Raw genomic sequence first — 57,671 nt, forward strand, 5'->3', positions numbered from 1 at the left:
CGTGCCAAGTTAGAAATGGGCTTCTAAACCGACATATTAATTAGTTATCCGGCAAAATTTTTCATTAAAAGATCCACTTTTTCTTCTGGAAATTTCACACCAATATATATGATAAATAGAAACTATATGTTATAAATATTAAGTAGGCATGATTTTTGCTTGTTTAATGGAATCTAAAATATGAAATTATCTGTTGGGTTGAAAGTTGCGAATTCTTTATCGTTAACACCTCAATTGCAGCAGGCGATTCGTTTGTTACAGCTTTCTAGCTTAGAGCTTGAACAAGAAATTCAAATTCAACTAGATAGTAATCCTTTACTTGAAAAAATAGAAGAAGAATCAATAACAGAAAGCCTATCTGTATTAGAAAGCAAAGAATCAGATGATTTAACAACTGAATTAAATGCAAATCATTTGCCTGATGATTTACCAGTCGATACTGATTGGGATGATATTTATACTCATCAATCAACAGCATTGGCTACTCCAGAATTTGAAGAGAGAGAGGATAATCGTCAAGTTCAATTATCTCTAAAGGAACATATTTTAGAACAAGTTAATCTTTTGCACTTTTCTAAAATAGATCAATTAATTGCTTACTGTATTGTTGATGCATTAGATGATAAAGGTTTCTTAGATGCTGAAATAGAAGAAATAATTTTAGCTGCCCAACAATTATTAAATGAGATGGATATCGAAGAAGAAATTGAAAAAGATGAGGTCCTAGTCGTCTTAAAGCATATTCAACGGCTTGATCCACTAGGGATCGGTTCACGTAATTTAGCGGAATGTTTAAAAATACAACTCGAATTTCTACCAAAAGATGTTAAATACTTAAACGAAGCAAAAAGCTTATTGCAATATTATGAGCTTTTGATAGCAAATGATTTAAATAAATTACTCAAACAAACTGGTTTAACAAAAGACCAATTAAAGTGTGCAATCAATCTCTTAAAAACATTGAAACCCTATCCAGGTATGGATTTTGATAAACAAGAGTCAGATTATCAAATCCCAGATGTAGTGGTTTCCAAAAAAGATTTACATTGGCAGGTCCAACTAAACCCAGATGTATTACCTAAATTAAGAATTAACTCTTTTTACTCTAGTATGATTCGTAGAGCAGACCAGAGTGAAGATAATTTATATTTACGTAATCAAATGCTTGAGGCGAAAAACTTTATTAAAAGCATTGATGAAAGACATAAGACACTATTAAAAGTAGCATCTTGTATTGTGGAACATCAGAAAGCTTTTTTGGAGATCGGTGCAGAAGCAATGAAACCATTGGTTCTTCGAGATGTTGCTGAAGAAGTGGAATTGCATGAATCTACAGTTTCTCGTGTAACCACAAATAAGTATATGCTTACTCCACGTGGCCTTTTTGAGTTGAAATATTTTTTCTCTAGCCATGTAGGCACAACTGCTGGAGGAGAGGCTTCTTCCACTGCAATTCGTGCAATGATTAAAAAACTCGTAGCAAGTGAAAATCCGCGTAAACCTTTGTCAGATAATGTAATTGCTACATTATTGAAAGATGAGGGGATAGAAGTAGCAAGAAGGACAGTCGCAAAATATCGTGAATCGTTACATATTCCTTCATCGTCTGAAAGAAAAGTCTTGATCTAAATTTTGAAGTATGGCTATTCTAGAGATTCATTATGACGAAATAATGAAATTTTAATTTCACCAAGAGGAGCCGCTAAAATGGTTTAATTGTCCTAATATTTTTTTGATAGCATTAAATCGTTTTAGTTCTTCTTTAAATAACCTAAAAAAGGTGAGGGATAGAATTATGCAAATAACGATTCGTGGACATCATTTAGCAATTACACCAGCTATAGAAGAAAATATTAAATCAAAGTTTAATCAATTGACGAAACACCTAGATCAGGTGAATAGTATGCAGATTAAATTAACCAAAGATCATCAAATTGATAAGCGCTCTCATAAGGGCAGTTCAAATCATGTTGCAGAGGCTATTGTAAGATTGCCTGGGATTGAGTTGTTTGCTCAGGCAACCGCTGATGATATGTATACTTCAATTAAAAAATTGACAGAAAAATTAAAAAGACAATTATTAAGATATCGAAAAATGCAATGTACTTATTCGCAAGTTACTGTTTCTGTTTAATAAGTTTTGTTAATTTAAGAGAGGCTTGAAAGATAGCCTCTTTTTTATTGATAAAATATAAACACGTACTGAATTCTTGGAAAAAGTTATAGTAAAATACTCCGTTTTACCCCTTAGGTTGTGTCAGAGGTCTTTGCAATGAATAGTGAACAGCTCACTCAAATTTTAAAAGAAGCTTTCCCTGTAGCGGAAGTAGCGGTGAGCGGACAGGCTGGAAAATTTGACCTCCGTATTGTGGATGATCAATTTGAAGGTAAGCGTACAGTGGCTCGTCAACAATTAGTTTATGCACCATTAAATACTTATATTGCAAGTGGGGAAGTTCACGCGGTAACAATTCGTGCAATGACCAAAGATGAATGGCGTAAAGCAAGCCTTTTCGGAGCTTAAATATTAATGGATAAATTTTTAATTACTGGTGGTGTTAAGCTCGAGGGTGAAGTGCGCATTTCTGGTGCAAAAAATGCTGCTTTGCCATTACTTGCTGCAACTATTCTTGCAGATTCTCCAATTACAATAACCAATGTTCCAAATCTTAAAGATGTTAATACTTTGGTAAAGCTAATTGGTGGATTAGGGGTAACAATTGGCTATGAAAATGACACAGTAAAAGCAGATACCTCTACTTTAGATAATCAGTTTGCACCTTATGAGTTGGTAAAAACAATGCGTGCCTCAATTTTGGTTTTAGGACCATTATTAGCACGTTATGGTAATGCTAAAGTTTCTTTACCTGGTGGTTGTGCGATTGGTTCAAGACCTGTGGACCAACATTTAAAAGCTTTAGAAGCTTTGGGTGCGCATATTGAAGTTGAAAATGGTTATGTCCATGCTTCAGTTGATGGTCGCTTAAAAGGTGGCGAAGTTGTTTTTGATATGGTTACTGTTGGTGGTACCGAAAACATCTTGATGGCAGCAGCATTAGCAGATGGTGTTACGACTATTCGTAATGCAGCACGTGAACCAGAAATCACTGATCTTGCTCAAATGTTAATTAAAATGGGCGCCAAGATTGAAGGTCTTGATACAGATACTCTTGTTGTAACAGGCGTAGAAAGTTTGCATGGCTGTGAATATGCTGTTGTTGCTGATCGTATTGAAACAGGTTCATATTTAGCAGCTGCTGCAATTACGGGTGGTCGTGTCAAAACTACACATACTGACCCTGCATTACTTGAGTCTGTTTTGGATAAGTTTGAAGAAATGGGTGCTGAAGTCACTCGTGGTGATGACTGGATTGAACTTGATATGATGGGTAAACGCCCTAAAGCTGTAAGTTTTAGAACTTTGCCACATCCAGAATTTCCAACTGATATGCAAGCACAGCTGATGGCAGTAAATGTGATTGGTCGTGGATTCGCAACAATCTCTGAAACGATCTTTGAAAATCGTTTTATGCATGTTCCTGAATTGTCACGAATGGGCGCTAATATTCAGATAGAAGGTCACGATGCTGTCGTAACCGGAGTTGAAACCTTACAGGCAGCACCTGTTATGGCAACAGATTTACGTGCTTCATTCTCTTTGGTTCTAGCTGCTTTAGTTGCAGAAGGGGATACGTTAATTGATCGTATCTATCATATTGACCGTGGTTATGAACATGTCGAAGAGAAGCTTCAAGGTTTAGGTGCCCAAATTAAGCGAGTAAGTTAATGAATGATGTAAGAAACGATGATCCTAATTTTGATGTGATGGGTAATTTTGATCATGGTTTGACCTTGGCATTGAGTAAAGGGCGTATTTTAAAAGAGACGTTACCTTTATTGGCTACAGCGGGTATTAATTTACTCGAAGATCCGGAAAAGTCTCGTAAACTAATTTTTCCTACTACACATAAGCAAGTACGTATTTTAATTTTACGTGCGTCTGATGTACCAACCTATGTAGAAAATGGTGCAGCAGATATCGGTGTGGCGGGTAAAGATGTGTTGATGGAACATGGCGCTCAGCATGTATATGAGTTGCTTGACCTACAAATTGCTAAATGTAAGTTAATGACTGCTGGTAAAGTAGGTATGGAACATCCAAAGGGTCGTCTAAAAATTGCCACGAAATATGTCAATCTTACACGCCAGTATTATGCAAGCTTAGGTGAACAGGTTGATGTTATTAAGCTCTATGGTTCTATGGAGTTAGCACCTTTGGTTGGTTTGGGTGATTACATTGTGGATGTGGTCGATACTGGTAATACTTTAAGAGCAAATGGTCTTGAGCCATTAGAAGAGATTTGCAAAGTTTCTTCTCGATTAATTGTAAATAAAGCCAGTTTTAAACGTAAACAAACTTTGTTAAATCCGATCATTTCACAGCTTGAGCAAGCTGTTCAATCGCGTTAAAAGCAATTTCCCATCATGCTTTTGCGATAGTTAAGCTAGATGATGCCCACAAGCGCATAGAAAAAGGGTAAACTTACTTTTTCTTTTTCGCCTTGTGGGTAAATTGATGCGACGTTTATCGACTCAAGATCAAAACTTCAAACAGGTTTTTGCTGAGCTATTGGCATTTGAAACCGTGAATGATCTTAATTTAGTGCAAACAGTAGATCAAATTATTGCTGATGTTCGTCAGCATGGTGATGATCATGTTTTAAAGCTTACTCAACAGTTCGATCGACATCCTGCACATCAATTTTCAGATTTAGAATTATCTCAAGAACAACTTAAAACTGCTTTTGATAATTTAAGCCCAGAAATTCGTGATGCTCTAGAGTTGGCAGCAAAGCGTATTCGTACATTTCATGAAGCTCAGAAACAAGATAGCTGGACTTATATAGATGACTTGGGCAATACATTAGGGCAAAAAGTTACGCCTTTAGACCGTGTTGGTATTTATGTGCCAGGTGGTTTAGCCTCTTATCCATCTTCAGTTCTAATGAATGCTGTACCTGCTCATGTTGCAGGTGTACCTGAAATTATCATGGTTGTTCCAGCACCGAATGGTGAATTAAATCCATTGGTTCTTGCCGCAGCTTATCTTGCGGGAGTTAGCCGGGTATTTACCATTGGTGGGGCGCAGGCTGTAGCAGCTTTGGCTTATGGTACTCAGACAATTCCACCTGTAGATAAAATTACTGGTCCTGGGAATCGTTTTGTAGCAGCTGCTAAACGTGCTGTATTTGGTCAAGTCGGCATCGATATGATTGCTGGACCTTCTGAAATTTTAGTCTATGCAGAAGGTGAGAATAACGCAGATTGGTTAGCTATGGATGTTTTATCACAAGCTGAACATGACACAGTTGCTCAAGCTATTTTTATAACTCCAGATGAAGCTTTGCTTAATGCAGTCGAGTTGGCAATTGAAAAGCATTTAAATGAATTGCCAAAGGCAGATATTGCTCGAACTTCAATTGAAAATCGTGGTGCTTTGGTATTAGTCAAAGACCGTGTAGAAGCAATTGAGTTAATTAATCAGGTTGCACCAGAGCATTTGGAACTGTGCTTAGATGATGCCGAAGCAGTGAGCGAAGAGATTCGTCATGCTGGAGCAATTTTCATGGGACGTTATACACCTGAAGCAATCGGTGACTATTGTGCGGGTCCAAACCATGTATTGCCGACATCTGGAACTGCTCGTTTTTCTTCTCCGTTAGGCGTTTATGATTTCCAAAAACGTTCGAGCTTGATTATGTGTTCGCAAGATGGGGTTAAAACGTTAGCTAAAACAGCCGATATATTAGCTGTCCAAGAAAACTTAGATGCCCATGCACGCTCAGCTCGCTATCGTTATCAATAAGCTTATAAACCTTGTAGTTTTTTAATTATTACTCAGGGCTGATTTTCAGCCCTTTTTTGAGATAAGACCATGACTTTATCTACAGCACAAATGCGCTTTTGGAGTCCAGAAGTTCGTGAATTAGAGCCTTATGTTCCGGGTGAGCAGCCTAAAATTCAGAATTTATTGAAACTCAATACGAATGAAAATCCATATCCGCCATCTCCAAAAGTAGTTGACGCAGTTCAAGCTGTTTTAACTCAGCAAGCTGATGCCTTGCGTTTATATCCAGATCCAGATGCAACAGCTTTAAAGCAAGCAATTGCTAAACAACAGAATATTGAGGTGTCTCAAGTTTTTGTTGGTAATGGCTCAGATGAAGTACTTGCTCATATTTTTAAAGCATTTTTCCTTCAGGATGAACCGATTCTTTATCCAGATATCACTTATAGTTTTTATCCAGTTTATAGTCAGTTCTTTGGAACAAAAACTAAAGAAATTCCCCTCAATGAGAATTTCGAGATAGAAGCTAAGGACTATATACAACCAAATGGTGGGATTGTTATTACAAACCCTAATGCACCAACTAGTATTGCAATGAGTTTGCCAGATATCGAGCAAATCTTAAAAGCAAATCCAGATCGGGTGGTAGTGATCGATGAGGCTTATGTTGATTTTGGAGCAGAATCCGCAGTTGGTCTTGTAAATCGCTATGAGAATCTAGTTGTTTGTCAAACAACCTCAAAATCTCGTTCATTAGCTGGTTTGCGTGTTGGTTTCGCAATCGCTCAACCACATTTAATTGCAGCGCTTGAAGCTGTCAAAAATAGTTTTAACTCATATCCTATTGACCGTTTTGCAATTGCAGCCGCGGTAGCTTCTTTTGAAGATCAGGCTTATTTTGAAGAACACTGTCAGAAAGTTATTTCTAGTCGTGAGAAGCTAGTAGATGACTTAACTGCTTTGGGCTTTAAAGTTTTACCTTCTAAAGCGAACTTTATTTTTGCTTCACATTCAGTCCATGATGCAGGCAAACTTGCACAGCAATTACGTGAACAAGGTATTATTGTGCGTTATTTCAATAAGCCTCGTATTAATCAATTTTTGCGTATTACAGTGGGTACTGATGGGCAGAATATGCGTTTAGTGCAAACATTGAAACAAGATATTCTTTAAGTTTTAGCCTGCTGTGCTGTTCATCAAGTTCAGCATGGCAGAGATTTTATCAAGGCTTTCTTGATATTCTGCTTCTGCATCTGAGGCAATCGTAATACCACCACCGGCCCACAAAGAGAGCTGATTTTGATATTGTTGGAAGCTACGGATAAGAATATTCCAGCGGCCCGTTCCATCAAAATTGAAGTAACCTAATGTCCCACAATAAGCACCTCTTGCTTCTTCTTCTAGTTCTTCAATAATTTGCATCGCCCGAATTTTTGGGGCTCCTGTAATCGATCCCCCCGGTAAAGCAGAGAGCAACATTTGCATTGGATTAATATCATCTTTAAGCGTGGCAACAATCTCACTGACCATATGATGAACTTGATTAAAACTTTCAATCTCGAATAATTGCGTTGTTTTTACAGACCCTGTATTGGCATAAATGCTCAAATCATTACGTAATAAATCAACAATCATGACATTCTCGGCCTGATCTTTTTGCGAGTTTTTTAAAGTTTGTTTTGAAATAAAATCTTTTTCGATATCTTCATATCGAGGCATGGTTCCCTTAATAGGTCGGGTCTTAATTTGTTTATTTTGATTGAATTCAATGAAGAGTTCAGGAGAACAACTTAATAATTCAAATTGATCTAATTTTAAATAACCTGCATATGGTGCATTAGTAAGGCTCCATAAATCTTCAGCTTTATTTAATAAAGACCCTTTGAAATCAGCTTTAAATTCTTGGGTTAAATTAATTTGATAACAATCCCCAGCTTTAATGTATTCTTGTATTTTGTTAAAAGCCTCGAAATATTGTTCTTTAGACCATCTTGGCTGAATAGCAGTTTTTAATTTAAATATATTTTTAGATTTATTTGAATTAGGAATCTCTAACTTCTTTTCAATATATTTAAATAGGTCTAATGCATTTTCTTCATCACTAAAAAAATACCAAACATTATCTACATATTTTAAAAAAGAACGATATTGGCCTAAGAATAAAGATGGCTGTATATGAGTCTGAACATTAATAAATTGATGTGCAGCAAAATCATAACTAATAAAACCGATATAGCCGCCATTAAAACTTGTTGTTGATTTAGTATTCTTGATTTCTTTTAATTTATTTTCTTTTAGTTGAATAAAGTCTAATAATTGATTCGATTTTAATATTTTCTTATATTCATTAAAATTTTGACGTTGAAATGTTATATTTTTTTCATTCTGAATAAGAATATATTGTTGTGGGAGAAAACCAATAATAGGATTATTATTGTCATTTAAATAAATGAGCCCAGTTAATCCTTGTAAGTTTTTTAAAATCTCGGCAGTACTTTTACCATGTAATGAGATTTTTTTCTTTAACTGAGACATTTTTAAATAAGAGAATAGTTAATGAGGGAAATATTAGTTTACTACAACTTGCGAATCATCAGGGAGAAGACTTAGAAGAGAGGTACTTTTTGTTGATAAAATAGTCGAATTTTGAGTGGGATTAGCGTTGGCATTAGACGTTAAAAGCGAAATAAATTGAGCGTACCGTTTGTCGGGTAGTTGGCAAAAAATGCACAACACTAGTTGAACAAAAAGTAACGTAGATGTAATTTAGTAATTGCTAAGCAAAACTACTCAAGGATTGGAAGTTTCGGTTGCTATATAAAGAAAAATGCAACTTGAGACAATGAGAGTGGTTAAAGTCAAAAAATAAATGCTCTTGGGAGAGTGCTCAATGAAAATGTTCACTAAACTTGCTTTAGTTTCTTCTTTAGCTATCAGTGCAAATGCAATGGCAATGCAGTCAATGGACGATGCTGCACTAAGCGCTGCTACAGGTCAAGATGGTATTAACATCGGTATCGCTTTAGGTTCTGGCGGTATTTCTATCGATAAATTATATATTCATGATAACGATGGTTTAAACCCTACTACAGGAATTACAGGTGCGGCAGCAACTGCAGGTGCGATTGCAGTAAGTGGAGTAACTGTTAAACAAGTTGATACAACCACAAACCTGTTAGATCTTAAAATTGATAGCGTTGGTGCTTCAGGTGCAAATGGCGCATTTTTAAACGTTGCTGCAAATGTAGGTGCGGTTGATGTACATGTCGGTTCTGTTGGTGTAGGTACTTCTGGTACATTAAATACAACTACTGCTGTACGTGGTATTACTGAAACTGCTCCAACTGAAATTATTTCTGGTTTAGATTTATCATTAGGCGCAATTTCAGCGAATGTACAATTAGGTTCTACTCCGCAAGGCGCAATGATTAAAGTGAATTCAGCTTTAAAAGGTGGTTTAACTTTATCTAACTTCGGTATTAACGACGCTGCAGGTGGCGGTAAAATTGTCCTAGACAAAGTAATGGTTCGTGGTGCTGGTAATACAACTGGTGACTTAGATGTAGATGCTAATATTTCAGTTGTACCAACTGGCTTGAAAATTCAAAATAATAGTACTCAAGGTATGAATGTTTATGTACAAGGCGTACATTTAGGTTCTAGTACTGCTTCTTCAATTGGTGATGTTGAAATTCAAGGTTTAAAAGTGGGTACTTCTACAATTACAATTTCTGGTCACTAATTTAAAATTAAAAAAAGCGCGTTTTTATACGCGCTTTTTTTATTGAATAAAAAATGAAATGATTTTATATAGTTGTTTAATATAAATTATTATATGAATAATTTATATATTAGAAAGACCAATGTTCAAAAATGAGATTTAATTAACAGTTTAATTAGAGTAGAACTATACATTCATCAAAAAGATTAAAAAAAAGCTGTTTTTTACAAAAAAAAAAGGTATCTTCAAAACACAGGGATGTAGAGCTATTGCTCTAAGAATAAAATGAATAAGGCCAGTTAGGCCACCATTTAGACCAAGTGCTTATGTTAGAGATTGTTTTAGGCTCAGCATTGATGTATTACTTTGCGACAGAAGCCTTCGAAATAGAAAAAAAGCCACCGGGAACTGTTTATTACACAGAGACTGCCGATTCACGTAATTTATCTTTTCGCCGAAATCATATTGAACCAGTACAGATTAAACCAGCTGTAGAAGATCAGTTTCGAGGTATTGTTCGACAAGCATACGATTATAGTTGCGGTTCAGCTGCTCTTACTACGCTTTTAAATGGTTATGTGGGAACTAGTTTGACTGAACAGCAGACCATGAGCGGCTTACTACAGTATGGTGAATACCAACGTATTATTGAGCGTCGAAGCTTCTCACTACTTGATATGAAGCGCTTTGTAACTGCTATTGGTTTGGATAGTGGCGGTTATCGAGGGGAGTTTTCTGATTTAATCAATCTTGGACAACCTGCAATTGTTCCAATTTCTTATGCTGGTTTTAAACATTTTGTCGTATATAAAGCTTATAAAGATGGACGAGTATATGTTGCTGATCCTGCATTAGGGAATATCAGCTTTGATGAAAATCGTTTTAAAGAAGTTTGGGATAACAATACATTATTTGTTGTTTCTGTTCCTGAATCTCAGCGTAAAGATTTATTGGCCTTAAAAGACTCAGATATGCGTCATGTAGAAGATGCAACTGTTAACCGTTATGCCTTTGTGGATGTGCAATATCCAACATTTAATTATGACCGTTTAGCAAATAAAGCATCAACCATGCGTCGGGTACTTGATAAAGACCCAAATTCTGCAACCTATAATCAGCCAATTGAAACGTATATGCGTCTTTACTATAAGCGTAAATAATCAAATATGAATTGAGTAAAATAAATACATTAGGTGGGAAGAAACATGAATAATCTATGGATGAAGATGAGTGTATTGGCATTAAGTATGAGTGCTATTACGGGCACACTTTATGCAAATGATCAAGTCGCACAAACTGAAGCTGAAGCACAAAACACCGCAGTTGTTTCTGATTCGAGTACAGGATCAGTAGTAACACCAGCAATAGATTCAGTTCAAGATACAAGTACAGCTCCAGCCGCAGATATTGTAACTACTGAACCTGCGTCTGTTGCATCTTCAAATACTGGAGCTAATCAAGCCGCTACTGCTTTACAGAAAAAAGAAGGCGATGCGACCCAAGAGACAAATTTACAAGAAGTATTTACATCAAATGAACGTCAATATTCATTGATTAAAAGAGGCATATTTTCAGCTTATTACGATCTTGACTATACTTATTATCGCGATACTCGAATTGATTTAGCTTTAGCTGATGATTCATCTCAACTCAACCGTTTACGTGTTGAAGAAGATGCGAACCATACTTTAACGAATAGTTTTACTGTTCAATATGGTGTATTGGACAACTTAACTTTATCAGCAACAGTTCCTTTCGTTGCAAAATCTGAAATTATTCGTGATACAACTACTGCTGGTTTAGGTGATATTTCTTTAGGAGCTCGCTGGGAACCTTTCCCGTTAAAGCAAGGTCGTTTGCCATTAGTGTTATTTGGTAATCTTTCCACAAAAACTGGAGACAGTCCTTACGAAATCGGTTTGGATGAGCTTTCAACAGGTAAAGGTTATTATTCTGCTGGAATTGGAGCAAGTACCCGTAAATATATTGATCCTGTGGTTTTATTTGCTTCAGCCTCTGCTAATTATGGTTTTAAAGAAACAGGGTTAAATCAGGCACGTGGTGGTGGAGCTAATGGTCCTCGTTATCTAGAGAGTTTTGACCCTGGTATTAGCGGTGGTTTCTCTTTTGGTTTTGCTTACTCATTTAACTATGACGTGTCATTAACCATGTCATATCAACAAAGCTTTAACATGGATGCTGAGTTCCAGTTTAAGAATGGTGAATCATATAAGTCGCCAGACCAAAGTAGTGCAATGTTGTCTTTTGCTTTAGGTGTACGTGTTTCACCTGAAACAATTGTTAATGGTACAGTGGGTATTGGTTTAACCGAAGATGCACCAGATGTTTCGCTTGGTCTATCTTTCCCGCTAGATTTTATAGGTTTTGGCAAAAAAACCAAATAAGGAGATATGCAGGTGAAATATCCTAAATTATGTCCTTTAACGGCGGCAATTGTTATCTCCGGTTTTTCTAGCTTTGCCAATGCTCAATTAGGACAAAACCTAGCTGTTGATATTCGTTCACTATCGATGGGGAATGCTGTAACTGCAGATCCTCCCGGCATTAGTGCAGTTCACTTTAACCCTGCAGCTTTAGCAAAAATTGATGGCTTACAAACAGATGTGCAAGGAATTTTAGCGAACTTTGATATTCAACGTGAGTTCTCAGCCCCTCCTGGTTATAACGTTTTTGGCTACTCAGATGACCCTCTTGTTTGTAATGATGGTCCAGAAGTTACAGCTAATATTTGTACTGATTTTAAAGGCCCTGTACGTGGTGATGTTGAGTACGCCAGTTTATATATACCGATTCTCAAAAAAATGGTTGATCTGGGTGCTGGTTACCCACTCGTTGCACCTACAGCAGGGATCGCCTATAAACCTCCAGGTTCAAAGCTGACCTATGCTACTGCAATTTATGCACCTTTAATTGCAGGTTTTGGCGCTGAAAATGGTAATGCGGGAAACTTTATGGGCCAGCAAGTGGCTGTTGAGCGAATTACTTATTTGTCTCCATCTTTTGGTTATCAAGTAAATGACCATTTGTCGATCGGTGCCTCTGTGGGGATGTCTTATAACGCTCTTGCCATGAAAACCGATTTGCGATTTCCCAACGATATGATTGGAGTGTTGCGGATGGTTGATGACGTGGTATGTGGACCTTTCAAAGACAATAACGATATGATTACTAATCTATTGTTATTTGGCTTATGTAATACTCAAGAAGGAATGAACCCTTTTAAGAAAATGGGATCACTTCAAGTTTCTATGGAGCAGTCTTTAAGCCCAAGCTATAACTTAGGATTAATGTGGGAACCGACGGACGATTTTGGCTTTGGTATGGTTTATCAAAGTGCAGCTAAGATGCGTATGAAAGGGAAATACCTGATTAATAATGCTAAGGCTCCTCAAGAATTAATTAAAGGCTTAAACTCCTCAGCTACAGGTCAGGTTTTGGGTCAAATTCTCGGTTTACCGGTAAATGTACCGAGTTCTGAGTCTGGATTAGCGGCGATGGATCTGGAATATCCAGCCCATTTCCAAGCAGGGATTAAATATAAGATATTCCCTGATTTGCAAGTTAACTTTGATGTGGGCTGGACTGACTATTCTGCATGGGATAAGTTCAAATTTGAATTTGATAGACAGATTACTTTACTCAAAGTTGCCAAACTTTTATCAAATGATGTGACAGATGCTTCATTAGGTTTACCTTTAAAGTTTACCTCACCATGGAGTTGGGGTATTGGTTTAGAGTATTCCGCAACAGATCGTTTGAAGTTACGTGCTGGTTATGAGCCTCGCGCTAGTGCTATTCCGAATGATAAACGTAATACCATGATTCCAATTAATAATGCGCAATTATTCGGTTTGGGTGTTGGATATCGATTTGATGCTGACACAGATTTGGATCTTTCAGTTGGTTTCTTACGTAGCCGCGATAATATTCCAGCAGGGACTAGTACCTTATCTAATAAAACAGGAGTTGATAATATCCTGTTAAACCCTTATGCCGGTTTGGATGTTAAAACCAATACCAAAGTTACAGTACTCGGGTTAAATTATAGAACAAAATGGTAAAATTAAATTGCGAATGGATGTTTCGACCTGAATTTGCTATTGCGATTTTTTTTGTTGCAATAGCAAGTAACTCTGCTATTTACGCGGATGGTTTTTATACGATTATTGGTCCTGATGGTCGACCAATGATTGTTCCGAGTAAAAGGGTGGAACGAACTGTTATACCGTCTAAGGTATTAACAAATCCAGAGATAAAGTCGACTCCTCTAGAACATCAAGTGTTGCCGGAAATATCTTTAAAATCAAAAGAATTGCCTAAAGTAAATACAAAGTCGTCTAATACTGCACCAACTGCACCAACTGCACCAACTGCACCAACTGCACCAACTGCACCAACTGTCTCGATAAAGAAACAATCTCCTGTTTCAAAACAGATAAAAATAAGCAAAGAAGAATCAAAAGTTATTGATCAAAAGTCTAGGTTAGCAACTACTAAAGAAAAAACAGTGATAAAGGATTCTGCTTCCCAACGAAAGATTGAAGAAAAAGCAGAACTGAATTCAGCTCCACCTTTGTCTAAAGATATCGTTACTTCGTCAGCACAAGTAGCTCCAAAAAAGGATGAGACGAAGTACACTACTATTGATGGTGTTGAATACGTCAATAATGAATATTTAGAGAACCAAGAGTTTAATCTAGAAGGAAAAAAACGTTTTTATATTATGCCTGACGGTTTAGGTCGTACTGAATCTATTGAGCGTAAAAAAGGTGTTGGTCAGTCTATCCTTGATAACGTATTGCATCGATCTCAAGAAGATCAAGTCTCTTCTGTGGTATTAGCTCCTACTTATGTGAGACTTTCGCACAAAGAGTTAGCAAGCACTTTTGAAAATGATTTATGTTTTATTAATGGCTATAACAAATCAATTAAAAAGCTAAGCCAGAATAAAGAAGTGGGGTTATGGCCGAGAAAACCTCTTAAAGAAAAGTTTGAATACGAAGTCGTAAAAGTAGACTCCTCTATTAAGAATATACAAGTAGCTTCCTATGCTACAACCAATGACAAGCCTGTATATTATTGGCCCCTCGCTGTTTTCTTGGATGAAAAGGGTTGTGTTATAGAAGGTGCTAGTGGGTTTAAAAGTAAGTCGTATCCTCCGACGATTTTACAACATGCATCGATTTTAGGAATTTTACAGGTACCAGAACGTACACACTATATTATGTTAACGCCTTTATCTTCGGCTGTGGATATGCCAGATCAAGAGCTATCTAATCATGGACAAATTAAAATTTCGGTATTACGTTAAAAATAAATAGGAATGATGATGAGTAAAAAAATTTTATTACCTTTTGCATTGTCCACATTGGCAATTGTATTAAATGGTTGCGGTGGTGGTGGCTCAACAATTAATGAAGATCCTACACAAGGTGGAGGTGAGATTCCGATCACTAATTTGGATTGTAAAGCAACAGATGAGTCATGTCTGAATTTTGAATTAAATTATCCAATAGCCGGATTGAATTTCGACTGTAGTTTATCTCCGAATCAGCGTTATATTACTAAATTGGTTGGTAACTCGGTTGGCGGTGCTTGTAGTATCAGTGGTAGTAAATCAGATGAAACAATTACGCTTTATCTACAAGGTAGCAATACTCACAAGATTGCGTTAGGTACGATAAAACTTGATACATTAGGAAAATACGGGACAACACATTTAACAGTTTTGGATATGGCTACAGCATTAACTGGTCAGCCTCCTGCTTCAATGAGTAATGCTGATCCAACTATTAAAGTGGCTATGGCTTTAGTTAAGTTATTCCAAAGTATTGGCGTTGAACGTGGCGATAATGTGGTAGGTGATTTACAACCAACCCAATTTACTCAAGATAAGAAAAATCTGTTAGCTAATCTGACACAAGATATAACTGCAACAGAATGGAAGAATGGGCAATATGCAACTCTTCTAAAACCTTGGTTAGATGTAAGCAAAGTGTCTGATGCACAAGCTTATGCACTCGTAGTTCAAGTCACAAACTTGGCAAATGCTGCATTATTTCAAGCAAATGAAGCAACTTATGCGGGTATTGTAGATTCTACTAGTTCACCGTTACCATTAGGTTTTTATGGCTGTAATCAGGCATTAGCAGATTGCTTTAATAAATCTACCACTAATTTACGTCATATGATGGCTAACATGTTCATGTTGACTGACCGTGAAGGTTATGCAATGGGTTACGGCCTGCAATGGCGTGGTGATGCTACTTTATATAAAGATGATAAAGGAAACGTGACTGGTGTTGCTCCCCCAGTTTTATTGTGGACCAAAGCAAAACCAATGCAAATGCTCATTGCTCCCCAACAAAATGGTTGGCTTAACCCAATTTCAAAAGATATTCAATCGACTCAACCATTACGTTTAAGCGTTGATAGCAATGCAAATAATGATTTGCAAATCTATCAAGGTAAGTTTATGAACGATTATGCTGTTGCTGGAAGTGAAGGTTTTTATAAACAGCTAACACGCTCGACAACAGGAAATATTCAGCATTATGGTTTATGGCGTCAAACAGTAGGCACTGAAAACTATAAGGGTTCACTTGATATTATTAAAGCCAATCCTATTAGTTATCTTGGAAAAGAAATTTTTAAAACAGCAGCTAACGTGAGTTCTGGTCAACGCTATGTCTTCCCATTATATGCGACTTTGACATTTCGATTTGATACTACTGGGATAGCTCCTATCGATTTAGGCATTGTCGTTGATGAAAAAGGAAATATTCGTACGGATATTAAACCAAATGCAACTGCAACCGATATGTCTGGTCAATGTGCAACAGTAACAGAAAACAGCTTAATTGATAGTAATGGTGTGCAACAATATCGACTTGGTACTACTGGTGGAACAGAGTCATCTGATAATGACAGTTCTATTACTGTTCGTATGATTTTATCGAATCCTCAGCTAGGTAACCTTAATGGGATTTTGATGGGACTTAACTCTGTAGTGAGAGCGGATACTAATCCAGATGATAATGTAAATGATGCAATTTCGGTAAATGGAGCGAAGATTAATCTCTATAACTTATTAGCAGGTCAAAACAGCAGTAATAGTATTAATTTAAGTGATTATGAAAACAAGACTGCGCGTTGGATTAATCTTTATGCTTTCTATCAAGCTGTTTATAATAATATTAAGGATATTAGCCCAGCACCAACAGATGCTGAGAAAGCCTTGGCTCAACGCCTATCTGGCACGGTGTCTATTAAACTAGCTAATCAGTCTATACCAGCTTGTAATGCGCTTAAAACTAAACCTTAAAAATAAGAGACAAATAAAAAAGACCGTCTAGCGGTCTTTTTTATTATCTAAATGATTAACCCGTATGGTCTAAACGAGTACCCAAAGTTTCAAGATGTGTTGGGAACACTTGTTTTTTACGATCTTCAAAATAGTGTCTTAATGTGTGTTCGACACTAGGGAAAGCAAGTTCACCCCATGGAATTTCGTGTTCTTCAAACAAGCGGCTCTCGATACTTTCTTCACCTGCACCAAAAATTCCATCTTTCAGCTGCGCTTTGAAAAGTACATAAATTTGACCAATACGCGGAATATTGTACATACAATAAAGTTGTTCTATTTCTATCTCAGCTTCTGCTTCTTCACGAGTTTCACGTGCTGCACCTTGCTCCATGGTTTCGAACAATTCCATATAGCCAGCAGGCAAAGTCCATAAACCATAACGAGGTTCAATCGCACGACGACAGAGTAATACTTTGTCTTCCCATAACGCTAAGGCACCGCAGATTACTTTGGGGTTTTCATAGTGAATATTTCCACAATGAGTACAAACACGGCGTACTTTATGATCACCTAAAGGAATTTTTTGTTCGGTTTTATGCCCACACGCTACACAGAAACTCATAATTATCATCGAGTATAGAGATGACTCAGCATAACTGAATTTTTAGACTTACGCATCAACTCTATTCCCTAAGTTTGATTTTCAGATATGATGCAAAGAGAGATAGAATAATAGGTGAATGGTATGGAAGAGCACTTGCTAACACAAAAGTTACAGCAAAGATTGCGCTTTTCCACCCGCATACAAGAAGCACAAGCAGCAGTACTGATTGCAATTACTAATGAAAATGATCCAAAGGTACTGCTTACACGCCGTTCAATACATATGAACAACCATGCGGGGGAAGTTTCTTTTCCGGGTGGAAAGCGTGATCCTAGTGATACTAGCAATATTGTTGTAGCGTTAAGAGAAGCTCAGGAAGAGACAGCTTTAAACCCGTTCGATGTGCAGCTTTTAGGTGATTTACCAATGCAACGTGCAAGAAGTGGTTTGTCTGTAAAACCGATTGTTGGGCTTATTCCTCCAGAGGTAACTTTAATACCCCAGCCTACCGAAATTGATCGAATTTTCTTTGTCCCGTTACAGCAACTTATTGAGACGCGTCCAACACCCTATGAAGTTCGATATGCCCATCAGTCTTTATATTTTCCAAGCTTACAGATTGATAATGAAATCATTTGGGGTTTAACTGCTCGTATGTTAGTTGCTCTGTTTAAATATGGATTGGGTTATCAAAAAGATTGGCCATTTTTACTCAACTCGCCAACCTTTGGAATGCCAAAGTTTTCTCATAAGAATAAATGATCAGGATTGATAAATTATGATGTATAGCTATCAAGGACAGCACCCAAAAGCCTTACATGAGCCATGGGATGGTTGGGTTGCTCCAACAGCAACGCTAATTGGACAAGTAGAGTTAGGGCGTCAAGTCAGCATTTGGTTTGGAGCTGTAGTTCGTGCCGATAACTGTGTAGTTCGAATTGGTGATTTCTCTAATATTCAAGAAAATTCTGTACTACATACCGATGCGGGCCTTGAGCTAAATATTGGTGAGTATGTCACAGTCGGGCATAAAGTCATGCTGCATGGTTGTACGATTGGTGATAATAGCTTGATTGGTATGAACGCCGTCATTTTAAATCGGGCTGTGATTGGTAAAAATTGTATTATCGGTGCTAATGCTTTAATTCCTGAAGGGAAGGTGATTCCAGATAATTCAGTGGTGATGGGTTCACCTGGCAAAATTGTCAAAACTTTAGATGAAGATGGCGCTGCAAAAATACGTTTGAGTGCATTGCATTATGCTGAGCACTTTAAGAACTATGCAGATTTAAAAGAATTCCGCTTTTAAATCTTTTTTAGCAAAATATTTTTATGCCAAGCACAAGCTTGGCATTTTTATTTTAAAAGAGAACAACTCGCCTATCAGAGCCGAGTGGGGTATCATAACCCTCGTTTTTAATCTGATTTAATACTAAGGTTGTGCATGAAATTGCTGGCGTTGGAAACTGCAAATGAGCAGTGTTCTATTTCATTAGTCGATGAAACCCAAGAACTGTTTTTTCAACTCGATACGCGGGCGAAAGCACAAACCCAGACCATTTTGCCTATGATTGAGCAGGGGCTACAACAAACAGGTCTTGAGGTTGCTGGTCTAGATGCGATTGCCTTTAGCCGTGGGCCGGGTTCTTTTAGTGGTGTTCGCATTAATGCAGCTGTGACTCAGGCGTTGGCATGGTCACAAGATTTACCCGTTATTCCTGTTTCGAGTTTGCAAGCTTTAGCTCAAGCGGCATACCGACTTGAAGGTTTGAAACAAGTAACTGCGGTTCTCGATGCGCGTATGAACGAAGTTTACATTGCAAGTTATGTTTTAGATGAACAAGGAATTATGCAATGTATTGATGAAGAAAAATTAATGGGCTACGAGCCAGCTGCTGCTTACGCAAAACACTGCTTAATTGGTTCGGGCGCAAAGTTACTTCAAGCTGATGCAGATCATCAAACAATCACTGCAACTGCACAAGACATTGCTTCTATTGCACGTGTTTATGCAGAAGAAAAGCAGTGGGTTGATGCTGAACATGCTTTGCCAGTTTATTTACGTGATGATGCATGGAAAAAAATAGCAGATCAGGGTAAAGCAAAATAAAGGCGAATCATGCACATATATTTTGAAGTAGATTTTCAAGAACAAGCACAGCACTACCAGGCTGTGCTTTGTTCTAGAGGTGTGACTGTAGATTTGCAGTTAGTTGAAAAACTGAATGCGCGTTTTCTGCGTTTAAATCCTGAGTTGGCACTTTGTGTGGATGAAAACGGGCTATGGTTATCTGCAAATGGCATGAAAATGCAGCCCGACTGGAAAGCCGAAATTTCCCGTTTAAAACGTGCAAGTCTTAAATCAGAAATGATTGCTCGGGCTTGTCAGTTAGGTGAAAAACCAATATTGGTTGATGCTACAGCAGGCTTAGGCCATGACAGCTTACTCATGGCTTATTTAGGCGCACAAATACAATTGGTTGAACGCCATCCAATTTTATTTACCTTACTTGAAGATGCAAAAGCACAAGCTGAACAAGATAGCTTTTTAAGCCAATTTATGGATCGGATTCAACTGATCTTTGCTGATTCTGCAAGTTATTTACAACAGTTACAGCAAACAGCTCAAATGGTTGATGTAGTTTATCTAGATCCGATGTTTCCACAGCGTGACCAGAATCACCAAGCCATCAAAAAACAAGCTCAGGTTAAAAAACAGATGCAGCTTTTACACCTACTTTTACCCGAAGATGGTGAAATGGATCTGGGGGATAATTTGCTTGTTTTGGCACAGAAAGTTGCTAAACGTGTAGTCGTTAAACGACCGCGCCATGCTATTTTCTTGGCGAATCAAGAGCCAGCTCATCAATGGCAAGGAGATGCTTGTCGTTTTGATGCGTATTTTCAGTAGGCTTATGTAAGGTTAGGTTTTATTGCTTGAATAATGCACAAATATATGTGATATAGTTCAAAAGCATGATTGCTAAAATTCTTAGCAGGCATACACTTAAGATGCCTGACAAAAACGAAATTTTTGAAAACCTTTTATGATTGATCTTAAACCCTCCATTAACTTTTGGCATGATTTTAAAAGCAACCAAATTGCCGGAATGTGGCTGTTTTTGGGATCAAGACGTTCTCTACAAATTGTACATCCATCTATTCTTCAGCTTATTGTTTGGGGAATTTTAGGGGGATGTACTAACTCTCTGTATAGTTGGCTTGTCGCTGGTCAAATCGGTGATTTCAATTCTCAAGGTTTAATTGGTTATGCACTTTGGCCATTTATTGCTTTAATTGTCGGTATTTTCTTATCTCAGCGCACCAACCAACCTCGTTTAATGCTAGTACCTGCTTTACTGTGGTTGGTTCTAGATACAAATATCTTATTAATTCAATGTTTAATTCAGTATTTGGGTTCTAATGGTTATCTCAACTTTATTCCCGATGCTATTTATAACGGAATTTTACCGAGCTTATTTGTAGCTTTGTTTGTGTGGCAAAGTTTAGCTGTGATTTGGGTTTTCTCACGCGAACTTAAGTGGCCTTGGTGGGAACGTGCACTCGTCATGGTTGCAACTATTGCGACAATGGTCGTGTGGCAACTTTCCGTAAAAGATCAACCGATTTGGAAGGTAGAAGATTCGGCTCCAACATTTGCTGAAGATGCTTTTTACGCACAAAGTAAGTTGCTGAGCGATTCTTTAGAGCAAGTCCAATATGGCGAGCAGGCAAAAAGTCATTGGTATTTTTTAGGTGTTGCTGGCGATAGTTATCAAGATGTTTTTAAATCGGAAGTAGTCCGTATTAAAGAACAGTTTGATACACGTTTCGGAACGATTGGTCGTTCGATGATGTTGGTCAATAATCCAGACACCCGCACAGAAATTCCGATTGCCTCTAAAACCAGTATCGAGTTAGCTCTACGCCGTATGGGACAGCAAATGAACCGTGATAGCGATGTCCTATTTCTATATATGACTTCACACGGTGAACAGAATCACTTCGAAATTGAAAATGCACCATTAGATTTAGGGCAAGTAGACCCGAAATGGTTGCGTGAAACACTGGATAAATCTGGTATTCGCTGGCGTGTGATTGTTATCTCAGCCTGTTATTCAGGAAGCTTTATTCCTGCTTTACAGTCTCCTGATACCTTAATCATTACCGCATCTGCCGCTGATAAAACTTCTTTTGGATGTAATAACGAAGCTGACTATACCTATTTTGGGCGAGCTTTCTTTGATTTGGCTATGCGAGAGCAATCGTCGATGAAAGACTCGTTTAACACAGCTAAGCAAACAGTCACCAAATGGGAAGTGGCTCAAGGGGTTGAACCTTCAGAGCCTCAGTGGATGATTGGTAAAAATATGGAACTTATGCTACCTCAATTGGAAAAGTATCTATTTCCTCAGCAAAATACAGGTAGTGTAGATATTGCTCAAACAAAAACAGAGGCTAAAAACGATGCAACTCCTGCAAAAAAACCGCTGCTTTGAGGGCGAGCAGCGTATATACCAATTTGAATCTTCTTATTTAAAAGGACCAGCGAAGTTTGGTGTTTATTTACCACCAGCAGCTCTAGAAGGTAAAGCTTGCTCAACTTTGTTTTACTTAGCTGGATTAACGTGTACTGAAGAAACCTTTGCCATTAAAGCGCATGCACAGCATATGGCAGCGCAACTTAACCTAATATTGATTACCCCAGACACTTCTCCTCGTGGAGAACAAGTTGCAGCAGGAGATAACTGGGATATTGGGCAAGGTGCGGGCTTTTATATTAATGCTACGCAAGCGCCATGGTCTGAGCATTATCAAATGGAAAGCTATTTAATTGATGAGTTATATCCACTCATTTTAAAAAGCTTTCCTGTAAACGCTCAACAAGTTGGTATCTTTGGGCACTCAATGGGTGGACACGGGGCATTAACTTTAGCTTTTAAATATCCAGAGAAATTTAAGTCGGTATCTGCTTTTGCTCCAATCTGTGCACCAACAGAGTGTGCATGGGGAGACAAAGCCTTTAGTCATTATTTAGGTGCAGATCGCGATAGCTGGTTGGCTCATGATGCCACAGCTTTAGTATCAAAAAATGGTGCAGTATTTGACGAAATTCTGGTTGATCAGGGATTAGATGACCAATTTTATGAACAACTTCACCCTGAAAAGTTTAAGCAAGCATGTTTAAAAGCAGGACAGCCTTTAACTTTAAGACAACATCCTGGCTATGATCATGGTTATTACTTTATTCAAACCTTTATGGATGAGCATTTACAGTTCCATGCAATTCAATTAGAAAAGGTCGCTGGCTAATTAGTGTTGCCATTCAACCTGAAATTCTTGTTGAGCCATACGGTTTAGATGATCAAGGACAACTTTTTCTAAGTGGTCGTGGTCATCTAACTGGCTATCAATTGCAACGTTTAACTGTTCTGTTTCTGGTGCAAGTGTAATCGTTGCTGTAGGCATTAAGATTTTAAAATCTTGTTCAGTTTCTTGTACTTCAAACTTGTGCTTCCAATGATTAACTAAACGTTTTGCAATGCGTTTTCCATCGTTTGTTAATAGATGAGTTGTGCTTTTCATTATCAATCCTCACATTGGTTTAATGTACCTTAACAAATTCGTTTCGCTGTTAGCATTCTATTGTTGCAACGTTACGTTGCAAGTTTGAAATGTTGTCATTTAAGCAAGGAAGGGCAGGCCAAGTAGGTTCTTTTTTGTTATAATTTTCAGCCTCTCCTTAAATTTTTAGCCAGGTCATCCACCTATGTCCAAGCCTTACTTGATTGCTCCTTCTATTTTATCTGCCGATTTTGCTCGTTTAGGTGAAGATGTAGACAAAGTGTTAGCCGCAGGTGCCGATGTAGTACATTTTGATGTGATGGATAATCACTATGTTCCAAATTTAACTTTTGGTGCTGGTGTATGTAAGGCTTTAAAAAATTATGGGATTACAGCTCCTGTTGACGTGCATCTAATGGTATCTCCAGTTGATCGAATTATTGGAGACTTTTTGGAAGCTGGTGCAGATATTATTACTTTCCATCCAGAAGCATCGCACCACATCGACCGTTCATTACAGTTGATTAAGTCAGGTGGTGCTAAAGCAGGTTTAGTCTTTAACCCAGCAACACCTTTACACTATCTCGATTATGTACTTGATAAAGTTGATCAAATTTTAATAATGAGCGTAAACCCAGGTTTTGGTGGACAAAAGTTCATTCCAATGACATTAGAAAAGTTGCGTGAAGCTCGTAAAATTATCGATGCAAGTGGTCGTGATATTCGTTTAGAAGTTGATGGTGGTGTTGGCCCTGCAAATATTCGTGAAATTGCAGAAGCGGGTGCAGATATGTTTGTTGCTGGTTCAGCTATTTTTGGTCAACCAGATTATAAAGTTGTGATTGATCAAATGCGTGCAGAGCTTGCGAAAGTGGGCAGTGTAGACGCTTAAAAAGTATGTTGAACTGAGAATAAGCTTGTGGATAACTTTGTTTATAACTATATGGATAACTGTGTTGATAACCGTATGGATAAGATGTTGGTAAAATAAACAAAATTAGATCAACCGTTTATTCTCTAAGCGAAATGTATAAAAAAAGAACGTTTTGGCGTTCTTTTTTTATACGTGTTGGATGTTTTATTATCTGATTTTTTATTAAGCTTAACTAAAAAATAACCTGTGCAAAAAACGATATAGCTCTGAGTGAAAATCTTTTAGGCATATATAAGTATAAAACTGTAAAAGTGTCATGAAAAATAAAGCTAAATTTGCTTTAATAAGATTTTAGTAAGAGATTTAGATAATTAATGACGATAAAAATTTTAGCGGTAGATATGGATGGGACTTTTCTTAATTCTAAGAAGCAGTACAACAAAGCACGTTTTTTAAAACAGTACGAACAACTTAAACAAAATAATATTCATTTCGTGGTTGCCAGTGGTAACCAACTCGCAAAGCTGATTACCTATTTTCCAGAAATTAGTCATGAAATTGCTTTTATTGCAGAAAATGGCGCGCATGTTGTAGATGCAGGGCAAGAAATAGCTTTTGCTCATTTAAGTCAGCAACAATATATTGAGATTTTAAAAGCGATTGATCCTGTATATACCTCGACTATGGTGATCTGTGGAAAACAGAGTGCTTATGTGCATAGCAGCATGAATGCGGAGGACTATGCCAAAGTCGCTCGATACTTTGAAAAGCTAACAGTTATTGATGATTTTTATGCACTAGATGACTTGGTGTGTAAAATTACTTTTACTGCTCAGGAAAACGAAAGCTTTGCGATTTTTGAACATTTACAGAAAAAAAGTTTTGTTGCAGACAAAGTCTTAGTGCCTGTTTCAAGTGGTTTTGGTTTTATCGATTTGATTCTTCCAGACCAGCATAAAGCACATGGTTTGAAGCTATTGCTACAAAAATGGCAGGTTGAATCTGATCAAGTGGTCGCGATTGGTGATAACAATAATGATATCCAGATGATCAAAGCTGTCGGCTATGGATTTGCGGTTGAAAATGCAGTTGAAGCTTTGAAAGCAGTAGCTCCTTATACAACTGTAAGTAATGAACATGAGGGTGCACTAGAAGTGATTGATTTAGTCCTTCAGCATCAATCACCATTTGCTTAATTACTTTAAAACAAACAGTTAAGATTGAAAATTGTATCTGTTTGAAAACTTGGTTATGCTAATGGGGTTAAGATTACTCATAGGCTCTAGGCGATAAACCACAATGGCTCTACAACACTTACGCAAGTATGCTTGGTTTGTGTTCCTAATGACTTTGGTCATTGGGTGGAGTGGTGTGTCTGTTGCTCAGACGCCTATGCAGCATGATCTTCACACTATGCCGTGTCATAGTGAAAAAACTTCGCATAAGAATATGTATGTTCAAACAGATGATCAGACTGTATGTCATCAAAATATGACACAGGCTGTTCACTCGCATGGTGAGCATTGTCAGGACTGTAACCCAGTTCATTGTCAAATTGTGAATTTGGCATTACAGCAAGCTGTACCAGATATTGACTCGCAGTTCATTCCAATCTCGTCTCAATTTAGCAGTATTTATGAGGCTCAGCATTTAGCCGGATACTGGCAAGAAATTTTACGTCCTCCAAAAGCTTAATCCTTTCTTACTTATTTTTTTAGTTCAAAGGATTACAGCAATGTCTCATAAAACAATTAGCAGCCTCGTCGCTGTATTTGGTCTATTGGTTTCACCATGGACTCTCGCGGCAATTAAGGAATATCACCTTAATATTAATGAACAACAGGTCAATGTTACGGGTCAGCCGCTTAAACGAATTACCGTAAATGGCAAGTTTACAGCACCACTCCTTGAGTTTGAGGAAGGAGATGAGGCTGTTATTCATGTTCATAACCAATTAAAGAATCAAGATACATCTTTGCATTGGCATGGGTTGTTACTACCAGGGTTAATGGATGGCGTACCGGGTTTCAATGGTTTTAAAGGAATCGCACCAAACGGAGATTTTGTTTACCGCTTTAAGGTGAAACAAAACGGCACTTATTGGTATCACGCCCATAGCAAAGGCCAAGAGCAAGATGGTTTATATGGCCCGCTCGTGATTTATCCAAAAGGGAAAATACCTGTAGCTGCACATGAAAAAACTGATCGTGATTATGTGGTGATGCTTTCAGATTTTCATAATTCTTCTAGCGATAGCATTATGAAGAATTTGAAGAAATCTCCTGAGTATTATCAAAACCGCCGTGAAACCGTATCTGATGTTTTGAAGCAAGTTAAAACACAAGGCTTAAAAGCAACTTGGCAAGATCGTTCGATGTGGAATCAGATGCGGATGTTAAAAACCGATATGTCTGATGTGACGGGTTATACCTTCTTGGTTAATGGCAAGACACCACAGCAAAACTGGACAGGTAATTTTAAAGCTGGCGATAAGGTTCGATTACGGTTTATTAACGCATCGGCAATGTCATTTTTTGATGTCAGAATTCCAAATTTGAAAATGACAGTTGTAAGTGCAGATGGGCAGCCAGTTAAACCAGTTGCAATTGACGAGTTTCGTATTGGCACAGCCGAAACCTACGATGTAATTGTAGAACCTAAACAGCTAAATTATCAGATTGAAGCAGAGTCTATTGACCGCAGTGGTTTTGCCATTGGGACTTTGCACAATGAAAATACACAAGCTGTAGGGGCAGTTCAAATGCCGCAGCCACGCCCACGTTCTTTGCTAACCATGGATGATATGGGCATGAGTCATGGCAATGGGGCGAGTGATGAACATGCTGGCCATCAAATGAACATGCAACACGACATGTCGGCTATGCCTGAAATGAAAAAAGAAGAGAGCCAGACTAATCATGATCATACGATGATGAACATGAGCCATGACATGAAAAATATGTCATCTGGCCAACATGATCATTCTATGATGCAAATGAAGCCTGACATGTCAGCGATGTCTGAAATGAAACATGATATGCAGGCAATGTCATCGAGTGAACATGACCATGCCATGATGAATATGAAGCATGAGATGCCTGCGCAATCTGAGAATAAGTCTAAAAAGGATGAGCCCGTTTATGGCTGGGCAAATGCTTCGACACCAGAGGGTATGAAGGCACTGCAATATAGCGATTTGCAATCTTTAACACCTCAGCCAGACACACGTGCGCCAGAACGAGAGCTTGTTATTCGTTTAGGCGGCAACATGGAGCGTTATATCTGGACCATTAATGGCAAGAAATTTAGCGAAGCTGAGCCATTGCAAGTTAAGTATGGCGAACGTATTCGTTTGAAGTTCGTGAATGACAGCATGATGGCCCATCCAATGCATTTACATGGCATGTTCATGCAATTAGAAAATGGACAACAAGCTGAAAACTTACCAAATAAACATACTGTTATTGTTCCACCAGGAAAGACCGTTACTGCGTTATTAACAGCCGATGCTTTAGGAGAATGGGCGATTCATTGCCATCTGCTTTATCACATGAGTGCAGGGATGATGAATAAGTTGATTGTGGCTCAAGTGAATGATGGAGCAGTAGATGCATCTCAAGCACCTGTTCAATCTGAAAATGAAAAAGGAGCTAGTCATGCGCATCACTAAGTTATTTTCTCAAATGATATGTTGCGGTATTTTTTCTGGTGTATCAGTTCTTGCTTTGGCACAAGAACCCTTAACGCATGATCATTTACGCGAACATGGTGGACAGATCTATCAAGCAACAAAAATTGATACTGGCTGGACTCAAAATGAAGAGGGAGAAGGCAGTTTTTCTTCTGAATTAGAAAGTTGGGTGGGAACTGATGAAAATAAATTATTCATTAAAGCCCATGTTGAAAAAGCCGAGTCAGAAGATGCTAATTACGGCGGTTCAGTACTTTACAGTCGAAATGTAGCTGACTATTGGGATGTACAGGCTGGGGTAAACTACGAGCGTTTACAACGGCAAGATGAAAAGCAAGATCGCTGGGCAGGTGTAGTCGGTTTGCATGGCATGGCACCTTACTTTTTTGAAACCGATGCATATCTTTATGCAGGTAAAGACCAGCTATGGAAGCTAAGTTTAGAAACGGAAAGAGACTTACTCTTTACCCAAAAGTTAATTGGTAAATCTTATTTAAAAGCAGATGTTGTTTTGCAAGATGAATCTCGCTATGCCAGTAAAACAGGTTTATCAAGTTTACAAGCTGGTTTTCAAACCCGTTATGAAATCAACAAAAAGGTCATGCCATTTGTTGATGTGGGATACGGCTATGAAAAAGGTTTAAAACAAACGGCTTGGCAAACTGGAACCGACTCTGAACATGGTTGGTATTATGGAGCAGGGTTAACACTTAAGTTCTAATTGCAGAACAAAAATTAAGCTTAATGACATGCCATTGGTTTATACTGATGGCATTGTTTTTTGTGTCAGTTATGGTGCACAGATGGCTTTAGAAAAACAAGAGAATCAAATACATTTAAATAAAACCAGCTCTAGCTGCGGGTGCTCAAGCATGCCGTCTCAGGAGTATTCTACACCTAGTGAAGCCGTGCCTAAAAACAGCCAATGGGTGAGTTATTATCATATCCCTCACATGGATTGTGCAGCTGAAGAGCAAATGGTGCGGATGGCTTTGGCCTCTTACTCTGACGATATTCAAGAGCTTCATTTTGACTTACCAGCACGGCATTTGGCGATTTATCACAGTGTTCAAGCTGAAAAGATTACCCAAAGCCTGCAACGTTTAGGACTAGGAGCAGAATTACAACAAACGCAGCCACATTATGAACCTGTTGAAAAACCTAAAAAGGTTCGAGCTAGCTCTTCAACCAATGCGTCACAAAAGCAAGTTTTACAATGGTTGTTACTCATTAATGGCGTCATGTTTGTCATTGAGTTTATGGCAGGTATTATTGCTTCATCGACAGGATTAATCGCCGATTCACTCGATATGTTTGCCGATGCTGCAATTTATGGCATTGCTTTATTTGTGGTGGGTAAAAATCTAAATGCGCAATTAAAGGCTGCCCATCTTTCAGGATGGTTTCAGTTTGGCTTAGCCATGATTGTGTTAATTGATGTATTGCGCCGTTTTATTTACGGCAGTGAACCCGTTTCAATTCTCATGATTTTAATTGGTGGATTGGCTCTTTCAGCCAATATTAGTTGCCTTTATTTAATGAGAGACCATAAAGAGAGCGGGGCACATATGAAGGCGAGTTATATCTTTTCTGCAAACGATGTCATCGTAAACTTGGGTGTCATTGTCGCAGGAATATTCGTTGCCATTACAGGTTCTCCTTATCCTGATTTAATGATTGGATTAATTATTGTCTTGTTTGTTTTAAATGGCGCACGAAAAATTTTACAGTTAAAAAATGAATAAGATTTTCTAAGACAGGTAAGCTTTAGATAGGGTTTGCCTTCATTTTTTATTTTAAAGTAAACTGAGTCCTCACATAAAGGAGGAACGACCTCCCCCATATTGGGTAATCATGTCGGGACGACCTGACACTATAAAAATTAGTGAATGTTATGGCTTGGGCTATTTTAATTTTAGCAGGTGTATTTGAAATCATTTGGGCATATTCTATGAAAATGTCTGAAGGTTTTACACGTTTAACCCCTAGTGTTATTACCGTAGTTTTTATGATTTTGAGCGTAATTCTACTTTCAATGTCAATGAAGACTTTACCCCTTGGTACTGCCTATACGGTTTGGACAGGAATTGGCGCAATCGGGTCATTTCTAGTCGGTATTTTCTTTCTTCATGAGCCTGTTGGCGCTATGCGAATGATTGCCGCTGTATTAATTGTGTCAGGTTTGGTTTTAATGAAAATTTCATCGCCTTTCTAAGAGAATAAAACTATGTTGCTGTCTTATAAGTATATCAATTCGCCTGTTGGGCAATTAAAGCTGGTTGCGAATGAAAATGCTTTGGTGGCAATACTCTGGGACAATGAAAATCCAAAACGTGTTCGACTGGCCGAGCTAGTCGAACAACTTGAGCATCCAGTTTTATTAAAGACCGAACAACAATTAAAAGAATATTTTGAAGGTAAACGCCGTGAGTTTACATTACCACTCGATTTCGAAGGAACCGTATTTCAAAAGCAGGTCTGGTCTGCTTTATTGACCATCCCTTATGGTGAAACAAGAAGTTATAAAGATATTGCTGTTCAAATTGGCAATGAAAAAGCGGTGAGAGCAGTTGGCGCGGCAAATGGCAAAAACCCGATTTCAATTATTGCACCTTGTCATCGTGTCATTGGTGCGGGCGGTGCTTTAGTTGGTTTTGCTGGTGGGCTTGATAAGAAAGATATTTTATTAAAACTAGAGCAACAATGAGCCGTTTTTGCGCTCGATTTTTTTAGACTTTTCTACTAAGCTGTCCACTATGATATTTCATGAAGAAAGTGCTTCATGGCATCGCTTTTTTTGAAATATTGATCTTATTCAACAAACTTTGGATGTTCTAAAAATGGCTGTCGGTGACGTAACAATGCCACAAATGCATGTGGTAAAAGGTGTAAAAATTGGCTCAACAGAAGCATATGTACGTTACCAAAACCGACGAGATTTAGTCATTTTTGAGTTTGCAGAAGGTTCAAATATTGCTGGTGTATTTACTCAAAATGCATTTTGTGCAGCGCCTGTTCATGTTTCTAAAGCCCATCTTGCCGAAGGTAATCCTCGTTATTTAGTGATTAATACAGGTAATGCCAATGCAGGAACTGGACCTATGGGTTTGAAAAATGCTCAAGATACTTGTGCAAAATTGGCGGAGATTGCTGGGGTAAACAGTTTTGAAGTCCTTCCGTTTTCTACGGGGGTGATTGGTGAGCAGCTTCCGATGGAACGTTTACTTGCTGGTCTTCAGCCAGCATTAAATAGCGTACAAGACGCGGCTTGGAATGATGCTGCATCTGGCATTATGACCACAGACACAGTACCTAAAGGTGCATCTGAACAATTTGAACTTGATGGCATTACTTATACCATGACAGGTATTAGTAAAGGCGCCGGAATGATCCGCCCGAACATGGCAACCATGTTGAGCTTTGTAGCAACAGATGCACCTATTAGCCGTGATTTAGTACAAAAGCTACTAAAAACGACGGTTGAGCATTCATTTAACCGTATTACGATTGATGGCGATACCTCAACAAATGACTCTTGTATTTTTGTAGCAACAGGTCAGGCAGGTGGCGCTGAAATTACATCGGACAGTGATGCACGCTACACTAAAGTGTTAGAAGTACTTGCTCGTGTAATGAATCGTTTAGCACAGTTAATTGTTCGTGACGGCGAAGGTGCGACGAAGTTTATTACTGTTGCTGTAGAAGGTGGCGGTAACATTCAGGAGTGTTGTGACATTGCTTATAGCATTGCGCATTCACCACTTGTCAAAACTGCGCTTTTTGCATCGGACCCGAACTGGGGACGTATTTTAGCTGCGATTGGCTATGCAGGAGTTAAAGACCTAGACGTGTCTAAAATTCAAGTGTGGTTAGACGACGTACAAATCTGTAAAGACGGCGGCGCAGCTGAGGACTATACCGAAGAAGCGGGCGCGCGTGTTATGGCTCAAACCGAAATTACCATTCGTGTTGATTTAGGACGTGGTCAAGCCAAAGACACGGTATATACCTGTGACTTATCTTACGACTATGTCAAAATTAATGCTGATTACCGTTCTTAAATATCAGTTATAATCAAGCCTCGACAAAGAGGCTTTTTTATTAGCCCCAACTTTTGATATTAAATGATTCAATCCGTAAATCATTTAAGCAGTAACGTTATATGCGAGCAGGTATGCCAGCATGAAGGATAGAGAAGACGTTTTATGAGTGATGCGACTTTAATTGCCAACGATGCAAAAAACATTGTACAAGCGCATTTAGACCGTTTAGGTGAGCCAAAAGACAATCGCTTAAGTGAAGAAGCAAAACAACAAAAGTTTGCACAGATCGAAGCAGAGCTCAAAAAACGTGATGCTGTCCTTGTTGCTCATTACTATTGCGACCCTGAAGTACAGGAGCTGGCCGAAAAAACAGGTGGATGCGTTTCTGACTCTTTAGAAATGGCCCGTTTCGGACGAGATCATGCTGCCTCAACGCTCGTTGTGGCTGGTGTAAAGTTTATGGGAGAAACAGCAAAAATTCTGTCTCCTGAAAAAACAATTTTAATGCCGACACTTGAGGCAACCTGTTCACTCGATTTGGGCTGTCCTGTCGATGAGTTCACAGCATTTTGTGATCAGCACCCTGACCACACCGTAGTTGTTTATGCCAACACATCGGCTGCTGTTAAAGCACGTGCAGATTGGGTGGTGACTTCAAGCTGTGCTGTAGAAATTGTTGAACACCTAGATAGCTTAGGCGAAAAAATTATTTGGGCACCAGATCAGCACTTAGGTCGCTATATTCAAAAGAAAACTGGTGCAGATATGTTGCTTTGGGATGGCGCATGTATTGTGCATGAAGAATTCCGTGCACGTGGCATTGCCAACATGAAAGCACTGTACCCTGATGCGGCTGTATTGGTACATCCAGAATCGCCTGAATCAGTTGTAGACATTGCCGATGCGGTAGGTAGTACCTCTCAACTGATTAAAGCTGCGCAGACTTTGCCAAATGAAAGACTCATTGTGGCAACTGACCGCGGTATTTTCTACAAAATGCAGCAAGCGGTACCGAATAAGATTTTAGTTGAGGCACCAACAGCAGGTGAGGGTGCAACTTGTCGTTCATGTGCTCACTGTCCGTGGATGGCAATGAATGAACTCGATGGAATTTTAGAAGTTTTACAAAAAGGTGATCAGGAAATACACGTTGATCCAGCGCTTGCTGAACGTGCCAAAATGCCTTTAGATCGAATGTTAGCCTTTAGTGCATCGTTAAAGCGTTAAAAAACCTCAAAATGCTTGTTAAATATACATTTGATAAGGATTTTTAACTTTTTTTGACAATAGGTGTTGACGTCTGAGGGCGTCGCGCCTAGAATGCACACCGTACCGCACGATGTGCGATACAGCAAAAGCTGAGATAGATCGGAGCATAGCACAGCCTGGTAGTGCACCTGGTTTGGGACCAGGGGGTCGTAGGTTCGAATCCTACTGCTCCGACCACTTAAAATAATATTTTAAGATCGGCGAAGTATCGCATGATAAGCATCATCGGTTAAGCGCCTGTAGCTCAGTTGGATAGAGCATCCGCCTTCTAAGCGGATGGTCACAGGTTCGAATCCTGTCAGGCGCGCCAATCGGTAGCTTGGTATATAGAACTATTTGATGGTGGATGTAGCTCAGTTGGTAGAGCCCTGGATTGTGATTCCAGTTGTCGCGGGTTCGAATCCCGTCATTCACCCCAATTTCGGAGCATAGCACAGCCTGGTAGTGCACCTGGTTTGGGACCAGGGGGTCGTAGGTTCGAATCCTACTGCTCCGACCATATTTTAAAAGCGTTCAAGCTTTAAAAAATATCCCAAATATTAAAAAGAATTTCTTCTTATCTTATCGATAGAAGGAATTTTTTTGTTTTTCTACTTCGAAATTTTAATTCAAACGTACTCCAATATTTGAACGTGTTTATATAAGCTCTGTTTTTCCTTATTTATATCAATTAAAGATTTTAAAAATTATATGTGTATTTTGGGCTTTGGAAAACAAGGGCTAAAATATGGATTCTGAATAACTACTTCAACTATTTTATAAAAATTTCCGTTTAGACATGAATCTGGTAGGTTCTTCTAAATATTATTGGGTATATGAAGAAGTTCTGATATGAGCACTTTATAAATGCATATAACACTGCATGAGAGCTTGTTAGCTTAATGAATTGGGGACTCCGCAAATGTGGCTTGCTGGATATATAGGGAAGAAAGAAGGTCACATTAAGTGGCCTTCTTATAATGTATTTATTGATTAATCCTCAGCTGGAGAAATACCCACCCATAAACCAGTATTCACATTAGCCATTGCATAATACTTAACATTTCCAATAATCTTACTATGCGAGTTATCTTCTTTTTCAATATTTTTCAAAGCTTCTGTAATCAGCTTTACAACTGTATTCCCAGCTTTATCATCTTCGGGACTGACAACCTTAGTACTGATACCAGACACAATAAGAAGATCATGCATTGCTTGCTCATATTGGTCAGTTTTACCCATGATAAAAGTAAGTTCTTTTAATTGGCCATCCTTTGTTACCGTACCAACCATAGCAATATCTTTTGAAAATAGAACCTGAAAGCTATCAAAAACACTTCCTGATTTAACATCGAATTTTGATAATGGGGATATGGAATCAATATCAAGTGAATGAAGCGTAAAATTAAACTTTTCTCGGAACTGTTCTGGTGTCATTCCTAAACTTGTTTCAGCCTTTTTTATAGGACTTTCGGCTAACTTTGCATTGTTTTCTATAGGTGTATTAGTTGGGGGTGTAATGTCCTTTTTTTCTACATTTTCAGCTTTAGATTTTTGTTCTATTTTAGGTGCAAATACACCTACCATTGCCAATAAAATAATATTTATTCCTATACCATAGAGAAAAATTTTTAATCTTGAAAGAGAAGGTTTATTTTTAAATTGAGTAAGAGAGGGCTTAATTAAACAGACAAAAGTACCCAACAAACCAATAAAAAATAAAATTGTAAAGAATGTGGCCATTTTTTCCTTTGATATTTATTAAGTTATAAAAAAGAGTCACTATATTTGCATAGTGACTCTTTAAAAATCAAATTTTGAATTTTCATCTACCCGTTAGGCTTCGATTGATCCGTATTATTTTTATCAGTGATATTTTTACCAACTTCAAAAAACTTTTCTACGAATGCTTGCATATTAAATTGCATTCCAAGCTCCTCACCTTTAGTTGCAAACTTTCCTTCAGCATTTTGATTAAAATAAATTGGAATTAGACCTTTCCTAATTGTTTTTTGTTCCTCTTCACTCATTCTAGCCATGAAAGGTTCTAAAGCTGCAAGTTGTAAAAACGTTCTATGATTTTCCTGATAGCATTCATAATGCTTAGCTGATTGTTTAGAGGTATAAACAGCTAATACAAAGAACATTAGTGAAATAGATAGTCTTGCAAGAATGGTATAGTAGTTAGTTTCTATAGGAGGGTTTGCCTTCCAATGTTCAACAATAGGGATAGCTATAATAACTATAGTAGTAATAATAGCTAAACTAATGGCTATAATAGTAGCCCAACTAAAAAAGTTATAATCCTTTTTTTCTTCTACAGCTTTTTCTTTGTAGTTCTGAGTTAATTCATAAATCCCAGCACGTTCAACAAGTCTAATAAAGTCATTATGTGCATTTCGAATTCGAGTTGATTTTGCAAAAACTCTATTTCTAAGAGCATTATATTGTTCATCAATATCATGTGATTTTTGTTTTAAATTTTGACTGATCTCTTCACTATTCTTACCTAAAACCTCATTAACAGTAAGCATTTTTTCACTTATTCTTTTTGATAATTCTAGATCAATTTTTTCAGCTCTATCATTTAAATTTGAGAGATCTCTAATTCCTGAATCAACAGAATCTTTTAAGTTTTTTACACTATCATTTGCTGACTTAAGATCTAATTCAAAATTATTTAAGCTAGTTTTTGCTGAATTAAAGAGTCTAGTTACTTCATGATTGAAAAGTTTGAAAAGTTTTTCTTTTTCAGTTTCAAGTTTTTCAACTAGATTTTCATTGATTAAATCCTCTCTTAATTTAACCTCATTATTAATTCTAACTAATTGATTAAAATCATTACTTAGATCCTTAAATGCATTCTCAATTAAAAGTAAGTCCTGATAGATATTTTTTCGTGATTCAAGCATAGTAACTAAATATTGATTAATATTCTTAATTACAGTATTTTCGCCGAGTTCTAACATCTCAGTAAGAATAAAATTTGAATCATTATTTCTTTTATAATGGTCCTCTGTTAATTGACTTACTTCTACTAAATATTTTTTATTATCATCAAAAATTGAAGAAACAGATTTTAAATTAATATAAAATTCTTCAATGAATTTTTCAGAAACATACCTTAATACATTAGCTTCTAATTGATTATTTATTGAATGAGTTATATTGGAAATATTATTTATTTTAAGTGTTATTTGATTATCTTGTGCTTTAAAATCATTGATACTAATTACTGAATTTCTAATACTTTCTGGTAGAACTTGAATAATCTTTACTTGTATATTTTCAATATTATTAAAGGCTGTTCGATAGATTTCAATTTCACTTTTAACCTTTTGTAAAAGAAAATTTATTTTATTAGATGTATCTAGAGTACTTTCAGTATTTTGTTGCACGATATTTCCCCCAAAATATATTTTGTGCATCTTGACATAACAATTTACTATCGGCAATAAGAAAAGCAGAGCAAAATCTGTGTAGAGATATGGGAGTCTAGTTTTAATTAAAGAAAGTGAGAATGAAATCTTTTATACAGATTTTTTGAGCTAGAAAAGGTTATAGTTTCATTAAGATATTTCTATTTTTTCAAAGAAACTATTACTAGTATTTCTGTCTTAACTCATCTTTTTCTTGATCTGATAGAAATGCGATTTTTAGGCCGTTTTCTTGAGCTGTATAAATTTGCTCAGGGCTTAAACCAGCTAATGGGGCAGCAGTTAAATATTCATGTTGTATCTCAATACCTTCTACAGCAGGGTCATCCGTATTAATCGTTGCAAGCACACCATGTTCTAAAAAAGTCTTTAATGGGTGCTCTGCTAGTGAGGGTACTGTGTTTGTTTGAATATTTGAAGTGAGACAAGACTCAATGCCAATCTTATGTTTCGCTAAATAATCTAAAAGTTTTAAATCTTGAACTGCTTTAACGCCATGTCCAATTCGTTCGGCCCCTAATTCTTCAATAGCTTGCCAAATACTTTCTGGGCCGGCAGCTTCACCTGCATGTACCGTAATGTGCCAACCTGCATCACGCGCTTTTTTAAAGTGCTCAATAAATAAATTGCCCGGAAAACCAAGCTCATCTCCAGCAAGATCCAACGCTTTAATATCATTTTTATGGGCAAGTAGGGCATTTAATTCTTTTTCGCAGGCTTCTTGACCAAAAGTACGGCTCATAATGCCAATTAAATTCGCTTTTACTCCGTAAGCTTGACTACCTTCTTTGACTCCAGCAATCACAGCTTCAACCACGCCTTCAAGTGGGAGTTGATGGGTCATACCCATGTAACCCGGTGAAAAACGCAGTTCTACATAGTCCAGACCTTGTCGTGCTGCATCTTGCATGTTTTCAAATGCAATACGCTTACAGGCATCTAAACTCGCTAATACTTTTACGCCCCAATCTAGCTTAGATAAAAAACTTAATAAGTCAGGTTGGTTATCCATAACTTGTACGTGTGGTCGTAAAGATTCAATGTCGTAAGCAGGTAAATCTAAATTGTATTGTTGGCCCAATTCTAAAATGGTTTGAATGCGGATGTTGCCATCAAGGTGGCGGTGTATATCTGTAAGCGGAAGCGTTTTTGTAATCATAGATTTCTTCTTATCTGTTCGTCTTAATTCATCATGCCTGTTTAGAGCTGCTGATAAAAGTTTGGATTTGCTATGTTTTTGTGAAAAGCGTTGAGTTGAGTTTTTTGAACTTACTATATTTGTATAAGTTTTAATTTTGATGACATTGTTCTGGCCTAAGAAGATAACGCAGTCTGTGTAAGATACAAGCACCAAGATTTTTATTGTTTTTAATTTCGCTGAGCCTGTTTTTGTTGACTCTTCAACAATAGATTGGCTGAAGAATGGTCATTGGTATTTTGCTTTTTAGTTGTAAAGATGAATAAAGGCTTCTAAAGACCAAACTGATAAAGCGATTAATTTATCTGTAGAAATCTATTTCTGGCAAGTAAATGAAAAAGAAGAAATAGGAAGCACTCAAATGAAGTCGGTACTTTGTCATCAAGCAACATTACAAGTCGTGGACCAACCGAACTTAACACCTGCAAAAGGGCAGGTTTTGTTAGAAGTGATTCGATGTGGGATTTGTGGTTCAGATTTACATATGCAGCACCACTGCGACCACATGCATGATTTGGCTGCACGTGTCGGATTTCATGGTTTAGCCAAGTCTACAGACCCATTTGTACTTGGACATGAATTTTGCGGCAAGGTTTTAGACTATGGTCCAAAAACACGTCATAAATTTAAAGCCGATACACTTGTTTGCGCAATGCCGCTTTTAAATGTAGATCAGCATGGTTATTTATCTACAGGGCTTTCTCCAAATGCTTCGGGCGGTTATGCCGAGCAAGTATTGGCTCAATCGAGCTTGATGTTTGAAGTACCCAACGGTCTAGATGCCGATAGTGCTGCCATGACTGAACCTATGGCGGTTGCATTGCATGCTGTTCGCCGTAGCCGTGTGAAAACTGGTGAACCTGCAATTGTGATTGGGTGTGGTCCTGTCGGGTTAGGTGTCATATTAATGCTTAAAGCAGCTGGGGTTAAAACCGTGGTTGCCAGCGACTTTTCACCAAATCGCCGTAAGCTTGCCGAGCAATGCGGTGCCGATATTGTGGTAGACCCTAAAGAGACATCGCCATTTGCCAACTGGAAAGAGTTTGGTTTGCTTGGCAATGTTTCTGATGCCATTAATATGGGCATGGGGCTGTTTGATAAGTTGCAAGCGACTCGCTTACCGTGGTGGCATGGATGGCGCATGATTGATAAATTAGGTGCTCTACCAAAACGTCCTGTTATTTTTGAGTGTGTCGGCGTACCGGGTGTTTTACAGCAAATTATTGAAGGTGCACCTTTATTTTCCCGAATTGTTGGGGTGGGCGTCTGCATGCAAAGTGACAAAATCGAACCCGCACTTGCGATTAATAAAGAGTTAGAAATTCAGTTTGTGTTGGGCTATACACCGCTTGAGTTTAGAGATGCGCTACACATGATTGCAGAAGGTAAAGTGAATTGCTCACCGCTCATTACCGGTGTTGTTGGTTTAGAAGGTGTTACCAATGCATTTGAAGCGTTACGTGACCCTGAACAGCACGCCAAAATCTTGATTGACCCTAAACGTAGAGGTTCAGATATTCAATTGATGAGTCATTAATTCAAAGTCATTTACGCTTAACTAAAAGGTTGTGATCTTATCAATCACAATCTTTTTTATGCGTATAGATCGCACAAAGTGGCTCAGCTAATTTGTATTACTCTTTAGTTGTTCTAGTTCTTGGTAAATCCATTCAACAAATTTCTGAATGGTTGGTGAGATATCTTGGCTTGAGTGAATGAGATAGTATTTTCGGCTGCCTTTTAATTTTTTATTGGAAACAATCACCAGTTCTTTTTTTTGTAGTTCAGACTCAATCAGCATTTGTGGAATTAAAGCCATTCCCATGTCATGACTGGCAGCAACCGCAAGCATTGAAAATAACTCATGGCGTTGTCCATCAAAAGGTTTCGGATGCTGCATGTGATGAGTTAGAAACCATTCTTGCCAAATGCTAGGCCGAGTGGTTTGTTGCAGTAGGGGAATTTTCAGCAGATCTTCTGGGCTTAAATCATAGGTATTTTCATTAATCATGTCTGCATCTGGAAAATACTTTTCGATTAGTCTTGGTGAGCACACAGGTACAATTTCTTCATCCATTAAATAATGCGCTTGTATGCCGGGCCAATGGTCAATTTGCTGCTGCGTACCTGCGAAAATCGCAGCGTCAAAAATATTATCGTTAAATAAAAAAGGTTTGGTACTGGTTTCTAAATGTACTGTAATTTCAGGGTGTTTTTGATTTAAAAGATGGAGCTTGGGTAACAGCCAGCGCGTTGCAAAGGTAGGCACCACGCCTAACTTTAATGTTCCACCTAAACCTTTATGAGAAATCACATCGGCTGTACATTTCTCTAAACCCAATAAATAAGGCTTAATACTTTTAAAATACTGCTGACCTGCAATGGTGAGTTCAACACCATGCCGAGTACGTATAAAGAGTTCAACACCCAAGAAATCTTCTAACTGCTGAATTTGGCGAGAGACCGCGCTTTGGGTAATGCATAACTCTTGCGCAGCATAGGTATAACTTAAATGTTTTGCTGCACTTTCAAAGCAAATCAGGCCCTGAATGGATGGGATGCTTCTTCGCATAAATAAATCCTTTTATTTGTCGTAATATTTCAAAATGGCATATGACCTAAATGCAGAGAGCAGAGTTTAGTATAAAAATAAGCCATTTTTAATGAAATACAACCAATTAAATATCTAAATTTAATGCGTCTTGTTTTAAATATGCGTAAGTCGCATATCTGCATGAACATTTATCGTTTGATTACTGCATTTTTCACGCATAACATCGAGTTAAATAAAGAAGATCAAATCAAGCAGAGGATGCGATGAATCACATGGTGACAACAAAAAAAGCAAAAGTTCAATTTAACTGGCAAGACCCATTTTTAATTGAACAACAGCTTAGCCCAGATGAGCGCATGATTCGTGATGCGGCTCATGCCTATTGCCAAGAGCGCTTGCAACCACGTGTACTTGAACAATTCCGTCATGAAAAAACAGACCCATCTATTTTCCGTGAAATGGGAGAGCTTGGTTTATTAGGGCCAACCATTCCTGAGCAATATGGCGGTGCGGGTTTGAACTATGTGAGTTATGGCTTGGTTGCGCGTGAAATTGAATATGTCGATTCGGGCTACCGCTCTATGGCGAGTGTGCAAAGCTCATTGGTGATGGTTCCAATTCATGAATTTGGTACCGAAGAGCAAAAGCAGAAGTATTTACCTAAACTAGCTACTGGTGAATACATTGGTTGTTTTGGTTTGACCGAGCCTGATCATGGTTCAGACCCGGGTAGTATGATTACCCGTGCTAAAAAAGTTGACGGTGGTTACCGTTTAAGCGGCGCAAAAATGTGGATTACCAACAGTCCAATTGCCGATGTATTTGTGGTCTGGGCAAAAGAAGTTTCTGCTGAAGGTAATGTCGGTGATATCCGAGGCTTTATTTTGGAAAAGGGCTGGGAAGGTTTATCTGCGCCTGCCATTCATGGCAAGGTCGGTTTACGTGCATCCATTACGGGTGAAATTGTGATGGATAACGTTTTTGTACCTGAAGAAAATGCATTCCCTGAAATTCGAGGCTTAAAAGGCCCATTTACCTGTCTAAACAGTGCTCGTTATGGCATTGCATGGGGCGCAATGGGGGCTGCCGAGTTCTGCTGGCATACTGCACATCAATACACCATGGACCGCAAACAATTTGGTCGTCCGTTGGCTGCAAATCAATTGATTCAAAAGAAACTCGCAGATATGCAAACTGAAATTGCTTTGGGTTTGCAAGTGGCTTTACGTTTTGGCCGTATGAAAGATGAAGGTATTGCGTCCGTTGAAGGTACATCTCTAATTAAGCGTAACAACTGTGGGAAAGCACTTGATATTGCTCGTATGGCACGTGACATGATGGGTGGAAACGGTATTAGTGATGAGTTTGGCGTAGCACGTCATTTGGTTAACCTTGAAGTCGTAAATACCTATGAAGGCACACATGACGTCCATGCTCTTATTTTAGGTCGTGCCCAAACAGGCATCGCGGCATTTAGTAACTAACTCATTCATTTAAAATATAGAGGTGTTCTTTCGAGAGCACCTTTAGGGATTTTTACGCAAAAAATTTATGGAAAATGACAAGATTCATCGTAAGGATACTCATGTAAAGAGACGCCTCTGTGTACTTAAAACTAAATGTAAGATGATGAAAATATAGAAGATTAAGTCATGCAGAAAACATAAGTAAGCTACCGATGACTCATTTGGGAAAATGAGGAACTAAAGATGAACAATGACGTTCAAGTAATATCGAAAGAATTAAGAAATACATTTCCAAGTAACCTTGGAACATATGAAAAGATCGGACCTCATACATGGAAATGGGCGTTGTTATTTGCCTATTTTGCAATGGTAGTCGATGGCATTGATATTATGCTGCTGTCTTATAGCTTGACCAGCTTAAAGGCAGAGTTTGGTTTAAGTACCTTTCAGGCAGGCGCATTAGGTAGTGCTTCTTTGGCAGGGATGGGTATTGGCGGTATTTTGGGTGGTTGGGCATGTGACAAGTTTGGTCGTGTAAGAACCATTGCCAACTCTGTGACTTTCTTTTCTGTAGCGACTTGCTTATTGGGCTTTACGCAAAGCTTCGAGCAATTTATGGCCTTACGTTTTATTGGTGCTTTGGGTATTGGAGCACTCTATATGGCCTGTAATACTCTTATGGCTGAATATGTGCCGACCACTTACCGTACAACGGTATTGGGCACATTACAGACGGGTCAGACCGTAGGTTATATTGCTGCGACGTTATTAGCTGGCGCAATTATTCCAGATCATGGCTGGCGTGTTTTGTTCTTCCTGACCGTAGTACCTGCTTTTGTTAATATTTTCCTACAACGATTTGTGCCAGAGCCAAAATCTTGGCAGCTCACTAAAATTGAAAGCTTGCAAGGCAACAGACACCCTAAAGAAATAGTTGTGGCTGAAAAGCCTAAAAGTGGCAGTATCTATAAGCAAATTTTTAATAACTTTAAGCACCGTAAAATGTTTTTGTTGTGGATGACCACAGCATTCTTCTTACAGTTTGGTTATTACGGTATTAACAACTGGATGCCAAGTTATTTGGAAACAGAAGTGCATATGAACTTTAAAAACTTAACCAGTTATATGGTGGGTTCATATACTGCAATGATTTTAGGCAAAATTTTAGCGGGTTATCTTGCAGACAAATTTAACCGCCGTGCTGTTTTTGTGTTTGGAACAATAGCCAGCGCCGTGTTTTTGCCAATCATTATTTTCTTCAATACCCCTGACAATATTTTGTATTTATTAATCACTTTTGGCTTTTTATATGGCATTCCATACGGTGTGAATGCGACGTATATGGCTGAAAGTTTTTCAACGGATGTGCGCGGAACAGCCATTGGCGGTGCTTATAACATTGGTCGTGTCGGGGCAGCGATTGCACCAGCCACCATTGGTTTCTTGGCATCGGGTGGAACTTTTGCGATGGCCTTTATTGTGATGGGTGCTGCGTATTTTGTTGCGGGTGTATTGCCAGGATTATTTATTAAAGATCGTCAGTACGATCCGCAAAAACAATCATAAACAATGACAAGAAGGTGCGTTGAGTACCTTCTAAAAAGATAAGGGTATCGTTATGGGTGCATTACAAGGAATTCGGGTTTTAGATTTAAGTCGTGTGCTTGCAGGGCCATGGTGTGGGCAAATCTTGGCAGACCTTGGCGCGGAAGTGATTAAAATTGAACGTCCTCGAGTCGGTGATGACACCCGTATGTGGGGGCCACCATGGATGCCTGATCAAGATGGAAACCTGACCCGTGAATCTGGCTATTTTCAATGTACCAACCGCAATAAATATTCTGTTGCCGTGGACATTACAACACCAGAAGGTCAGGCTTTAATTTATGAAATTGCCAAGACTGCCGATGTTGTAATTGAAAACTATAAAACAGGGTCTTTAGCTAAATATGGTTTGGACTATGCCTCATTAAGTGAGCTGAACCCGAACATTGTGTATTGCTCGATTACTGGGTTTGGGCAAGATGGTCCGCGTGCGGAAGAACCCGGTTATGACTTTATTATTCAGGGTATGTCTGGCTTAATGAGCATTACCGGTGAACCTGATGATGTCACAGGCAGTGGTGCGCAAAAGGTTGGTGTGGCTGTGGTAGACATTCAAACTGGATTGTATTCAACCATTGCCATTCAAGCGGCCTTGATTGCACGTTCGCACACAGGGCGTGGTCAATATATTGATATGTCACTACTTGATGTGCAGGTCGCGGCACTGGCAAATCAGGGAATGAACTATTTAGCTTCTGGTAAGGCCCCACAGCGCATGGGTAATCAACACCCGAGTATTGTTCCGTATCAAACTTTTAAGGCTAAAGATAAAGAATTTATTATTGCGTGTGGTAACGACAAACAGTTTAAAGATTTGTGTGTTGCGATTGGTTATGCCGAGTTACTCGAAAATGAAAAGTTTGTGCGCAACCAAGACCGCGTCAAATATCGAGATGAACTGATTCCTTTATTGTCGGAGCACTTTTTGCAGAAAACTGCCAAAGAGTGGGTCGACATGATTCATGCCTTAAAAGTACCCGTAGGTGTTATCAACTCTATTGAAGATGCTTTAGCTGAACCACAAATCGTGCATCGTAATTTGGTGGTGAATATTCCTCATCGTTTAAATGAAAACTTCCAAACCATTGGCTCACCAATCAAGCTGTCTGATACTCCAGTTGAATATCATCATGCACCGCCAGAGCTTGGTGAACATACTGCTCAAATCTTATCGAGATTTAAAACAGCAGAAGAACTAGCTGCGCTAAAAGAGAAAGGTATTATTGATGGAAAAATTGCTTAAGCTATTGTCGTTTTTAATGTGATTCAATTTAAATAAAAACTGTGATTTGCAATAAATCACAGTTTTTTATTAGAAACTAAGCGTTTTAATATTTAAAAATAAGCGGCAGCTCTGGTCTGAAATCATGAATTATTCCTTGATGTTCATGATCAAAACTAATTTCCATTAAATGCTCCGATCCATTAGTCACTTCAAAATCATCAAGCGAATTGAACAGCAATGAAGTAGGGTGCTTTTCAAGGTTTGGAATAGAAACCTTAATCGCGGTGATTTCTGATAAATCTTTGCTATGAACAAGTGGTTGTTGTTTTTCTTTTGCAGCAAGGTCTGGTCGTGAAGCAAATGAAAGGAAGAACCACATCGGTTCAGATACCACAGAATCTTTGGCAACATTTACTTCTAAGCTGGCTGGTAAATAGCTTGGCTTGTACACCCAATTAGGAAATTTTGCACCGTTATCATCTTTATTTTTAGGTCTAAAACAAATACCAAAAGGGGACGCGATATTATTTTGAGTACTTAGTCGCTCAAAAAGCAGAGTCGGTTTTGTGAGATCACTTGAGGCTTCTTCGGGGTTATTTAAAAAGATTAATTCGATAAAGCTATTTTTAAAGAAAAAGCGTCTGTTTTCTGTACCTTGACCCGGATGCTTGTTGGATGAACCTTCTGTTAGACCGAATTTTTTTAAAGTTTCAGCTTCGGGAGCGCCTGATTGTACACAAATAAAAATATGGTCCACTTCCATTTTAAGTTCTCATACTAATGTTGATGAATATTAAATAATTGATTAATAGAATTTTTCATGTTTGTCGCAAGTATTTCATCGAAACCATCGACTAAAAAGCGGCTAATTAAGCCTTCAATCACCGTATAGATCAGCTCAGATAAAGCTTCACCATTCGGTATATTGCAGTTTTCCGCAATCAATACTTTAATCCATTGTTTATGAGCTTTAGAAATAGAAATAATGTCTTGATCATCTTGGTTAGATTCAGCGACTGCTCTTACAAATAAACAGCCTTTAAAAAAATCTTGCCTAAACCAATTGGTGTGCCAATCCAGAATTTTATTGATGGCTTCCAACCCTGTTGCATCTCCCACATAGCCCAAAAGGCTTTGCTTAAACCGTTCATCACGAGCAACGAGTACAGACTTAACTAGTTGATTTTTATTTTTATAGTACGTGTACATGGTGGTTTTAGAGCAGCCAGATTCATCGCGAATCAAGTCAACGCCAACCCCGACAAAACTATTTTCGTTAAATAACTTCTCGGCTGTATCTAATATTTTTAAGGCAGATTTTGACATAAAACTTTTCCAAAAAATAAAATAGTACAGATCTGTACTATTTGAAATTTTATCTATATGCTTTTTAAAAAGCAAATTTTTGTTTGAGGAAAAAAACCATGTTCTCGATCTTTTATGGCAAAGAAAAACTGGCTCCATCGCCCACTAAAATTGACGTTTTAAGAAGCCTTGTTGGGGGTACGCTCAGTATTTTTATACTCCTGTGGTTGAGTAAGCTCACACATAATATCTTTATCATGGCGCCGTTTGGTGCGACCTGTGTATTGCTCTATACCGTGTCGCAGTCACCTTTGGCACAGCCGAGAAATATTATATTTGGGCATCTTATTTCGGCTTTTGTAGGTTTGTTTTTTCTAAAATTTGTCGGTGTTTCTATTTTTACAATTGCTTTATCAGTGGGCTGTGCAATTGCACTCATGCAGATTTTTAAATGTGTTCATCCACCTGCTGGGGCCAATCCTTTGGTTATTTTACTCACCGCGAGTAGCATACATTACCAGTGGAGTTTCTTAATTTTCCCTGTTTTGGTTGGCGCAGTGTCTTTAGTTTTGGTGGCGATGCTGATTAATAATATTAAAGCGAGTACCAAGTGGCCAATCTATGGCTTGGGAATTTTAAATAGTAAAAAGTAGGCAAGGTATGAAGTATTTTGAGCTTAAAATAATGAAAGTATTCACTACGCCAAGATAGTGAATACTTTTGAATGAAATTATGACTTTTTAGACATACGTTCTTCGATGGCAAATTTGAGTAAAGAGGCGCTGCGGTAAAAACCGTGTGCGAACTTTCCAAATGGCATGGTAATAAAAAACGTCATGACCGTGGCTAAATGGAAAATCAGTAAAAGTGCCATGTAAGGTGTATTGCGAAATGCCATGAGTGCTAACCCTGAAGCACTGACTAAAATTAAAAGGAAAATAAAGCCTCGATCTACAGGTTTTTGCTCGCGGTCACCATGTAATGGATGACGTTTAAGGTTTAAATAAAGCAAACCAGATGGTCCAATCACTAAGCCAAACCCACCCAACGTACCTAAAATAACAGGCAAGCTAAAGATAGGGTAAGGCGCATGCAGGTTAAGAAAATAGTGATATAAAGTCGCTACGCCTGTGGCTGCAAAGCAAAGCATAAAGCCATAAAACGTCAGGTGATGGAACACACGGCGGATTTGTGTGTAATGGTCATCTTGTTCATTACAGCCTTTGCCATGCCCACCATCTAAATATTTAAGCGTTAATACATTTTGGGTGGCTTGAATGAGGTCTGGTTTCTCAACTTTGCCATGAATGACTTTAGATGTTTGTCGCCAGAATTTGCTAATCCCAATACCGAGCAGAACAATCGCAACTGTAAAGGTCGCTCCAAACAGTAGAGCCAAAAAGTTATGCGGGAAAATCGCATAGAAATTACCTTGATAGCCTGCAAATAGGTCGGTGCCTTTGTACCACACCACAGCTAACATGCATAAAAAGAAAATAGCTGATAACGCCGAAACAAAAGGAATCCCAACAGACTTATAAAGTCGACCTAAAGGCTGCGGGGTCGCAAACTCTTGGTAAGTTTCCAAACGTACTTGTGCCATCGCTTTTGGAATATTGACACCAAACTCATGCGGCGGGGCATATTGGCAAGCGTGTAAACAAGCACCACAGTTATGGCACAGGTTTGCGAGGTAATGAATATCGGCTTGATTAAACTCAAGACGCTTAGTCATGGCAGCAAACACAGCACAAAACGACTCACAGTAACGACAAGCATTACAAATCTGTAGCGCTCTTTGAACTTCCTGCTCATGATCAGAGAGCTGAACAACTGGAATCAGGGCTTTAGTACTAGCATTCATGTTCAACTCCTTGTGAAAGTGCGTAGTGGGCTGCATTTTTTCCGGCAATGCGTCCAAACGTTGTGCCAATCGACATGCCGACCCCTGCGGTATAACCCTGACCGAGTACGTTACCTGCCATCATTTCACCTGCAACAAACAGGTTGCGGCTGGCTTTATTGTTAAAACGTACAGCAGCATCGTCTTCGACTTTTAAACCTAAATAGGTAAAGGTAATGCCGGGTTTAAGCGCATAGGCATAGAACGGTGGACGATCGAGAGGAACCGCCCAATGGGTTTTGTTGGGAACAATATTTTGGGTAGTGCAATCATCTAAAACCGTATGGTTAAAGGTGCCTTGTACGCAGGCTTGGTTAAATTCTTCTACCGTGTGACAGAAGGTTTTTGCATCTAGCCCGATTTTTTCGGCCAGTTCTTGAATGCTATTTGCTTTTACCCCCGCAAACACAGGCGGCATAAAGCGACCAATCGCCTTTGAGTCGATAATCGAATAGGCGATTTGCTGAGGCTGTTTGGCAACAAGACGTCCCCAAATCGCATAACGTTTTGGCCAGAAGTCTTCGCCTTCATCGTAAAAACGTTCGGCTTTGTTATTGACCACAATACCCAGTGAAACGCAGTCAATACGGGTGCAGATGCCGCCATCATATAACGGTGCGCGTGCATCTACAGCGACGCAATGCGATTGTGATGGGTCACCAATAATATCGGCGCCTTGATCTATCATAAATTTGAGCAAGTTGCCCTGATTAAAGCGGGTTCCACGAATAATGAAATTATCGGCAGGCCATTCGCCGTTTTCATTTTGTCCCCATGCTTCTCTTAACCATTCCAGATTTGACTCAAAACCACCTGCGGCCAATACACAGCTTTTCGCTTTAAACACACGGCCATCTTCCGCAATTGCAGCTTCAAAATGTCCTTGGTTTAACTTTAGATCTTTAATTTTTGTGTTGTATAAAATCTCAATGCCAAGTTCTTGGGCACTACGGTAATACGCATTAATGAGGGCTTTACCGCCACCCATAAAAAAGGCATTGGTACGTGCAACATGCAAAGCACCCGATAGTGGCGGCTGAAAATTCACACCATGTTTACGCATCCAGTCGCGACATGTTGCCGTGCTACGAATGACCAGACGAGCTAAGTGCTCATTAGTTTTTCCAGCAGTGACTTTAAGTAGGTCTTGCCAATATTCTTCTTCTGGGTAGGCATCGACCAATACATCTTGAGGAGCATCATGCATGCAACGGAGATTACGAGTGTGTTGTGAGTTACCACCACGCCATTCTTTAGGTGCTGCCTCTATGACCAGCACAGACGCGCCACTTTCTTTTGCCGTGAGCGCGGCACACAGTGCGGCATTCCCACCACCAATTACAATCACATCATGCATGGATTTCTCCCTTTCTCAGCTAAGGCTAATGTAGCTTTAAAAGGGATGATGAAGTGAGAGGCTAAGCTTGAATGGGTGTTTAGTAAAAATAAACACTAATGGCTTAAGTGTTTATGAGTTTCGCACCGGGCCAGCGTTTTTCATTAATCAGGTTGGTCACACAAGCACGAATCACTACTTTCGTGGCTAAAGTAGCAGGCGAGAGTTCTTCTTCAGACAGACTAATTAAATAGTTAATGCGTTCAATGGCAGGTTCTACAATGCGCAGTAAACATAGGTCTTGCCGTGAGTTTAACGATGCGCCCGCAGGTTGGATGGTTGCCATTTCGAGTTGGCTAATGCTTTCCATTAACAAATGTAGCCCATCAATTTCATAGGCCACTTTAAGCTGATGAATTTTCTGTTCGAGCAACAAACGCAGTCCATGTCGTTGACTCGGTAAAATCAGGGGAAGTTCTTTCAGCTGTGAATGAGTAATGGTTTGAGTGTCTATGCAGCTTTCAAGATGGTATTGACTAAGCACTTCTTTAGGCGAAATTAAAAACATCTGTTCTTTGACTAAAGGCTGTATGGCCCACTGTGGGTCGACATCATCACTAAAGATGATGGCAACATCGAGCTGCCTTGCATTAACTAAAGCTTTTAAGTCACCCGATAAGCCTTCAATTAAACGGACTTTAATGTCGGGATAACGGTTTCTCATGAGTTTTAAAAAGTGGGTGCCAATAACCGACGCGACACTTGGCGAAAAACCGACGGTGACATGACCACTTAGGCGTGAAGAATGTGCAGAGTCTACGGCATGGTCTAAGTGTCTAAGCGCCAGTTGAACCTGTTGAAAAAAAGCTAAACCCGCAGGGGTGGGAACCGTTCCCAAAGCGGTGCGTTGTAACAGGCGAATCGAAAGCTCGCTTTCTAATTTTGAGATTTGCTGACTTAATGCAGAAGTTCCAATATCGAGATTTTTTGCAGCTTTACCCAAGCTTCCTGATTCGATCACCGCAATAAAATACTTTAATTGTTTGAGTTCCACGGCAAATACTACATTGTCCTTTATTGGTTATTCTACACTGGTTTATCGCTATACATTTTGTTCTATTACGCTGAGTAAACCACCAACAGAGTAAAGGCAACATCACCTCAAGATGTTGCCTTTTAGAGCTTTTATTGTTTAACCTGCTCAAGACCCTGTTCTTCAATAATTTGTGTTGCTTGTGGTGACTTCACAAATTTGATGAGTTCTTTTGCGACTTTTTCATGTTCAGAGTTTTTACCAATGCCCGCTGCAAATACAGTGACTTTTTGATAAGGCGCAGGAATTGGACCGACTAAATCAACTTGACCATATTGGCCAGTAAAAGGTTTGATTTCACTAATTTGCTGGAAACCAATATCGAACTGACCTTCAGCAATACGTTTTGCAACACGGTCACCGACTACTTTTTCTGCTTTACCAGAAATCACTTTGTATTCGACAGGTGGGAAGCTTGGAAAAACATCTTTTTCAAGATGCGTGCCGCTCGCACTTGCTGAATAGCCTATGTGCTTAGCATTTAATAAAACTTTTTCGAATTTTGCCGCAGAGCTAATATCTGGTTTTGGCGCGCCTTTAGGCACAGCCATGCCGATGCTTGAATTGACTAAAGCACTTTGTGAACTTGGGTCTACATAACCTTTTTCTGCAAGCTTGTTCAGTTCAGGAGCAGCCAACACCACCACATCAAAATGTTCACCACGATCGAGTCGATTTGGAATTGCAGTTGGTGATGCACCCATTGATGAACCAGACGAAAGGTGAACCGTGTGACCAGTTTGCTTTTCAAATATTGGAATGAGTTTTTCCATAGATGAATAGAAACCGCCTGAGCTAATCACTTCGAGTGTATCTGCGTTAGCAAGCGTTGAGCCTAAACCTGCACCAGCTAAGCAAATGGTCATGAAGATAGGGGACTTTTTCATAGTATCTCGCTTTAATGATAGGAGAGCACAGTACGGCTGCAACATGCGCCGTACTGTTCATTAAAATTTCAGGTTAAGTCGTTGTTGTTTTAAGCGCTAACCTTCGCAGGTTCAGCAATTGGGTCTGCATTCTTCTGCTTAGAACCACGACATAGATATAAGCTTGAGATTAAGCTACATACCGCTGCTAACATCAGCCAGAATGCTGGTGTGCTTGCATTGCCTGTGTTTTCGACAAGGTACGTACAAGCCATTGGAGTCATACCACCAAAAATAGCGGCTGCAAGGCTGAACGCTAAAGAGAAGCCAACTGTACGTACACGTTTTGGCATTACTTCGGCAAGTGTTGCGACCATGGTGCCGTTGTACATACCAAAGAAGAATGAGAAGTAAGCAAGCGTAATAATTAGATTGGTAAAGCTAATGTCACTCACTAACCAGCTTAAAACTGGATAAGTTGTAAAGATGGCAAGGGTTGTAATGCCGACTAAAACTGGACGACGACCAATTTTGTCTGAAAGTAAACCACCCATTGGTAACCAGAAGAAATTCGATAAACCCACAAATACGGTTGCTAAAAGGCTATCCGTTACCGACATTTCTAGAGTACGTTTTGCATACACAGTGGTGTAAACCGTAATGAAATAGAACGTGGTTGTGGTCATGGCGCTCATCATCATGCCCGCAAGTACGATGCGCCAGTTACTCGCAAGCGTGCTGAAAATTTCTTTGGTCGATGGATGAGTTTTTTGCGCTTTAAAGTCTTCAGTTTCTTCTAACGTACGGCGGAATAAGAAGATTAAAGGAATAATCAAACAACCAATTAAGAACGGAATGCGCCAGCCCCATTCACCCACTTGAGCAGTAGTTAAAATGGTGTTGAGCCAGTAGCCAAGTAATGCTGCAAATACAACCGCAATTTGTTGGCTGCCAGATTGCCAGCTTGTGATAAATCCACGGTTTTTATCTGTTGCAATTTCAGCTAGATAAATCGATACACCACCAGATTCAACACCTGCCGAGAAGCCTTGTAATAGACGTCCAATCACCACCAAAATTGGCGCAATAATACCAATGGTTTCATAACCCGGTACAAAGGTAATTAAGATGGTTCCGATTGCCATAAGGCTTAAAGTCACAATAAGACCTTTACGTCGACCAACTCTGTCGACATAAGCGCCTAAGAAAATAGCGCCGAGAGGACGCATAAGAAAACCCGCAGCAAATACGGTAAATGTCATCATTAAAGAGACATATTCATTTTCAGAGTGGAAAAATTTTGCTGCGATATAAGTAGCATAGAAACCAAAAAGAAAAAAATCGTACTGTTCTAAAAAGTTGCCACTCGTTACATTTAATATTTTTTTAAAAGTAGCCCTACGGTTATTCACGACATCCATTGGAGACCTCCTTGGCCTGACAAAATGGAAACATTCACGATCTTCAATTGAGGGCTTTAAAATTGACTCATTCAATAAACCTAAATAGGAAATGGGTTAGAGATGAGATTTAAAGGTATCCTTCGTAGAAAATGTGATGCCTTGTTTCCAGTTCAAACTACACATCTATAAGTCGATAAACAGAAATTCACTTATCATTCAGATGAAAATGTAATCTCAAACGGCAGGAGGGAGTGAGAGGGCAAAATTAATTAGGTATTTAATAAAATTAATGACCCTTTATAAAATAATTTCAGAACACGGCCATATTTGGTTTTGAATCAACTCTTTTACACAGGCTTTAATTGCCGATTTTGCAGCGAGTGCAGCAGGTGATAATTCTTCTTCGGCAAGACTGACTAAGTAATTGATTCGCTCAACTTCAGGATCGATCAATTTTAGTAGTTGAAGCTTATGTTTATACTCTTGTAGACAAGCACTTCCGGGGCGGACGCTGGCAAGGTCGAGGTGAATCAGGCTATCCATGAGTAAGTGTAGACCATCAATTTCATAGACAACATTAAGCTGCCCAATCTTATGCTCAAGCAATTTTCTTAAGCTATGACGCTGACGTGGCAACACTAACGGAATATCGCCAATTTGCTGCGACTGAATAATTCCGCTTTTGATACAGTCGGCAAGACCGTATTTTTCAAGCACTTCTTTGCGTGCCATTAAATACATTTGTTCGCGGACCAAAGGCTGTATTGACCACTGTTTATCAATTTCATTGGTAAAAATAATGGCAATATCAAGCTGACGCGAATTAATCGACTGAATCAGGTTACCTGAAAGCGTCTCGACAATTTCTAGACGAATGTCTGGATAGCGTTCAGACATAAGTTTCATTAAAGGGATGCCAATTAAAGCAGTAATAGTTGGCGGAAAACCAAGGCTGACATGGCCTGAAAGCCGAGCTGAATGCGCAGCATCTATTGCGAAGTTAACTTGACGCAAAATAAGTTGAGAGTGTTTTAAAAAGGCCAGACCCGCTGGCGTAGGCGTGACGCCAAAAGCATTACGCTGTAATAAGCGAATGCTTAACTCTTGTTCTAGCTTACTAATTTGCTGACTAATGGCCGAAGCGCCAACATCGAGTTTTTGGGCAGCTTTACCAATACTACCTGCTTCAACTACAGTCAAAAAATATTTTATTTGTTTGATTTCCATAATAAATGTATTCGCTCATCATCCTTGATTTATAGAGATATGAAGGATTGGGAAATCTATCATGTGCTTTAATATTAACAGCAATAAATACAAAAGTTTCTTAAAAAATTATCTGAAAGTTTTAAATCTTTGTCGTCTTTAATCTTGAGTTCAAAGGAACTTATCCCACTTCAGAGAGGCAATCGTATAATTTTTAAATATGGCATCCACAGTCAACGAATTGGCGTTTGGGGCTAAGCGCACCACTCAAAATCTAAATAAAGTGAACAATCAAAATAAAAAAATCCAGGATGGATCCATGATTTTTGTAGTAAGAAATAGAACATTCGTATTGGGAATCGCTTCAATTTGTACAAGTGCATTACAGGCTGCTGCATTTGATAAAACAGGCCAATCCGTATCAGCATTTTTACAACCGGGAAATTACTTTGAAGCAAGTCTTGGTGTGACAGATACTGATTTAAAAGGAGTGGAATCTGGTACTAACCCTTCACATCAGTCAATTTCAGATATTGCCAATACAGATTATCGGCCGACTGCGGCTTTAAAATTTCAGCTTGCACCGCAGTATTCATTTGGGTTGCTTTACGATCAGCCTTTTGGGGCTGACACAGAATATTCTGGTGTAAATGGCTTTGTCGCAACGCCGAAAGACACAGTTATGCTTCCCGGTATTACGACTACAAGCCTTGCAAATGCTACTTCTGGTCAAGTTCCCACAGGAAATGCTAAATCGAAATTTGATATTCAAAGTTTTAGCTTCATTGCGGGATATCAGCCTAATAAAAACTGGAATATTTTTGCAGGGCCGGTTTATCAAACTTTCAAAAGTCAGGTCAATTTAAGAGGCAATGTATTTAGTCTTTATAATGGTTATGACTTTCAAACTAAAACTGTGGGTGATTGGGGCTGGTTAGCTGGACTGGCTTATCAAATTCCTGAAAAGGCCGTTAAAGTTTCGCTTACCTATCGTTCTGCTATTACCCACAAAGTAAACGCAACTGAAAATGCGCCGTTAATTGATATGTTAACGACTCAGCAAGGACGTGATTTAGTTAGCCAACATCTCGACTATATGATTTCTATCGGGCAAATGACCGAGCAAAAGAAAAACTATTTAAATCATATTATTTCAGAGTTACCCAATAGCGAAGGCTCTGGCACAACCAAATTTAAATCTCCAAACTCAGTGAATTTAGAGTTTCAAACAGGTTTACGTCAAGGAACTTTATTGTTTGGGAGCTTGCGCTGGGTAAATTGGAGTGATTTGGCGCTACAACCTTACCGTTTTGGTGAAATTTCAAAAGTTATTGGGGGATTATCAACACCGAGTCGTCCAGAAGGATTTAATTTGGTTCGTTATGATGATGACCAGTGGACTTTAAATTTAGGACTAGGGCAACGTTTTTCACCTAAATGGCTAGGTTCTGTATCAGTGGGCTGGGACTCGGGAGCTGGCGATAAAGTTTCAACGGGTGGCCCAACCAAGGGATATTACAACTTAGGAGTGGGAGCCCAATACAGTCCAACATTGCAATACTTTATTTCTGGTGGTGTGAAATATTACTGGTTAGGCGATGCAAAAGCTCAGCTTGGCGCACAGGCAGGCAGTGACTATTATGTGGGTGAGTTTAAGGATAATCACTCTATAAGCTATGGCTTAAAAATAGGATATAAATTTTAAAATTAAATGATTAATTTATAAGGTTTTAATTACATGAATAAAATCATCAAAAACGGCATATTTTTAGGGTTATCGACTTTGATTGCAGGCTATGGAACTGTCCTTCATGCCGAAGTAAACCCATCTAATTTACCTACTGTCTCACAAAAAGCGTTAACGATTATTGATGGACAAACAGAATGGTTAAGTAAGGTTTATAAAGATATTCATGAACACCCTGAACTTGGGTTTATGGAAACGCGTACTTCTGCCATTGTTGCCAAAGAGCTTAAGTCATTAGGGTTTGATGTTAAAACTGGAATAGCCAAGACAGGTGTGGTTGGCATTTTAAAAAATGGTAATGGGCCAGCGGTCATGTACCGTGCCGATATGGATGCCAATACTGTTCAAGAAGCGACTGGCTTACCTTATGCAAGTAAAGTGCGGGTAAAACTCGACGATGGAACCGAAACACCTGTTGCACATATGTGTGGTCATGATGCACATGTGACATGGATGCTCAGCATGGCAAAAACCTTAGTCGCTTTAAAAAAGGAATGGAGCGGAACTATTATTTTAGTCGCACAACCTGCTGAAGAGCCTATAACGGGTGCTAAAGCCATGGTGACTGACGGTTTATGGACAAAATACAACTTACCAAAACCTGATTATTTCTTTGCAGTACATACCACACCTGCACCTGTTGGAGTCGTAATCAATGCACCGGGACCACGCATGGCGGGAACCGATCAGCTCGATGTTTTATTTAAAGGCGTGGGTGGGCATGGGTCATTACCAATGCTAACCAAAAATCCAATTAGTATGGCGGCAAATGCAGTAACTCAATATCAAACTATTATGGGTAACGCAGTCGACCCTCAACAAGCAGCAGTTTTATCGATTGGCTCGATCCAAGCCGGAAATTCGAATAATGTGATTCCTTCTACTGCACTGGTCAAAATGAACTTGCGTTGGTTTGATCCAAAAATACGCGAAACCATGTTAAATAACATTAAGTTCATGAGTGAAGGTGCTGCCGAAATGCAGGGCATGGGTAAAGATCAATTGCCTACTTTTACCTTTAAGGGTTCAAGTACGCCTGTAGTCAATAATAAAGAATTCTCTGCGCGTTTAAATGGACCACTAAAAGCTTTGCTAGGCGACAAACATGTTCTAACTGAATATCCCGCCGTTATGGGTTCTGAAGATGTTCACCATTTGTTAGGTGATCAAAAAGACATTCCGTTTAACTTTATGTTCATTGGCGTGGCAGATCCGGTTGTGTTTGCTAATGCAGTCAAGCAAGGCAAACCTGTGCCTTATATTCCGCATAGTCCGAACTATGTTGTAGATTTAAAAGCCTTGCCTGTCGGGGCTAAAGTCACCACGGTGTCTATGCTCGAACTGTTAAATAAAAAATAAGATATTCATAAAAAAAGATGCACATCGAGGCATCTTTTTTTATCTAAAATTTTTAAAAATTTAAGAACAAGACAGATGTTTTTCCCGATAATGTAGCGGTGATAAATCTGTCCAGCGTCGAAAAGCACGGGTAAAACTACTCACATCGGTAAAGCCAAGAATATAGGCAATTTCAGTAATATTGTGGCTTGAGTTTTTGATATACGACAACGCGAGTTCGTGCCGTGTATTGTCGAGTAGCTCGCTATAAGAGGTATTTTCTGCCGATAGCTTACGTTGCAGACTGCGTATACTTAAGCCTAAACTTTTTGCAACGTCTTGCTGTTGAAAGTCACCTGTAGATAATTTTTCAATGAGTTTTACTTTCACACGAGCCAATATATTTTCTTTATCAAACCGAGCGAGATAACGATTAATAATCTCATCATATTCTTGAGTGAGGCTAGGATTCCCACCATCTAAAGGCTGCTCTATGGTGGCTGTGTCAAACACAATCATGTCTTTGGGTGCATTAAACACAATCGGGGCTTTTAAAATGCTCTGAAAAGTTTCTAAATCTTGTGGCTCTGAGCGTCTTAATTCAATACGTAAGGGCGAAAAAACAGAACCTTGTAACGCACGACTTGAACGAATAAAAACAGAGATAAAAGCATCGATAGATTCGGGTTGAACTTCGTCGGGAACATGAATAACGAAATAATGATTTTTTCCCTCGCCATAAAACTCAAGTTCAGGAATGTCGGTCACTATACGAAAGTAACGAATAATTCTTAAAAACATTTCTTTTAGTGTGGTGCTGGTAATGAGTGAATGGCCCAACACATGAAATGTATTTTGATTGACTTGGCTGGCAACTTTAAGGCCAAAGCACGAGTCCTGAGTCGCTTGAACGGCTAATTTCCATAAAGTTGCTGTGTTTTTTAATGAATAGCGTGCATCTGGATCATTTAGGGCCTGAACATCTAAACCTGCTTGTTTTAATAAAGGTTGGCTATCCACACCTGCTTTCTCAAGCGCTTTTTGAATCGCTTTAACCCAGCTAGCCAG

Annotated in this window: 52 protein-coding genes and 4 tRNA genes (1 of these 56 running past the window's edge); 40 read left to right on the forward strand and 16 right to left on the reverse strand. The window is 38.8% G+C overall.

The annotated features are described in order from the left end of the window. Nucleotides 1-180 precede the first annotated feature (180 nt). From I7H67_RS07805 to hisC, 7 genes are all read left to right on the forward strand, one after another. On the forward strand, nucleotides 181-1,629 hold the full coding sequence (locus tag I7H67_RS07805; RefSeq protein WP_198307519.1) for an RNA polymerase factor sigma-54: 1,449 nt from the start codon (nucleotides 181-183) through the stop codon (nucleotides 1,627-1,629). A 166-nt stretch (nucleotides 1,630-1,795) separates the two neighbouring features. Next, entirely contained in the window at nucleotides 1,796-2,134 is a 339-nt protein-coding gene (gene hpf, locus I7H67_RS07810) for a ribosome hibernation-promoting factor, HPF/YfiA family (RefSeq protein ID WP_004641296.1), read from the forward strand. 138 nt (nucleotides 2,135-2,272) lie between these two features. Beyond that, the gene (ibaG, locus tag I7H67_RS07815) at nucleotides 2,273-2,524 is read left to right on the forward strand and encodes a BolA family iron metabolism protein IbaG (protein ID WP_004794487.1); all 252 of its coding nucleotides are present in this window, start codon (nucleotides 2,273-2,275) and stop codon (nucleotides 2,522-2,524) included. Nucleotides 2,525-2,530: 6 nt separating this feature from the next. Further along, nucleotides 2,531-3,787, forward strand: coding sequence for a UDP-N-acetylglucosamine 1-carboxyvinyltransferase (gene murA / locus I7H67_RS07820; protein WP_198307520.1), 1,257 nt, complete (start codon nucleotides 2,531-2,533; stop codon nucleotides 3,785-3,787). After that, nucleotides 3,787-4,470, forward strand: a complete 684-nt coding sequence (gene hisG, locus I7H67_RS07825) for an ATP phosphoribosyltransferase (RefSeq protein WP_003655841.1) — start codon at nucleotides 3,787-3,789, stop codon at nucleotides 4,468-4,470. The genes murA and hisG overlap by 1 nt, the downstream gene beginning before the upstream one ends. 106 nt (nucleotides 4,471-4,576) lie before the next feature. Next, complete coding sequence (hisD, locus tag I7H67_RS07830; RefSeq protein WP_198307521.1) at nucleotides 4,577-5,866, forward strand: histidinol dehydrogenase; 1,290 nt, start codon at nucleotides 4,577-4,579, stop codon at nucleotides 5,864-5,866. Nucleotides 5,867-5,935: 69 nt separating this feature from the next. Continuing rightward, nucleotides 5,936-7,021 (forward strand): histidinol-phosphate transaminase, encoded by a 1,086-nt coding sequence (hisC, locus tag I7H67_RS07835; protein ID WP_198307522.1) that lies wholly within the window; start codon nucleotides 5,936-5,938, stop codon nucleotides 7,019-7,021. A 3-nt stretch (nucleotides 7,022-7,024) separates the two neighbouring features. On the opposite strand, the gene I7H67_RS07840 is transcribed toward hisC, so the two are convergent. Beyond that, entirely contained in the window at nucleotides 7,025-8,383 is a 1,359-nt protein-coding gene (locus I7H67_RS07840; RefSeq protein WP_198307523.1) for a chorismate-binding protein, read from the reverse strand. Nucleotides 8,384-8,738: 355 nt separating this feature from the next. Between I7H67_RS07840 and I7H67_RS07845 the strand changes: the two genes are divergently transcribed. The 6 genes from I7H67_RS07845 (at nucleotide 8,739) to I7H67_RS07870 (ending at nucleotide 16,914) form a co-directional block, all read left to right on the forward strand. Next, nucleotides 8,739-9,590: a DUF6160 family protein gene (locus tag I7H67_RS07845; RefSeq protein WP_013198905.1), complete on the forward strand. Its 852-nt coding sequence runs from the start codon at nucleotides 8,739-8,741 to the stop codon at nucleotides 9,588-9,590. A gap of 305 nt (nucleotides 9,591-9,895) precedes the next feature. Continuing rightward, a complete protein-coding gene (locus tag I7H67_RS07850) occupies nucleotides 9,896-10,729 on the forward strand; it encodes a C39 family peptidase (protein WP_198307524.1) in 834 nt (277 codons plus the stop codon). 45 nt (nucleotides 10,730-10,774) lie between these two features. Beyond that, nucleotides 10,775-11,974 carry a hypothetical protein gene (locus I7H67_RS07855; RefSeq protein WP_198307525.1) on the forward strand — a complete coding sequence of 400 codons (1,200 nt, stop codon included), beginning with the start codon at nucleotides 10,775-10,777 and terminating at the stop codon, nucleotides 11,972-11,974. 12 nt (nucleotides 11,975-11,986) lie between these two features. Continuing rightward, nucleotides 11,987-13,651 (forward strand): OmpP1/FadL family transporter, encoded by a 1,665-nt coding sequence (locus I7H67_RS07860; protein WP_023274317.1) that lies wholly within the window; start codon nucleotides 11,987-11,989, stop codon nucleotides 13,649-13,651. 17 nt (nucleotides 13,652-13,668) lie between these two features. After that, a complete protein-coding gene (gene filE, locus I7H67_RS07865) occupies nucleotides 13,669-14,901 on the forward strand; it encodes a putative pilus assembly protein FilE (RefSeq protein WP_198307612.1) in 1,233 nt (410 codons plus the stop codon). 12 nt (nucleotides 14,902-14,913) lie between these two features. Next, nucleotides 14,914-16,914: a protein FilF gene (locus tag I7H67_RS07870; protein ID WP_198307526.1), complete on the forward strand. Its 2,001-nt coding sequence runs from the start codon at nucleotides 14,914-14,916 to the stop codon at nucleotides 16,912-16,914. Between the two features lie 55 nt (nucleotides 16,915-16,969). Here I7H67_RS07870 and I7H67_RS07875 read toward each other — a convergent pair whose 3' ends face one another. Then, complete coding sequence (locus I7H67_RS07875) at nucleotides 16,970-17,518, reverse strand: NUDIX hydrolase (protein WP_002115876.1); 549 nt, start codon at nucleotides 17,516-17,518, stop codon at nucleotides 16,970-16,972. Nucleotides 17,519-17,632: 114 nt separating this feature from the next. On the opposite strand from I7H67_RS07875, the gene I7H67_RS07880 reads away from it, so the two are divergent. The 6 genes from I7H67_RS07880 to fghA all read left to right on the forward strand — a co-directional run bounded on the left by I7H67_RS07880 (nucleotide 17,633) and on the right by fghA (nucleotide 22,813). Next, the gene (locus I7H67_RS07880; RefSeq protein ID WP_085942204.1) at nucleotides 17,633-18,262 is read left to right on the forward strand and encodes a CoA pyrophosphatase; all 630 of its coding nucleotides are present in this window, start codon (nucleotides 17,633-17,635) and stop codon (nucleotides 18,260-18,262) included. A gap of 19 nt (nucleotides 18,263-18,281) precedes the next feature. Beyond that, nucleotides 18,282-18,809: a gamma carbonic anhydrase family protein gene (locus I7H67_RS07885; protein ID WP_174765250.1), complete on the forward strand. Its 528-nt coding sequence runs from the start codon at nucleotides 18,282-18,284 to the stop codon at nucleotides 18,807-18,809. A gap of 135 nt (nucleotides 18,810-18,944) precedes the next feature. Continuing rightward, nucleotides 18,945-19,610, forward strand: a complete 666-nt coding sequence (gene tsaB / locus I7H67_RS07890) for a tRNA (adenosine(37)-N6)-threonylcarbamoyltransferase complex dimerization subunit type 1 TsaB (RefSeq protein ID WP_151989050.1) — start codon at nucleotides 18,945-18,947, stop codon at nucleotides 19,608-19,610. Between the two features lie 9 nt (nucleotides 19,611-19,619). Then, nucleotides 19,620-20,411, forward strand: coding sequence for a class I SAM-dependent methyltransferase (locus I7H67_RS07895; protein ID WP_198307527.1), 792 nt, complete (start codon nucleotides 19,620-19,622; stop codon nucleotides 20,409-20,411). A 136-nt stretch (nucleotides 20,412-20,547) separates the two neighbouring features. Next, nucleotides 20,548-21,999 (forward strand): C13 family peptidase, encoded by a 1,452-nt coding sequence (locus I7H67_RS07900; RefSeq protein ID WP_005302864.1) that lies wholly within the window; start codon nucleotides 20,548-20,550, stop codon nucleotides 21,997-21,999. Then, a complete protein-coding gene (gene fghA / locus I7H67_RS07905) occupies nucleotides 21,968-22,813 on the forward strand; it encodes an S-formylglutathione hydrolase (RefSeq protein ID WP_198307528.1) in 846 nt (281 codons plus the stop codon). The genes I7H67_RS07900 and fghA overlap by 32 nt, the downstream gene beginning before the upstream one ends. On the opposite strand, the gene I7H67_RS07910 is transcribed toward fghA, so the two are convergent. Further along, nucleotides 22,814-23,086: a DUF2218 domain-containing protein gene (locus I7H67_RS07910; protein WP_000843452.1), complete on the reverse strand. Its 273-nt coding sequence runs from the start codon at nucleotides 23,084-23,086 to the stop codon at nucleotides 22,814-22,816. Between the two features lie 184 nt (nucleotides 23,087-23,270). Here I7H67_RS07910 and rpe point away from each other — a divergent pair, with 184 nt between their 5' ends. From rpe to I7H67_RS07980, 14 genes are all read left to right on the forward strand, one after another. Then, nucleotides 23,271-23,957 (forward strand): ribulose-phosphate 3-epimerase, encoded by a 687-nt coding sequence (rpe, locus tag I7H67_RS07915; protein ID WP_004794447.1) that lies wholly within the window; start codon nucleotides 23,271-23,273, stop codon nucleotides 23,955-23,957. Nucleotides 23,958-24,313: 356 nt separating this feature from the next. Next, nucleotides 24,314-25,135 (forward strand): Cof-type HAD-IIB family hydrolase, encoded by an 822-nt coding sequence (locus I7H67_RS07920; RefSeq protein WP_198307529.1) that lies wholly within the window; start codon nucleotides 24,314-24,316, stop codon nucleotides 25,133-25,135. A gap of 103 nt (nucleotides 25,136-25,238) precedes the next feature. Further along, nucleotides 25,239-25,634, forward strand: a complete 396-nt coding sequence (locus I7H67_RS07925; protein WP_198307530.1) for a hypothetical protein — start codon at nucleotides 25,239-25,241, stop codon at nucleotides 25,632-25,634. A gap of 40 nt (nucleotides 25,635-25,674) precedes the next feature. Further along, nucleotides 25,675-27,609 carry a copper resistance system multicopper oxidase gene (locus I7H67_RS07930; protein WP_198307531.1) on the forward strand — a complete coding sequence of 645 codons (1,935 nt, stop codon included), beginning with the start codon at nucleotides 25,675-25,677 and terminating at the stop codon, nucleotides 27,607-27,609. Then, nucleotides 27,596-28,351, forward strand: a complete 756-nt coding sequence (locus tag I7H67_RS07935) for a copper resistance protein B (protein ID WP_198307532.1) — start codon at nucleotides 27,596-27,598, stop codon at nucleotides 28,349-28,351. The genes I7H67_RS07930 and I7H67_RS07935 overlap by 14 nt, the downstream gene beginning before the upstream one ends. A 28-nt stretch (nucleotides 28,352-28,379) precedes the next feature. Further along, complete coding sequence (locus I7H67_RS07940) at nucleotides 28,380-29,375, forward strand: cation transporter (protein WP_198307533.1); 996 nt, start codon at nucleotides 28,380-28,382, stop codon at nucleotides 29,373-29,375. 149 nt (nucleotides 29,376-29,524) lie between these two features. Beyond that, nucleotides 29,525-29,845 carry a DMT family transporter gene (locus I7H67_RS07945; protein ID WP_198307534.1) on the forward strand — a complete coding sequence of 107 codons (321 nt, stop codon included), beginning with the start codon at nucleotides 29,525-29,527 and terminating at the stop codon, nucleotides 29,843-29,845. Between the two features lie 12 nt (nucleotides 29,846-29,857). After that, on the forward strand, nucleotides 29,858-30,337 hold the full coding sequence (locus I7H67_RS07950) for a methylated-DNA--[protein]-cysteine S-methyltransferase (RefSeq protein ID WP_005302878.1): 480 nt from the start codon (nucleotides 29,858-29,860) through the stop codon (nucleotides 30,335-30,337). A 133-nt stretch (nucleotides 30,338-30,470) separates the two neighbouring features. Continuing rightward, nucleotides 30,471-31,691, forward strand: coding sequence for a bifunctional glutamate N-acetyltransferase/amino-acid acetyltransferase ArgJ (gene argJ / locus I7H67_RS07955; protein ID WP_198307535.1), 1,221 nt, complete (start codon nucleotides 30,471-30,473; stop codon nucleotides 31,689-31,691). Between the two features lie 144 nt (nucleotides 31,692-31,835). Next, on the forward strand, nucleotides 31,836-32,900 hold the full coding sequence (gene nadA, locus I7H67_RS07960; protein ID WP_004794428.1) for a quinolinate synthase NadA: 1,065 nt from the start codon (nucleotides 31,836-31,838) through the stop codon (nucleotides 32,898-32,900). A 142-nt stretch (nucleotides 32,901-33,042) separates the two neighbouring features. Continuing rightward, a tRNA-Pro gene (locus tag I7H67_RS07965) sits at nucleotides 33,043-33,119 on the forward strand. Nucleotides 33,120-33,175: 56 nt separating this feature from the next. Then, nucleotides 33,176-33,252 (forward strand) — tRNA-Arg (locus I7H67_RS07970). A 32-nt stretch (nucleotides 33,253-33,284) separates the two neighbouring features. Then, nucleotides 33,285-33,360: transfer RNA gene (locus I7H67_RS07975), tRNA-His, on the forward strand. A 4-nt stretch (nucleotides 33,361-33,364) separates the two neighbouring features. Next, a tRNA-Pro gene (locus I7H67_RS07980) sits at nucleotides 33,365-33,441 on the forward strand. 473 nt (nucleotides 33,442-33,914) lie between these two features. On the opposite strand, the gene I7H67_RS07985 is transcribed toward I7H67_RS07980, so the two are convergent. From I7H67_RS07985 to add, 3 genes are all read right to left on the reverse strand, one after another. Further along, on the reverse strand, nucleotides 33,915-34,664 hold the full coding sequence (locus tag I7H67_RS07985) for a hypothetical protein (protein ID WP_198307536.1): 750 nt from the start codon (nucleotides 34,662-34,664) through the stop codon (nucleotides 33,915-33,917). An 86-nt stretch (nucleotides 34,665-34,750) separates the two neighbouring features. Then, nucleotides 34,751-36,319 (reverse strand): hypothetical protein, encoded by a 1,569-nt coding sequence (locus I7H67_RS07990; RefSeq protein WP_198307537.1) that lies wholly within the window; start codon nucleotides 36,317-36,319, stop codon nucleotides 34,751-34,753. A 205-nt stretch (nucleotides 36,320-36,524) separates the two neighbouring features. Next, the gene (gene add / locus I7H67_RS07995) at nucleotides 36,525-37,517 is read right to left on the reverse strand and encodes an adenosine deaminase (RefSeq protein WP_198307538.1); all 993 of its coding nucleotides are present in this window, start codon (nucleotides 37,515-37,517) and stop codon (nucleotides 36,525-36,527) included. A 400-nt stretch (nucleotides 37,518-37,917) separates the two neighbouring features. Here add and I7H67_RS08000 point away from each other — a divergent pair, with 400 nt between their 5' ends. Next, nucleotides 37,918-39,093, forward strand: coding sequence for a zinc-binding dehydrogenase (locus I7H67_RS08000; RefSeq protein WP_198307539.1), 1,176 nt, complete (start codon nucleotides 37,918-37,920; stop codon nucleotides 39,091-39,093). Between the two features lie 87 nt (nucleotides 39,094-39,180). Here I7H67_RS08000 and I7H67_RS08005 read toward each other — a convergent pair whose 3' ends face one another. Then, nucleotides 39,181-40,128: a LysR substrate-binding domain-containing protein gene (locus I7H67_RS08005; protein WP_151767460.1), complete on the reverse strand. Its 948-nt coding sequence runs from the start codon at nucleotides 40,126-40,128 to the stop codon at nucleotides 39,181-39,183. A 245-nt stretch (nucleotides 40,129-40,373) separates the two neighbouring features. On the opposite strand from I7H67_RS08005, the gene I7H67_RS08010 reads away from it, so the two are divergent. From I7H67_RS08010 to I7H67_RS08020, 3 genes are all read left to right on the forward strand, one after another. Next, nucleotides 40,374-41,594, forward strand: a complete 1,221-nt coding sequence (locus tag I7H67_RS08010) for an acyl-CoA dehydrogenase (RefSeq protein WP_004703641.1) — start codon at nucleotides 40,374-40,376, stop codon at nucleotides 41,592-41,594. Between the two features lie 225 nt (nucleotides 41,595-41,819). Continuing rightward, nucleotides 41,820-43,142 (forward strand): MFS transporter, encoded by a 1,323-nt coding sequence (locus tag I7H67_RS08015; RefSeq protein WP_198307540.1) that lies wholly within the window; start codon nucleotides 41,820-41,822, stop codon nucleotides 43,140-43,142. Between the two features lie 52 nt (nucleotides 43,143-43,194). After that, entirely contained in the window at nucleotides 43,195-44,424 is a 1,230-nt protein-coding gene (locus tag I7H67_RS08020) for a CaiB/BaiF CoA transferase family protein (RefSeq protein WP_198307541.1), read from the forward strand. Between the two features lie 85 nt (nucleotides 44,425-44,509). On the opposite strand, the gene I7H67_RS08025 is transcribed toward I7H67_RS08020, so the two are convergent. Both I7H67_RS08025 and I7H67_RS08030 read right to left on the reverse strand, forming a co-directional pair. Beyond that, complete coding sequence (locus tag I7H67_RS08025) at nucleotides 44,510-45,169, reverse strand: VOC family protein (RefSeq protein WP_151989063.1); 660 nt, start codon at nucleotides 45,167-45,169, stop codon at nucleotides 44,510-44,512. A 14-nt stretch (nucleotides 45,170-45,183) separates the two neighbouring features. Further along, nucleotides 45,184-45,732, reverse strand: a complete 549-nt coding sequence (locus I7H67_RS08030; protein WP_198307542.1) for a TetR/AcrR family transcriptional regulator — start codon at nucleotides 45,730-45,732, stop codon at nucleotides 45,184-45,186. Between the two features lie 98 nt (nucleotides 45,733-45,830). Here I7H67_RS08030 and I7H67_RS08035 point away from each other — a divergent pair, with 98 nt between their 5' ends. Beyond that, the gene (locus I7H67_RS08035) at nucleotides 45,831-46,364 is read left to right on the forward strand and encodes an HPP family protein (protein WP_198307543.1); all 534 of its coding nucleotides are present in this window, start codon (nucleotides 45,831-45,833) and stop codon (nucleotides 46,362-46,364) included. Between the two features lie 77 nt (nucleotides 46,365-46,441). On the opposite strand, the gene tcuB is transcribed toward I7H67_RS08035, so the two are convergent. From tcuB to I7H67_RS08065, 6 genes are all read right to left on the reverse strand, one after another. Further along, complete coding sequence (gene tcuB, locus I7H67_RS08040; protein ID WP_198307544.1) at nucleotides 46,442-47,575, reverse strand: tricarballylate utilization 4Fe-4S protein TcuB; 1,134 nt, start codon at nucleotides 47,573-47,575, stop codon at nucleotides 46,442-46,444. Beyond that, on the reverse strand, nucleotides 47,565-48,971 hold the full coding sequence (gene tcuA, locus I7H67_RS08045) for an FAD-dependent tricarballylate dehydrogenase TcuA (RefSeq protein WP_151826910.1): 1,407 nt from the start codon (nucleotides 48,969-48,971) through the stop codon (nucleotides 47,565-47,567). Before tcuA ends, tcuB begins: the two co-directional genes overlap by 11 nt. Nucleotides 48,972-49,074: 103 nt before the next feature. Beyond that, nucleotides 49,075-50,004: a LysR family transcriptional regulator gene (locus tag I7H67_RS08050; RefSeq protein ID WP_004773590.1), complete on the reverse strand. Its 930-nt coding sequence runs from the start codon at nucleotides 50,002-50,004 to the stop codon at nucleotides 49,075-49,077. 131 nt (nucleotides 50,005-50,135) lie between these two features. Further along, nucleotides 50,136-50,930, reverse strand: a complete 795-nt coding sequence (locus I7H67_RS08055; protein WP_005302913.1) for a substrate-binding domain-containing protein — start codon at nucleotides 50,928-50,930, stop codon at nucleotides 50,136-50,138. Between the two features lie 89 nt (nucleotides 50,931-51,019). Continuing rightward, nucleotides 51,020-52,330: an MFS transporter gene (locus I7H67_RS08060; protein ID WP_009390595.1), complete on the reverse strand. Its 1,311-nt coding sequence runs from the start codon at nucleotides 52,328-52,330 to the stop codon at nucleotides 51,020-51,022. Between the two features lie 279 nt (nucleotides 52,331-52,609). Further along, the gene (locus I7H67_RS08065; protein WP_005302915.1) at nucleotides 52,610-53,539 is read right to left on the reverse strand and encodes a LysR family transcriptional regulator; all 930 of its coding nucleotides are present in this window, start codon (nucleotides 53,537-53,539) and stop codon (nucleotides 52,610-52,612) included. 298 nt (nucleotides 53,540-53,837) lie between these two features. Between I7H67_RS08065 and I7H67_RS08070 the strand changes: the two genes are divergently transcribed. Both I7H67_RS08070 and I7H67_RS08075 read left to right on the forward strand, forming a co-directional pair. After that, nucleotides 53,838-55,223: a long-chain fatty acid transporter gene (locus I7H67_RS08070; protein ID WP_198307545.1), complete on the forward strand. Its 1,386-nt coding sequence runs from the start codon at nucleotides 53,838-53,840 to the stop codon at nucleotides 55,221-55,223. A gap of 33 nt (nucleotides 55,224-55,256) precedes the next feature. Then, nucleotides 55,257-56,624, forward strand: a complete 1,368-nt coding sequence (locus I7H67_RS08075; RefSeq protein WP_198307546.1) for an amidohydrolase — start codon at nucleotides 55,257-55,259, stop codon at nucleotides 56,622-56,624. Between the two features lie 60 nt (nucleotides 56,625-56,684). On the opposite strand, the gene I7H67_RS08080 is transcribed toward I7H67_RS08075, so the two are convergent. Then, nucleotides 56,685-57,671 carry the 3' portion of an AraC family transcriptional regulator gene (locus tag I7H67_RS08080; protein ID WP_151799259.1) on the reverse strand. The gene runs 21 nt beyond the window's last position, so only the last 987 of its 1,008 coding nucleotides appear in the window; its start codon lies off the right edge, out of view; its stop codon occupies nucleotides 56,685-56,687.

This window comes from Acinetobacter sp. ACIN00229 (assembly GCF_016106645.1).
GTDB classification, from domain to species: Bacteria; Pseudomonadota; Gammaproteobacteria; order Pseudomonadales; family Moraxellaceae; genus Acinetobacter; species Acinetobacter oleivorans.

What these genes read in the sequence shown, in the direction of transcription:
- I7H67_RS07805 (WP_198307519.1), top strand. Translation starts at nt 181, where the DNA reads ATGAAATTATCTGTTGGGTTGAAAGTTGCGAATTCTTTATCGTTAACA.
- hpf (WP_004641296.1), top strand. Translation starts at nt 1,796, where the DNA reads ATGCAAATAACGATTCGTGGACATCATTTAGCAATTACACCAGCTATA.
- ibaG (WP_004794487.1), top strand. Translation starts at nt 2,273, where the DNA reads ATGAATAGTGAACAGCTCACTCAAATTTTAAAAGAAGCTTTCCCTGTA.
- murA (WP_198307520.1), top strand. Translation starts at nt 2,531, where the DNA reads ATGGATAAATTTTTAATTACTGGTGGTGTTAAGCTCGAGGGTGAAGTG.
- hisG (WP_003655841.1), top strand. Translation starts at nt 3,787, where the DNA reads ATGAATGATGTAAGAAACGATGATCCTAATTTTGATGTGATGGGTAAT.
- hisD (WP_198307521.1), top strand. Translation starts at nt 4,577, where the DNA reads ATGCGACGTTTATCGACTCAAGATCAAAACTTCAAACAGGTTTTTGCT.
- hisC (WP_198307522.1), top strand. Translation starts at nt 5,936, where the DNA reads ATGACTTTATCTACAGCACAAATGCGCTTTTGGAGTCCAGAAGTTCGT.
- I7H67_RS07840 (WP_198307523.1), bottom strand. Translation starts at nt 8,383, where the DNA reads ATGTCTCAGTTAAAGAAAAAAATCTCATTACATGGTAAAAGTACTGCC.
- I7H67_RS07845 (WP_013198905.1), top strand. Translation starts at nt 8,739, where the DNA reads ATGAAAATGTTCACTAAACTTGCTTTAGTTTCTTCTTTAGCTATCAGT.
- I7H67_RS07850 (WP_198307524.1), top strand. Translation starts at nt 9,896, where the DNA reads ATGTTAGAGATTGTTTTAGGCTCAGCATTGATGTATTACTTTGCGACA.
- I7H67_RS07855 (WP_198307525.1), top strand. Translation starts at nt 10,775, where the DNA reads ATGAATAATCTATGGATGAAGATGAGTGTATTGGCATTAAGTATGAGT.
- filE (WP_198307612.1), top strand. Translation starts at nt 13,669, where the DNA reads ATGTTTCGACCTGAATTTGCTATTGCGATTTTTTTTGTTGCAATAGCA.
- I7H67_RS07870 (WP_198307526.1), top strand. Translation starts at nt 14,914, where the DNA reads ATGATGATGAGTAAAAAAATTTTATTACCTTTTGCATTGTCCACATTG.
- I7H67_RS07875 (WP_002115876.1), bottom strand. Translation starts at nt 17,518, where the DNA reads ATGAGTTTCTGTGTAGCGTGTGGGCATAAAACCGAACAAAAAATTCCT.
- I7H67_RS07885 (WP_174765250.1), top strand. Translation starts at nt 18,282, where the DNA reads ATGTATAGCTATCAAGGACAGCACCCAAAAGCCTTACATGAGCCATGG.
- tsaB (WP_151989050.1), top strand. Translation starts at nt 18,945, where the DNA reads ATGAAATTGCTGGCGTTGGAAACTGCAAATGAGCAGTGTTCTATTTCA.
- I7H67_RS07895 (WP_198307527.1), top strand. Translation starts at nt 19,620, where the DNA reads ATGCACATATATTTTGAAGTAGATTTTCAAGAACAAGCACAGCACTAC.
- I7H67_RS07900 (WP_005302864.1), top strand. Translation starts at nt 20,548, where the DNA reads ATGATTGATCTTAAACCCTCCATTAACTTTTGGCATGATTTTAAAAGC.
- fghA (WP_198307528.1), top strand. Translation starts at nt 21,968, where the DNA reads ATGCAACTCCTGCAAAAAAACCGCTGCTTTGAGGGCGAGCAGCGTATA.
- I7H67_RS07910 (WP_000843452.1), bottom strand. Translation starts at nt 23,086, where the DNA reads ATGAAAAGCACAACTCATCTATTAACAAACGATGGAAAACGCATTGCA.
- rpe (WP_004794447.1), top strand. Translation starts at nt 23,271, where the DNA reads ATGTCCAAGCCTTACTTGATTGCTCCTTCTATTTTATCTGCCGATTTT.
- I7H67_RS07920 (WP_198307529.1), top strand. Translation starts at nt 24,314, where the DNA reads ATGACGATAAAAATTTTAGCGGTAGATATGGATGGGACTTTTCTTAAT.
- I7H67_RS07925 (WP_198307530.1), top strand. Translation starts at nt 25,239, where the DNA reads ATGGCTCTACAACACTTACGCAAGTATGCTTGGTTTGTGTTCCTAATG.
- I7H67_RS07930 (WP_198307531.1), top strand. Translation starts at nt 25,675, where the DNA reads ATGTCTCATAAAACAATTAGCAGCCTCGTCGCTGTATTTGGTCTATTG.
- I7H67_RS07935 (WP_198307532.1), top strand. Translation starts at nt 27,596, where the DNA reads ATGCGCATCACTAAGTTATTTTCTCAAATGATATGTTGCGGTATTTTT.
- I7H67_RS07940 (WP_198307533.1), top strand. Translation starts at nt 28,380, where the DNA reads ATGCCATTGGTTTATACTGATGGCATTGTTTTTTGTGTCAGTTATGGT.
- I7H67_RS07945 (WP_198307534.1), top strand. Translation starts at nt 29,525, where the DNA reads ATGGCTTGGGCTATTTTAATTTTAGCAGGTGTATTTGAAATCATTTGG.
- I7H67_RS07950 (WP_005302878.1), top strand. Translation starts at nt 29,858, where the DNA reads ATGTTGCTGTCTTATAAGTATATCAATTCGCCTGTTGGGCAATTAAAG.
- argJ (WP_198307535.1), top strand. Translation starts at nt 30,471, where the DNA reads ATGGCTGTCGGTGACGTAACAATGCCACAAATGCATGTGGTAAAAGGT.
- nadA (WP_004794428.1), top strand. Translation starts at nt 31,836, where the DNA reads ATGAGTGATGCGACTTTAATTGCCAACGATGCAAAAAACATTGTACAA.
- I7H67_RS07985 (WP_198307536.1), bottom strand. Translation starts at nt 34,664, where the DNA reads ATGGCCACATTCTTTACAATTTTATTTTTTATTGGTTTGTTGGGTACT.
- add (WP_198307538.1), bottom strand. Translation starts at nt 37,517, where the DNA reads ATGATTACAAAAACGCTTCCGCTTACAGATATACACCGCCACCTTGAT.
- I7H67_RS08000 (WP_198307539.1), top strand. Translation starts at nt 37,918, where the DNA reads ATGAAGTCGGTACTTTGTCATCAAGCAACATTACAAGTCGTGGACCAA.
- I7H67_RS08005 (WP_151767460.1), bottom strand. Translation starts at nt 40,128, where the DNA reads ATGCGAAGAAGCATCCCATCCATTCAGGGCCTGATTTGCTTTGAAAGT.
- I7H67_RS08010 (WP_004703641.1), top strand. Translation starts at nt 40,374, where the DNA reads ATGAATCACATGGTGACAACAAAAAAAGCAAAAGTTCAATTTAACTGG.
- I7H67_RS08015 (WP_198307540.1), top strand. Translation starts at nt 41,820, where the DNA reads ATGAACAATGACGTTCAAGTAATATCGAAAGAATTAAGAAATACATTT.
- I7H67_RS08020 (WP_198307541.1), top strand. Translation starts at nt 43,195, where the DNA reads ATGGGTGCATTACAAGGAATTCGGGTTTTAGATTTAAGTCGTGTGCTT.
- I7H67_RS08025 (WP_151989063.1), bottom strand. Translation starts at nt 45,169, where the DNA reads ATGGAAGTGGACCATATTTTTATTTGTGTACAATCAGGCGCTCCCGAA.
- I7H67_RS08030 (WP_198307542.1), bottom strand. Translation starts at nt 45,732, where the DNA reads ATGTCAAAATCTGCCTTAAAAATATTAGATACAGCCGAGAAGTTATTT.
- I7H67_RS08035 (WP_198307543.1), top strand. Translation starts at nt 45,831, where the DNA reads ATGTTCTCGATCTTTTATGGCAAAGAAAAACTGGCTCCATCGCCCACT.
- tcuB (WP_198307544.1), bottom strand. Translation starts at nt 47,575, where the DNA reads ATGAATGCTAGTACTAAAGCCCTGATTCCAGTTGTTCAGCTCTCTGAT.
- tcuA (WP_151826910.1), bottom strand. Translation starts at nt 48,971, where the DNA reads ATGCATGATGTGATTGTAATTGGTGGTGGGAATGCCGCACTGTGTGCC.
- I7H67_RS08055 (WP_005302913.1), bottom strand. Translation starts at nt 50,930, where the DNA reads ATGAAAAAGTCCCCTATCTTCATGACCATTTGCTTAGCTGGTGCAGGT.
- I7H67_RS08060 (WP_009390595.1), bottom strand. Translation starts at nt 52,330, where the DNA reads ATGGATGTCGTGAATAACCGTAGGGCTACTTTTAAAAAAATATTAAAT.
- I7H67_RS08065 (WP_005302915.1), bottom strand. Translation starts at nt 53,539, where the DNA reads ATGGAAATCAAACAAATAAAATATTTTTTGACTGTAGTTGAAGCAGGT.
- I7H67_RS08070 (WP_198307545.1), top strand. Translation starts at nt 53,838, where the DNA reads ATGATTTTTGTAGTAAGAAATAGAACATTCGTATTGGGAATCGCTTCA.
- I7H67_RS08075 (WP_198307546.1), top strand. Translation starts at nt 55,257, where the DNA reads ATGAATAAAATCATCAAAAACGGCATATTTTTAGGGTTATCGACTTTG.